Here is a 57,671-nt window from a genome sequence, read left to right as displayed (position 1 = left end):
CCCAATGGCCCTGACGCTGTAAAGATGATTCAGGAAACGATCAGGGAGGAGTCCATAGAAATTTTAAACATCTCAGTCCAGAAGATAGGAAATGAGAGCATCAAGGTCAGACTGGACGTGAAGCTGCCGGACAGCTTTGATATGTACGATGCGATTCAGCGGCTGCTTGAGAATGAGAATATTGAATCCATTGATATTTAAGATTGAAAGAAAATTATAAGAATCTTGAAGCTTTTTTTTCTGTTTTTTATGATACCCTGATAGAAAGAAAAGGGGGTAGTTTTATGGGTAATCATAGGAACAGAAAGCTTCGGGATGGAATATTTAACGGAGTCTTTATTTTTTATCTGGCATTTCTGCTGGAAAATATTCTGTTTAAGTATGTACAGCCATGGCAGCTGTTTCAGCATGGAAGATACTTTTCAAGATCTTTAAATTTAGTTCCGTTTCGGCAGATTATGAGTTCTTCAGGAATCGGCGACCTGAATATTTATGGGAATATCATTTTATTTCTTCCGCTGGGAATTTATCTGATGTTCTTTATGAAAAGAAGAAAAGCGGTTAAAAGCCTGCTGGCAGTCTTTGGCATCAGCTTGTTCTTTGAAGCCTTTCAATATGCAGCAGCCATTGGAGCCACAGATATTGACGATATTATTTTAAACTGTGCCGGAGGACTTTTTGGAGTTATGTGTTATAAAGTTCTGCTGTTTGTCTGCATGGGAAAGGAAGAGAAGGCAAAGACGGCTGTTGCCGGAACTGCAGCCGTGGTCGGAATGATCACTGCAGTTCTTATAGGCCTGCTCATTGCCTTTAATTAAGGCTTTACAAGATATAAAAGGTATTTTATACTTTAACTAAGAAAAAGAAATGAGGTGTGGAAGGATGATGATGATTTCTTGCTAAAATTTAATCGGCATAAGAGGAGAAGGAGGTTTCCTTCTGGTTTTATGCGCTCTGCAAGAAAGATCATCCGAACTGCTTCTATATAGATTGATATTAGTGTACGCTTGGCGTGCGTGATATTTTTGTATGCGAACTTGCGGGGAAAGTCTTTCCTGCAGGTTTTTTGTTTTATTAAATAACTTATCACGGTCAGGAGGTACCTTTATGTCTAGGATTCAAATTTCAGATTTAACGTTTTCCTATGATACCAGTTTCGATTATATTTTTGAGCATGTCTCATTTCAAATTGATACAGACTGGAAGCTTGGATTTACGGGGAGAAACGGAAGGGGGAAAACTACATTTTTAAAATTATTGATGGGGGAGTACGAGTATAGGGGCTCTATTGCGGCGAGTGTATCATTTGATTATTTTCCGTATCCGGTAAAGGACCCGGCGATGCTTACGGCGGACGTTCTGGAGTCTGTAGACCCGCAATATGAACTTTGGAAGGTTATGAAAGAACTGTCACAGCTGGACGTGCCGGATGAAGTCCTGTACCGCCCGTTTCAAACGTTATCAAACGGAGAGCAGACGAAAGTGCTGCTGGCTGTTTTGTTTGGAAAAGAAAATAATTTTCTTCTGATTGATGAGCCTACCAATCACCTTGACGCCGAGGCCAGAAAAAAAGTGGGAATGTATTTAAATTCCAAGAAAGGATTTATTCTTGTATCCCATGACCGGGCATTTCTGGATGAGTGTACGGATCACATTTTATCTGTGAACAGAACGGATATCGAGGTCCAGAAGGGGAATTTTTCTTCCTGGTATGAAAATAAGATCCTCAGGGATCAGTATGAGTTTTCAGAAAATGAGAAGTTAAAAAAGGAAATTGGACGGCTTTCAAAATCTCAGAGAAGATCTGAGAGATGGTCAGATCAGGTAGAAAAGACAAAAAGGGGCACCAGAGACTCCGGGCTCCGCCCAGACAGGGGATTCATCGGCCATAAGGCGGCAAAAATGATGAAGCGGTCAAAGGCGGCAGAGACAAGAAAGGAAGAGGCAGTTAGAGAGAAATCAAAACTGTTAAAAAATATTGAGACTGCGGAATCCTTAAAAATCTCTCCTCTGGAACACCATGCGAAGAGGCTGGCAGTATTGGAGGATGTATCAATTTCCTATGGAAGCAAAATTGTAACCGAAAATCTGTCCTTTCATATTGAAAAGGGGGACAGGATTGCCCTGGTTGGGAAAAATGGCTGCGGAAAATCCAGTGTGCTGAAACTTTTGCTTGGAAAGCCGGTGGATCACGTAGGTTCTCTCTACAAAGCCAATGGTTTGAAAATTTCTTATGTACCCCAGAACACAGATGGTTTGAAAGGGGATCTCAGAGAGTATGCATACAACTGCGGTATTGATGAGAGTCTGTTTAAAGCAATTTTGAGGAAACTGGATTTTTCCAGATTACAATTTGAAAAAAAGATAGAAGAATTCAGCGAGGGCCAGAAAAAGAAGGTGCTGATCGCAGGGAGCCTCTGTGAACAGGCCCATCTGTATTTGTGGGATGAACCTTTGAACTATATTGATGTATTTTCAAGAATGCAGATCGAAGATTTGCTGAAAAACAGTCGGATAACGCTTTTATTTGTGGAGCATGACCGATCTTTCTGTGAAAAAATTAAAACAAAAGAAGTTTTGATGCAATAAAACAGTTCCTTTCCCCGTTACTATATTGAAACGGAAAGAAACAGAGAAAGGAGATACGGTATGAAAAAAGCATTTGTAACAAAGGTTTTTCTTATCATTGCAGTATTAAGCGGCATGGCTGTCGGAGCATTTCAAATTTCGGGAGTCAGGGCAGATGAAGCGGCAAAAGCCAGGATGAAGGAATTAAAAGAGAAAACTCTGGAAGAAAAAACAGAGGCCGATGCAGCGACTGCCGCAGTAAAACAGGAAGCAGCGGAGAATATAGCAAAAGCCACAGAAGCTGCAGTAACTGCTGCACCGCAAACTACGGAACAGGGGCAGGACAATGCACAAACTTCCGGAGACAACAGGAGGAATGAAAAGAATCAAAGAGACAGGGATCGCTGGGATGACGATAATGACTGGGATGAGCAGGATGATGACGACGATGACAATGATTGGGACGACCAGGATGACGACGATGATGATGACTGGGACGATCAGGATGATGACGACGATGACAATGACTGGGACGATCAGGATTATGATGACGACGATGATTATGATGACGAAGATGAAGATTGATTAAAAAATGGAGGGTATGAAGATGAGAAGAAGATTATCTGTTATATTAGCGGGAATCATGTTGATGGGAAGTGCTGCTTTTGCGCCGGTTAAGGCGGACAATGATCCGGAACCAACCCAGATCACAAGACTTTCCAGCACATCAAGAAAAGTGAGAATCGGAAAAAAATTTGAGATTAAGGCATATACAGAACTGAGAGAATTTGACGAGGACTGTCTTGTGTGGTCTGTGAGCAATGCCAAAGTTGTTAAGTTTGAAGACAGAGACCGGACAGGCGATGATATGGACTTTATTGCCAGAAAAACCGGAACAGCCAATATTTCCTGCCGGATCAGGGGCACTGACGTGAAAAAAACCTGTAAGGTAAAAGTTATCAAGGGCAAGGTAAAAGCACGGATTGCAGTAGATGACAGGACTATGGATGTAGAAAAAGGCGACTGGGAGGACATTGAGGCAAGGCTCGTGGGAGGAAACTACAAAAACAGAAAACTTACGTACAAAGTTTCTAATAAAAAAATTATCCGCGTGAGACGGGGAAAGGTATATGGAAGGCGTTTAGGCGGAGCTAAAATTACAATCCGGGCCAATGCTGATAAGAAGATTAAAAAGGTCGTTTATGTACGGGTTGAAAGAGATGATTAAAAAGTTTTAAGAACAGATGCTTTATCCATATATTTCATGATACAATAAGTATGAAATATCACGGGATAGGATAAAGGGAAGAGTATGATCATTGTTTGGAGCTTTGAGCCGGATTACAAGAAAAAGAAATTAAAAATAGACGAGCGTCTGTTTCGGCGCATTGGACAGGACGACATGGCCGCCTTTGAAGAACTTTATGTTTTGACGGAGAAGACCATTTATGCCTATGCACTGTCTATTGTGCGCCATCACGAAGACGCTATGGATGTTGTGAGCGAAACCTTTTTAAAGATTAGGAGTGCAGCGCATTTATACAAACCGATGGGGAAGCCTCTCGCATGGATGTTTACCATTGCAAGAAATTTTGCCATGAACCGTTTAAGGGAACAGGGGAAATATTGCGGTCAGGAGATTACGGAAACAGATTTTAAGGAGGAATTTTCCTTTGTAGATCATGTGGAAGACCGGATGGTTTTGGAAGTTGTATTAAAGAAGCTGACAGAAGAGGAGAGAAGGATCGTCATGCTCCACGCCGTATCCGGCCTGAAGCACAGGGAAATTGCAAAAGCACTGGACATTCCGCTGTCAACAGTTCTGTCAAAGTATAAGAGAACATTGAAAAAGCTGGAAGCATACTTGATGGAAATGGAGGTGTTAGACAGATGAATAAAATAGAAGAAAGACTGTCCAGGGCTATTGAGAGTGCGCCTTCCCTTTCCGTGGAAGGTCTGAAAAAAGCAGAGATTCAAAAAATGGAGGAGCACGATTATATTACCAGACAGCAGGAAACAAAGCTGACACCTATGAGGAAAAGGTTTGCTCTGGCTGCCGCAGGCATGTGCATGTGTTTTTTGCTCATGCTGAATCTGCCGATACATCAAAGGGCTTCTGCTATCATTGATGTTGACATTAATCCGAGTATCGAACTTGCATTAAATAAAAAAAATGAGGTCATCCGTATGGAGGCCATCAACCATGACGGTGAAAATATTCTTAAGAATCTGGATTATAAGAATCAGGATGTGGAGGAAGTTGTATTCCGCATGCTGGATGAGATGATCCGCCAGGGTTATCTTACAAAAGATAAACTGGACAATAATATACTGTTATCTGTGGAACATTCCGAGAGAGACCAGGCTGAGGAACTTACGATCAGACTGAACAGCGCAGTCACCAAATATTTAAGTGAGCGCCGCATCCCTGTGAAGATTACGGACCAGCATATGTTGGAGGACAAAAAAGAGCGTAAAGTCGCAGAAAAGTACGGTATTTCTTTAGGTAAACTGACATTGATCCGCAAGATCATGAAAGAACATGAGCATTTGAAGATTGAAGATCTCTCAAAACTGTCTTTGAGTGAACTCGTTGATCTTCTGAATGAGAGCCGTGAGAAGCCTGGCAAAAAGAAGCCGGATTCCAAACAAACTCAAACGGAAGCTTCTGTGAGCACCAGTCAAAGGACAATGACTGAGAGTACAGAGAGAACGGCTCAGAAGAAAAAGAAACCAGTGTCCACAACCCGGAGAAAGAAGAAAGCGACAACAGAAAAAAGGATCAGAGACGAAAAAGACGATGATGATGAGAATGACAATGAAGACGATGACAGTGATGATGAAAATGACAATGAAGACGACGATGATTAACTGTTGACGTCTTCCAAGATGCAGAATGAAGCCTCCTTCAAATGGAAATAATAATTCCAAAAGAGAAGGAGGCTTTTATGATTCATTGGATAGACAAAAAATTTAAATTAAAAGAGCATCATACAGATATCAAAACAGAATTCCTGGCTGGTATTACTGTGTTCATTACAATGGTCTATGCTCTGGCTACGGTGCCTAACATGCTGGAAGCCACAGGGGTGGATAAGCATGTGCTGATGACGGTTATGGTGCTGCTCATCGCCGCTGCGACACTTGCTATGGCGTTTTACACGAACCGTCCCTTTGCCCTGGCGCCGGGACTCAGCAGTGCAGGAATTGTGGCCGCTATGATAAGCGCGGATAATGTACCGGTAAAGATTGCAGGCGGCATCGTCTTCTGGAGCGGCCTGCTGTTTCTCGCCATTACATTTCTGGGTCTCAGGGAGGCGATCGTAAGAGCTATCCCCGCCAGCTTAAAATATGCAGTCAGCGCTGGGATCGGTATTTTTATTGTTCTGATCGGAGCGAGAGGAGCAGGTATCATTACGGCAGATGAGGCAAAAAACAGCCTTGTATTCGGCAGTCTTGGATCGCCGGAGGTAATCGCGGCAGTCTTTGGATTTGTCATTCTCTTAATCTTAAGGGCAAAGCGTGTGCCGGGAGATATGATTTTATCTATTCTGGCAGCCACCATAGCCGGAATACCGCTGGGAGTCACGAAGCTGCCCGAACAGATTATTTCCATGCCGGCTCCTGTCGGGGAACAGCTGTTTCAGATTGATATCTTTGGAGCGCTTCAGGTATTGTATCTTCCGTTCCTTTTGGCCCTGTTTGTTCCGGATTTCTTTGCTACCGTAGGGACAATTCTTGGGGTCGGTGCCCGTGCCGGATATTTGGATGAAAACGGAAATTTTGACAGCATTGATCAGTGTTTTCAGGTAGATGCGGCTGCAACGAGTCTGGGAGCACTTTTTGGAATGCCTGGCATGACTACTTATCTGGAATCCTCTGCGGGTATAGAGGCCGGAGGAAAGACGGGACTGACCGTGGTGTTTACGAGTATATGCTTTCTTCTGGCTCTGTTTTTTGCCCCTGTGGCCCTTATCATACCTTCCGCAGCTACGGCTCCGGTGCTGGTCTATATCGGTATCAGCATGCTGGAGGCTATGCGCCATATCAATTATGACGACATAACAGAGAGTATGCCTGCCTTCATGTGTGTAGTTTTCACTGTACTGGCAGGAAATATCGCAAACGGTATCTGCACCGCCATTCTGACGTATCTGGTTATGAAAACGGCGGAAGGAAAAACAAAAGAGATACATCCGTTCATGTATCTCTTAGGTGCGGTCAGTGTGCTTTATTTTTATACCCTGTTTTGACAAAGAATATTTTCAGCGTTTTTTGCGGAACTCTGTATAAGAGTATACAAACGGTGTGACGACCATGACCGCAAGGATTGTCAGAAAGACAGGTACCTGAAACGATTCGGGTGCAAGAGCGGTAAGCGCGACTATCAAGCCTCCCAGGACCTATATTTTTCCGGCGAGCCGGTGTGTCCGAAACCAGTTTTGTTCATCGGCCAGGGTCCATGGAGTTCGAATACCGATAAAATAATTATGTTTTGTTTTAGGCAGCAGATTGCCGATAAAAATAAATAAACTTCCTATTCCCAGGCAGAAGATCAGGTTAACATTAAAATCCATCCTGAAAGCGGCCGCAATGGTCATGATCTGGACAGCGAAGAAAACCAGGCCGATGACAAAGGTGTAGCGGTGATATTCTCTCTGAAATTTATCATAATTATCAGAGTTTGGATCTGTGCGCCGCATAAACTGAAAAAGTATGGTAATTAAAAAAATGATGCCAGGAAATATAAACACCGTAAGTTTCGGGGCAAAACGGTCAACCGTCCCGTGAACATTCCAATGGGCCGGGATCTGTTCCGGAAGGGAAGAAAAAACTGTAAGAGACAGCAGCAGGGAGACAACTGTCAGTAAAATGCTTGATTTAGATTGTTTCATTTATTTGTCCTCCTTAAAGCTTTGAAACCAGTGAATCACTTCTTCAAATACAGAGAGATTCAATTCATAATAAATATATTTTCCTTGTTTCTTGTCGGTTATGAGATTTGCCTGTTTTAAAATGTTCAGGTGGTGGGAAATCGATGCGCCTGTCATATCGAAATGACTGCATATTTCTCCTGCCGGCATGGAACCGTCTTTCAGCAAGTCTAAAATTTCACGTCTGGTGGAATCTGATAATGCTTTGAATGTTTCCTGAAAACCCACAGCTCCTCCTTTCTGATACATTTAGAAGTTTATCTAAATGTATTGTACCATTCTGCTCATACAAAAGCAAGAACATTTAGAAGAATATCTAAATGAAGTGTGAAAGTTAGAAAATCTTACCTTCCGGAGACAGCAAGCCGCAGAACTGGTGAAAATGTCATGCAATATCATCCAAGATTTTCTCAACACATTTATGTTACACTTAGTATTATGAAAGAAATAAGAGAAATATTTTATGACGAACAATTAAAGATTGAAGCCTATGGTTTTTACGGACTCAAACAAAAATTTCCAAACCATTTCCATGATCATTACGTGATCGGATGCATCGAGAGCGGTATGCGGAAAGTGACCTGCCGGGGAGAGGAATTTCTTATTGAACCAGGGGACCTGCTGTTTTTTAATTACAGGGAGAACCATGCATGCGAGCAGGTGGGGGATTATCCTCTGAACTGCAGATTTATTAATATCAAGAGAGAAAGGATGAAAGAAATCGCAGAAGAGATCACGGGAAGGAATGAATATCCTGAGTTTGTAAAACCGATGATTCGGAAGTGTTCAAAAGCTGAGCTTCTCAGGGAAGTGTACCGAATGGTGGCAGAGAGGAGCCAGGAATTTGAAAAGGAGGAGTTATTTTATCTTCTCATGGAGCAGCTGCTCTCTGAGTATGCGGTATTTGAACAGAAGAAAGTACAGGTGCCTGACACAGAACGGCTCAATGCTGTATGCAGTTATATGAAGGAGCATTACAGTGAGAACGTTTCACTGGAACAGCTCTGTAAGATTGCAGGCGTCAGCAGATACAGCCTGATCCGGTATTTTACAAAGTACAAGAAGATTACACCGTACCAATACCTGGAATCCATCAGGGTAAACCGGGCCAAATTATATTTGGAGCAGGGAACCGAGCCGGCGGAGGCGGCGGCAATGACCGGATTCTCAGATCAGAGCCATTTTACAAACTTTTTTAAGCGGCTGTTCGGCCTGACACCGGCTCAGTATCAGAGAATCTTTACAGATAAGAAAGGTTATTAATTATGGAAGACAAAAAATACATACAGGGTCATTTCTTTGCACTGGCTACTATTTTTTTATGGGGAACAACGTTTATTTCCACGAAGATTCTGCTCAGGCAGTTTCAGCCGATTGAGATTTTATTTTTCCGGTTCCTTCTGGGCTTCTTGGTGCTGATTCTTATTTATCCAAAGAGGCTGAAGACAGAAGGCTGGAGGGAAGAGAAATATTTTATGGCCGCCGGTCTGTGCGGTATCACACTGTACTATTTATTTGAAAATATTGCACTCACATACACTATGGCTTCTAATGTGGGAGTTATTATTTCTATATCGCCGTTTTTTACGGCACTTCTGGCAAGGGTGGTGACGGGAGAAAAGTCTCTTGGAAGACGGTTTTTTCTTGGATTTCTTTTGGCCATGTGCGGTATCTGCCTGATTTCTTTCGGCGGTACTGCGCTGCATCTGAGCCCAAAAGGGGATTTTCTGGCAGTGCTTGCTGCCTTCGTATGGGCCGCTTATTCCATGCTGACAAAAAAAATCGGAAGCTTCGGACACAATATCATACAGTCCACAAGGCGCTGTTTTGCATGGGGACTTTTGTTCATGGCTCCGGTGCTGCTGTTTACGGATATTTCATTGGGGAGACAGAGATTTGCTGATCCTTTAAATCTTGGGAATCTTCTGTTCCTTGGGATAGGCGCCTCAGCCATCTGCTTCGTTACCTGGAATACGGCAGTGAAAAGGCTGGGTGCGGTAAAAACTACTGTTTATATCTATATGGTTCCGGTGGTGACGATCATTACGTCGGTCCTGATCCTTGGTGAAAAACTGACTGTCAGGGCAGCATGCGGTGCTTTTTTGACGATCGCGGGCCTGTTTTTATCGGTGGAAAAAAAGAAAAAGAGTGAAAAGTGTGACTTACTCACAGAAGTATTATAGGAAAGCGGTATAATGGACTCAGAAAGTAAATGATGATTTAGAAAAGGAGTGACCATTATGTCAGTTTTAAAAATAACAGGAGCAAATTTTGTCGAGGAAGTATTAAATGCAAAGGAGCCGGTTCTGATCGACTTTTGGGCAGCATGGTGCGGGCCGTGCAGGATGATGTCGCCGGTTGTGGATGAGATTGCGGAGGAACTTCACGGAGTGAAGATCGGAAAGATCAATGTGGATGAGGAACAGGAATTAGCAGTAAAATTCCGTGTCATGTCCATTCCAACTCTATTGATCTTCAAGAATGGAAAAGTTGAAAAGAGTTTTGTGGGAGCAAGGGATAAAAAAGAAATCGTGGATGCCCTTAAAATGCAGGTGACAGAATAAGATGCCGAGGGAATGTGTTATAATAAGAAGGAAAGACAGTAAAGTAAAAGAAAGGAGTTTTCCTTATGAAAATTTATGATTTGATCATCATCGGCGCAGGACCTGCAGGAATGTCCGCAGCCATTTACGCCAAGAGAGCTATGCTTGAAGTCTTGGTTTTAGAAAAAGAAGCAATGTCAGGAGGCCAGATCGTGCAGACCTATGAAGTCGATAACTATCCGGGGCTTCCAAAGATGACGGGTATGGATCTGGGAGATCAGTTCTTCAACCATGCTTCTGACCTGGGAGCAGAAGTCAAGACAGGAGAAGTCTCAGAGATCAGGCATGACCAGCCGATAAAAGAGATCGTTTTAAAAAATGGTGAGGTGCTGAAGACCAAAACAGTTATGCTTGCTACAGGGGCTACTCACAGAAAGCTGGGTGTCCCTGGAGAGGAAGAACTGACAGGTCTGGGAGTTTCTTACTGTGCAACCTGTGACGGAGCGTTTTTCAGAAACAAAACTGTGGCAGTCGTAGGGGGCGGTGATGTCGCTCTGGAAGATGCACTGTTCCTGAGCAGAATATGTGAGAAAGTATATCTGATTCACAGGCGAGATGAATTCAGAGGGGCAAAGATTCTCCGGGATCAAGTGACGAAAAACGACAAAATACAAGTAATATGGAATACGGTAGTGACGAAAATTGACGGGAATGAGAGGGTTGAATCTATTTCCATCAAAGATGTGCATAACGATGTGGATAAGTCGCTGAAAGTCGATGGAATATTCATCGCAGTAGGCACGGCTCCGCAGAGTACGCTGTTAAAAGATGAGCTTGAAATGGACGAAAGAGGCTATATTGCAGCCGGTGAAGACGGAGTGACAAACATTCCAGGAATTTTTGTAGGTGGGGACCAGAGGACCAAAAATCTGCGCCAAGTGGTGACTGCTGCCGCAGATGGGGCAAATTGTGTGGTGTCAGTGGAGAGTTACCTTCAAAAGTTAGAATTGCCAGACAATTAACGAAACATGCAAAAAACTTAAAAATCAAGTGGAAAAGTCTGTTTTGTCATATTTGTATAAGAGTCGTATTTTCAAGTATCAAATCGAAAAATACAGAAAAAAAACATCACATTTTATCCACAGTGCAAAATCACAGTTCTTCGCGATAATACAGTTATACACAAAGTTATCCACATTATCCACAGCCGATTAAGGTCGAATTGTGGAAATGAAATTCGACAAAATGAAACACTTGTTTTGTGTAGATTTTATAAAAAGATTTGTTTTCAATGGAAAAGCTATATGATATAATAATTAGTATCAAATAGTAAAGGAGTTGGAAGCCATGAATTTCATTATTAGCGGTAAGAACATCGAAGTAACAGAAGGAATCAGGGCAGCAATAGAAGAGAAATTAGGCAGGCTTGACAAGTACCTGACTGATGACATTGACATCATCGTTACTTTGAGCGTTCAAAAAGAGAGACAAAAGATTGAAGTAACAATTCCTATGAAGGGGCACATTATACGTGCAGAACAAGACAGTGCGGATATGTATGTATCCATTGATTTGGTCATTGATATTCTCGAACGTCAGATCAGAAGATATAAAACCCGTTTGATGAGTAAAAAATATGAAGGTGCAGGACTGAAACAGGAATTCATCGACAAGGACGAGGATGTGGATGAAGATGAGATCCGCATCATCAGAAGCAAGAAGTTTGCGATCAAGCCGATGGATGTGGAAGAGGCTTGTATCCAGATGGATCTTCTGGGGCACAATTTCTTCGTATTCCGTAACGCCGATACTTTTGAAGTAAACGTAGTATATAAAAGAAAGGGCAATACATACGGACTGATTGAACCGGAATTTTAGGAATAATGATTTTTTTAGGAGGCTTCGGCCTCCTTTTTGTTTACGGTAAAAAACGTGTTATTTGCGTTGGATTTTGGGAGATGGAAAGGGGGACAGGTATGATATTTGCTGCAAGTACCTTTTTCTTGCCTACATTTTATAGAAGTGTTACAATATCATAGATTACATGTGAATTTGATTGTTTGGGAGTGAAACTATGAGTTTAATAGGAAAAATTTTTGGTTCGCACAGTGATAAAGAGCTGAAGCGGATCAGTGGGATTGTGAATAAAATTGAATCTTTTGACGAACCGATGCAGAAATTATCCGATGAGGAACTGAGAAATAAAACTGCTGAGTTTAAAGAACGTCTGAGTAATGGAGAGACACTGGACGACCTTCTGCCGGAAGCTTATGCGGTTGTCCGGGAAGCGAGTGCCAGAACCATTGGGCTTAAACACTATCGGGTCCAGCTGATCGGCGGTATCATTCTTCACCAGGGAAGGATCGCAGAGATGAGGACCGGTGAAGGAAAGACCCTGGTTTCCACTCTCCCTGCTTACTTGAATGCCCTGGAAGGAAAGGGCGTGCACATCGTTACGGTCAATGACTATCTGGCAACCCGTGATGCGGAGTGGATGGGAAAAGTGCACAACTTCTTAGGCGTTACGGTCGGTGTCGTTACCAACGAGATGGAAAACGACGAGCGGCGGGCAGCCTATAACTGTGATATCACATATATCACCAACAATGAACTGGGATTTGATTACCTGAGGGACAACATGGTCATCGAAAAAGAAGATCTGGTACAGCGCGATCTGCACTATGCCATTGTCGATGAGGTCGATTCTGTCCTGATCGATGAGGCCAGAACGCCATTGATCATTTCCGGCCAGAGCGGGAAGTCTACCGAGCTCTACCGTGCCTGCGATATTCTTGCAAGGCAGATGGAGAGGGGAAGCTCTGACGGGGAACTTTCCAAGATGGATATCCTGATGAACGAAGATATTGAAGAAGACGGAGACTTTTTGGTCAATGAGAAGGATAAGCACGTACTTTTGACCGCCCAGGGCGTGAAAAAGGTGGAGGAGTTCTTCCATATAGACAACCTGGCCGATCCGGAGAATCTCGCGATCCAGCACAATATTATCCTGGCGCTTCGCGCCCATAATCTTATGTTTATTGACAAAGATTATGTAGTGAAGGACGATGAAGTGCTGATCGTCGATGAGTTCACCGGACGTATCATGCCGGGCAGACGGTATTCAGACGGACTTCATCAGGCGATCGAGGCGAAAGAAGGCGTGAAAGTAAAGAGAGAGTCCAAGACCCTCGCTACGATCACATTCCAGAACTTCTTCAATAAATATAATAAGAAATCCGGTATGACCGGTACGGCCGAGACTGAGGAACAGGAATTCCGTGAGATCTACGGCATGGATGTCGTCGTTATTCCGACCAACAAACCGGTTGTGCGTGTTGACCACGAAGATGCTATTTATAAGACGAAGCAGGAAAAAATGAGGGCGGTTGTTGAGGACATCGCAGCATCCCACGCCAAGGGACAGCCAGTGCTCGTAGGTACAATCACCATTGATATGTCCGAAGAACTGAGCCGCATGCTCAAAAAGCAGGGGATCAAGCATAATGTGCTGAATGCCAAGTTTCATGAAAAGGAGGCGGAGATCATCTCCCATGCAGGAGAGATCGGAGCTGTCACAATCGCTACTAATATGGCGGGCCGTGGTACCGATATTGTCCTGGCAGACGGTGTAGCCGCTCTGGGCGGTTTAAAGATCATTGGTACAGAGCGTCATGAATCCAGACGTATTGACAATCAGCTGCGGGGACGTGCCGGACGGCAGGGAGATCCCGGTGAATCCAAGTTTTATCTGTCCCTGGAAGACGATTTGATGAGGCTGTTCGGATCTGAGAGGATGATTTCTGTATACAATGCCCTTGGTATACCGGAAGGGGAGGAAATCCAGCATAAATCCATCAGCAGGACGATCGAAAAGGCTCAGAAGAAGATTGAGAATAATAACTTTGGTATCCGTAAAAATCTGCTGGATTATGACCGTGTAAATAACGAACAGAGAGAGATCATGTACAAAGAACGCCGCCGTGTTCTGGACGGGGAGAACATGAAGGATTCTGTGATTCATATGATGGAAGAAACCATTGCAGATTATGTGAACCAGTGTGCCAGTGAAGATGCGGCACCGGAAGAATGGGATATGGATACACTGAATGCAGAGCTGCGCCCGATTATTCCGTTTGGAAAGATCGAGCTGACCCAGGAAGAGATTCAGGCAGGAAAACCTGAGATGCTCACAAAGCGTCTGCAGGATGAGGCTGTAGAATTGTATGCCCATAAGGAAACGGAATTTGAAGACTATGACCTCCGTGAGATTGAACGGATCATTCTCCTCAAGGTCATTGACCGCAAGTGGATGGATCATATCGACGATATGGACCAGCTTCGGGAGGGTATCGGCATGCAGGCATACGGACAGAGAGATCCGGTAGTGGAATACCGCATGGCCGGTTTTGAGATGTTCAATGTGATGACGAAGGCAATCCAGGAAGAGACCACCGGAGCACTGTTCCACGTAGAGATTGAACAGAAAGTGGAGAAAGAGCAGGTTGCCCAGGTAACAGGCACTAATAAAGATGACAGCAGCGTGAAGACGCCGTATAAGAGAAAAGGGGAGAAGATCGGAAGAAACGATCCGTGCCCGTGCGGAAGCGGAAAGAAATATAAAAACTGTTGTGGAAGAAATTAAGGAGTTTTAGGAGTGATTGAATTAGATCAGTTAAAATATAGCCTGAATTCCTACCGGGAGCCGCTTGAGAAATTAAGCGGTTCTCTTGGTTTGGAAGAAAAGAAAGAGCGGATCGAGCAGCTGGAGCTTGATATGGAAGCTCCGGGATTCTGGGAGGACCTGGAGGAGTCCCAGAAGGTAGTAAGAGAAGTCAAAGAGCTGAAGGATCAGGTGGAAGGATATGAAGGGCTGAAAGGACAGTTTGAGGATATCGAAACTCTGATCGAGATGGCGTCGGAGGAAGAGGACGAAGAACTGGCTGCGGAAACTCAGGAAGCATTTGCGGAGTTTGAGACAGCCTATGAGAATCTGCGGATTTCGACTCTCCTGAGCGGGGAATATGACAAGAATAATGCGATCCTGAGCCTGCATGCGGGAGCCGGAGGAACCGAGTCCTGTGACTGGGCCGGTATGCTGTACCGGATGTATACCCGATGGGCCGGGAAAAAAGGATTCGAGACAAAAGTTATTGACTATCTGGACGGGGATGAGGCAGGAATTAAATCAGTGACGGTAGAGATCAAAGGTGAAAACGCCTATGGATATTTAAGGTCCGAGAGAGGCGTTCACCGGCTGGTGAGAATTTCTCCGTTTAACGCGGCGGGAAAGAGGCAGACCTCTTTTGCATCCTGTGACGTGATGCCGGAGATTGACGAAGACCTGAACGTGGAGATCGCCGATGAAGATATCAGGATTGATACTTACAGAGCAAGCGGCGCCGGAGGCCAGCATATCAATAAGACGGACTCTGCCATAAGGATCACGCACATCCCGACAGGGATCGTTGTCCAGTGTCAGAATGAACGGTCACAACATAAGAATAAAGACCAGGCAATGAAGATGCTCAAGACAAAGCTGTATCTGTTAAAAGAGCAGCAGCATCTGGAGAAACTTTCGGATATCCGGGGAGATGTGGGAGATAATGGATGGGGAAGCCAGATCCGGTCCTATGTTCTGCAGCCATACACTATGGTGAAGGATCACAGGACAAATAAAGAAAGCGGCAATCCATCCGCTGTCCTGGACGGAGATCTGGACGGTTTCATGAACGCATACCTGGCATGGAGCAATGATTGATTTAAATTTAGTATAAAATTCCTCATATGGATTTTTGCATGTAGATTAATAAAACACAAAGGATGGTTTTATATGAAAAATATCAGAATATACACAGGGATTCTGCTGACAGCAGTGATGATTATGACATTGTCTGTATCTGTTTTTGCTCAAAGTAATAGGGAACAGAATTATGGAGTTTCTCAGGTCAGTAGTTCTTCAGTTCATGCCAGTGATAAGAAAAATAATATAATTTTTGAAAAGAAAATTAAAGTAAAGAAAGTTGATAGTGTTGCTAAAGCAGGTGATTTCACTTCTGCAGAACTGGCAAAATATATTTCTCTTTCTGCTGCGGCACTGTTGTGCATCATCTGGCTGATTGTCAGATGCCTGAAGAAGAAATAGGGAAGAGTTTTTGCAGGGCATACAATCTGCACGGTTGTATGTCCGTTTTTTATTCATAGGAAAGTTCGTCCTATGGAATAAAAAGCCCTGCGGCAGGATGCACAGCTTCGCGTGCGGAACAAAAGCTGTGTTTAGAAAAAATTGGTTTGCGATGTGTGCGAAGCACACTTTTGTTCTTGAAACAGTTGCTTAATTTTTAAAAATATGATAGTATCTTGTGGAAAAACAATTGTGTTTAACACACGCACAGAGGTGGACTATGTTAGAAGATTCAAAGTATTATGTCATTAAAAAGAAAGCGGTTCCGGAGGTTCTGTTAAAAGTACTGGAAGTGCAGAAGCTTTTGGATGCAGAACAGGCTAAGTCCATTCAGGAGGCCACGGAGACTGTGGGGATCAGCCGGAGTTCTTATTATAAGTACAAAGATGATATTTTTCCTTTTCATGCGAGCAAAAAGGGACGAAATATCACGTTTGTGATCGAGGTGGAAGACCAGCCGGGAGTTATGGCCACAGTGCTTCAGGTATTTGCAAACTACAAGGCCAATATCCTGACGATCCATCAGAGTATTCCGATCAACGGAAAAGGAGTGCTCACAGTCAGCGTGGATATCGTTGACATGGAGACTGATGTGTCTGCCATGATCGAGAGTGTGGAGAAGCTTGACAACATTACATATGTAAAAATAATTGCAAAGGAGTAGAACAGATGATAAATATTGCGGTATTGGGATACGGAACCATTGGATCAGGAGTTGTGGAGGTCATCGAGACAAATCACGAGAGCATCAACCGTAAGATCGGGGAGCCGATCCGGGTAAAATATGTTTTGGATAAGAGGGATTTATCCGGCACGCCGGTGGCGTCAAAGGCAGTCACAGACTATGATATCATTTTAAATGATGACGATGTGAGCATCGTTGTGGAAGTCTTAGGCGGAGTGGAGCCTGCATATACGTTTGCAAAGCAGGCGCTGGAGCACGGAAAGAGCGTTGCCACTTCCAACAAGGAACTGGTAGCTGAAAAGGGAGCAGAACTTCTGGCCATGGCAAAGTCCAAGAATTTGAATTTCCTGTTTGAGGCCAGTGTTGGAGGCGGAATTCCGATCATCCGTCCCTTAAACCAGTCTCTGACAGCCGATGAGATCAATGAAATAACAGGTATACTGAATGGGACTACAAACTATATCTTAACAAAGATGGCCGATGAAGGGGCTGACTTCGATGAGGTGTTAAAGGACGCTCAGGATAAAGGATATGCGGAACTTCATCCGGAGGCGGATGTGGAGGGATATGATGCGTGCAGAAAGATTGCAATCCTGACTTCACTGGCATTCGGCATGCAGGTGGATTATGAGGATGTACATACCGAGGGTATCACAAAGATCACAGAAACTGATATGAAATATGCAAAAGCCCTGAATAAGAGCATTAAGCTTTTGGGAACCAGCAAAAAAATCGGTGACAATGTATATGCCATGGTATGCCCGATGATGATCGGCAGGGACCATCCGCTGATCGGCGTCAACGATGTGTTCAACGGCATTTTTGTAAACGGAAATGTCATCGGCGACGTGATGTTTTACGGAGCGGGGGCAGGAAAGCTTCCGACAGCCAGCGCAGTTGTGGCAGACGTGATCGATGCGGCAAAGCATAAAGAGAGAAATATTATGCAGATCTGGAGTGAAAAAAAGCTTCACCTCACAGATATCGGTGATTTTGAACATAAATTTTTTGTGCGCCTTCCAAAAGACTGCGACAGGGAAAAGGTAAAAGAAGTTTTTGGCGATGTAGAAGAAGTTTCAGCAGAAGGGGTGACAGATGAATTTGCATTTGTTACACTGACAATGAAAGAAAAAGACTATCAGGAGAAGATCAAAGCGTTTAATTCCGTTTTGGGCATGATCCGTATAAATGTAAAATAGATTTGGAGGACTAGTTTATGAAGTATGTTGTTGTGTTGGGAGACGGAATGGCCGATGAACCGCTCGGGGAACTGGGTGGAAAAACACCGCTTCAGGCGGCCAGGACTCCGGTCATGGATGCCATGGCAAAGGTATCGGAACAGGGGATCGCTTACACGGTGCCGGAGAACCTTCCGGCCGGAAGTGACGTGGCAAACCTTGCTATGCTTGGCTATGACCCGCAGAAGTATTATTCCGGAAGATCACCGCTGGAGGCGCTTTCCATCGGAGTGGATATGAAGGATACTGATATTGCTCTGCGCTGCAACATTGTCACCTTGTCAGAAGATGAGGCCTATGAAGAGAAGACTATCATTGACCACAGCTCCGGGGAGATTACAACAGAAGAGGCTAAGGTTCTGATCGATGCGGTGAAAAAGGAATTAGAGACAGAAGAGTTTCAATATTATCCGGGAGTCAGCTACCGCCATCTTACGATCTGGGATCGCGGAGAGACAGTGGACCTGACGCCGCCCCATGATATATTAGGAAAGCAGATTGGGGAGTATCTTCCCAAGGAGACAAAGCTCCGGGAGATGATGGAGAAGAGTTTTGATATTTTAGACCGGCATCCGATCAATGAAAAACGCAGGGAGATGGGATTGAATCCGGCCAACAGCATTTGGTTCTGGGGTGCGGGCACCCGTCCTGCGCTGGATGATTTTGAGGAAAAAACAGGGAAGAAAGGCGCCATGGTATCCGCTGTAGATCTGCTGAAAGGTATCGCGGTCGGTACGCACATGCTGAATTTAGATGTGGAAGGGGCCACAGGCGGACTCGATACCAACTATAAAGGAAAAGCAATGGCGGCCGTGGATTCTCTGACAAAAGACGGGGCGGATGTGGTTTATATCCATGTGGAAGCTCCTGACGAGATGGGACACCAGGGAAGTGTAAAAAATAAAGTAAAAGCTATTGAATTTCTTGATGACCAGGTGATCCGTGTCGTCGCAGAGGAGCTGAAGAAGCGCGGAGAGGAGTTCCGTATGCTCATCGGGCCGGACCATCCGACACCGATTTCTATACGGACCCATTCCAAAGACCCGGTTCCTTTTATGATATATGACAGCACGAAGGAAACGAATGGGCAGAAGGAATACAGCGAAGAGGCAGCAAAGAGTACAGGACTCGTTCTGGAACACGGACATGATCTGATGGGCCGGCTATTACAAAAATAAGAGAAAATTTTAGGAGGCAGCAATGTTAATTGTTAAAAAATTCGGAGGTACATCCGTAGGAAATAAAGAGAGGATTTTAAATGTGGCAAAACGCTGCATTGAAGAATATCAGAAAGGAAATGACGTGGTGGTTGTCTTGTCTGCAATGGGCAAGATGACAGATGAACTGATCGCGATGGCAAAGGATATCAATCCGAATCCGCCGAAGCGGGAGATGGATATGCTTCTGACCACAGGAGAGCAGACATCCGTTGCCATGATGGCGATGGCGATGCACTCTATGGGAATCCCGGCCGTTTCCCTGAATGCATTCCAGGTAGCCATGCATACGACCCACGCTTACAGCAACGCCAGGATTAAGAGAATCGATACGGACCGTATTTTTAACGAGCTGGAACAGAGAAAAATCGTTATCGTGACAGGATTCCAGGGTGTGGACCGTTACGACAACTATACGACTTTGGGCCGCGGCGGCTCAGACACCACAGCCGTTGCCCTGGCTGCAGCATTGAATGCGGATGCCTGCGAGATCTATACGGATGTGGACGGTGTTTACACCGCGGATCCAAGAAAAGTTACCACAGCGAAGAAACTTCAGGAGATCACCTATGATGAGATGCTGGAGATGGCCACACTCGGTGCGGGAGTTCTCCATAACCGTTCTGTGGAGCTTGCCAAGAAGCACGGAGTACAGCTGGTTGTCCGTTCCAGTCTTACAAAAGAGGAAGGAACGGTTGTCAAAGAGAGAATTATGATGCCTCAGGCAGAGATCAGCGGTGTTGCCGGAGACGATGATGCGGCACGGATCTCTGTGACCGGACTCGAGGATGAGCCGGGAGTAGCATTCCGTCTGTTCAATATCCTTGCAAAGAAGAATATCAATATCGACATCATTCTCCAGTCCGTGGGACAGAATGGCAAGAAAGACATTTCATTCACGGTAAAAGAAGAAGATGCGGAGCTGGCGGTAAATACGATCAAAGAGCATCTGCCGCTGGGATCCTATACCGATGTAGATGCCACCACTGATGTGGCTAAAGTATCCATCATCGGAAGCGGCCTGATCGGACATTCCGGCATGGCTGCCCGTATGTTTGAAGCACTTTACGAAGTCGGCGTAAACATCCGTATGATCTCAACATCAGAGATCCGGGTGACAGTGATTGTGGACCGGGATGATATGGTGAAAGCCATGAATGCGGCACACGAAGCATTTGAACTATAAGAAAAGGTGAAAGGGAACACCGCCTGCAGTCCGGGCGGTGTTTTTTGACCCGGAAGGAAAGGAGATCAGGATGAAGAGAACAGATTATTTATCATGGGATCAGTATTTCATGGGGGTTGCGCTTCTCTCTGCCCAGAGGAGCAAGGATGACCACACGCAGGTCGGGGCATGTCTTGTCAACGACCAGAATAAAATATTATCCGTGGGCTACAATGGGATGCCGACCGGATGTCATGACGATGACATGCCGTGGGAGCGGGAGGGAGAACCTCTCGATACAAAATACTTCTATGTCTGTCATGCAGAACTCAATGCCATTTTAAATTACGGGGGAGGCTCCCTCTATGGAGCGAGAGTTTACGTCACTTTATTTCCGTGCAATGAGTGTGCCAAGGCCATCATTCAGAGCGGAATGAAAGAAGTGATCTATATGCAGGACAAGTACGCCGATGACGACATGACGGTTGCGTCCAAGAAGATGTTTGACATGGCCGGTGTGAAGTACCGGCAGTTTGAACCAAAAGACCAGATAATAGAACTGCACTTATAAGGAAATGGGAAAATGGATATCATCAATATTTTAAAAGACGAGCTGGGAATCAAAAGAACACAGGCGGAGACGGCAGTCAAGCTGATTGACGAGGGAAATACGATACCGTTTATCGCGCGGTACCGGAAAGAGATGACCGGCTCTTTGGACGACGAGACACTCAGGAATCTGGACGAGAGACTGAAGTATTTAAGAAATCTTCAGGACAGAAAAGATGCAGTTTTAAAGAGCATCGAGGAGCAGGGCAAGCTGAGTGAAGAACTGAAAAAGCAGATTGAGGAGGCGGTGACCTTAGTCACTGTGGAAGATCTGTACCGTCCGTACAAGCAGAAAAAACGGACGAGAGCCATGATTGCAAGAGAAAAGGGACTGGAACCGCTTGCAAATTTGATTTTCTTGCAGGCATCAAATGACCCCAAAGAAGATGCCAAAGAGTACGCAGATCCGGGAAAAGGCGTGGAAACACCGGAGGAAGCCCTGCAGGGAGCCAAAGATATTCTCGCGGAGATGATCTCGGACGATGCCAAGTACAGGGAATGGATCAGAAGATCCTTTAAAGAGAATGGAAGAATTCTGTCTGGCGCGAAAAAGCAGGGAGAGAAGTCTGTCTATGAAATGTATTATGATTTTGAAGAACCGGTAAAAAAAGCTGCCGGATACAGGATATTGGCTATGAACCGCGGGGAGAAAGAAGGATTCCTCTCTGTAAAGATCGAGCCTGACAATGAAAAGATTGCGGCTTATCTGGCCAGAAATGTGGTGAAGAAGCAGAAGCATCCAACTACAAAATATTTGCTGGAGGCCATCGAGGACAGTTATAAGAGGCTGATCGCACCTTCCATCGAAAGGGAGATCAGAAATGAACTGACGGAACAGGCAGAGGCGGAGGCTATTAAGCTTTTTGGGAAAAATCTGGAGCAGCTTCTCATGCAGCCGCCGATCGCGGGACAAGTCGTCCTAGGATGGGACCCTGCGTTCCGAACGGGATGTAAATTAGCTGTAGTGGATTCGACAGGAAAAGTCCTGGATACGGTGGTAATCTATCCGACGGCGCCTCAGAACAAAGTGGAAGAAGCCAAAAAGACAGTAAAAAACCTGATTAAAAAATATGGGATTACGCTGATCTCAATAGGAAACGGGACTGCCTCAAGAGAATCAGAACAGATTGTGGTGGAACTTTTAAAAGAGATAAAAGAACCGGTACAGTATGTGATCACCAATGAAGCCGGGGCTTCAGTCTATTCTGCGAGCAAACTGGCGACAGAGGAATTTCCGAATTTCGATGTGGGCCAGAGAAGCGCAGCCTCGATTGCGAGAAGAGTTCAGGACCCGCTCTCGGAACTGGTAAAGATCGAGCCGAAAGCGATCGGTGTGGGACAATACCAGCATGACATGAACCAGAAACAGCTTTCCGGGGCTCTGACAGGTGTCGTAGAGGCGACAGTAAATAAAGTGGGTGTAGATTTAAACACAGCGTCAGCTTCTCTGCTTGAATATGTGTCCGGTGTATCTAAAGCAGTGGCAAAAAACATTGTCTCTTATCGGGAAGAAAACGGGAAATTCCTGAACAGGAGAGAACTCTTAAAAGTTGCCAAGCTGGGGCCCAAAGCCTATGAACAGTGCGCGGGATTTTTAAGAATCTCCGGCGGAAAGAATCCGCTGGATGCCACCGGAGTGCATCCTGAGACTTATAAAGAGACAGATCAGCTTCTGCAGAGTCTTGGCTACTCCGTGAAAGAACTTTCCAGTCAGGGATTTCAGGATATAGGAAAGAAGATTACAGACTATCAAAGACTGTCCGAGGAACTGGGTGTGGGAGAGATCACACTCCGTGACATTGTGAAGGAACTGGAGAAGCCGGGGCGTGATCCGAGAGAGGATATGCCGAAACCGATTTTAAGGACGGACGTCATGGAGATGGAAGACCTGAAGGAAGGCATGAAGCTGAAAGGCACCGTGAGAAATGTCATCGACTTCGGAGCCTTTGTGGACATCGGAGTCCATCAGGATGGGCTGGTGCACATCTCCCAGATGGCCGACCGTTTTGTAAAACATCCTCTGGAAGTGGTCAGTGTGGGCGATGTGGTGGACGTGACCGTGCTGAGTGTGGATCTGGAGAAAAAGAGAATACAGCTTTCTATGAGAAAGTCCTGATTTACCAGCCTCCGGAGAAGGTGATGATCTCTCCCGTCAGATACCGGGGAGCTGTGCAGGTGTGATAGATCATCTCTGCGGCTTCCCTGGGACCGGCAATCCGGTCTGCCGGTATCTCCTGCCGGATCATGTCTTTTTCTTCTTCGGTGAATCCGGAGTTCATTTCTGTGTCAATCATGCCGAACGCTATTGCGTTCACGGAGATATTGCTGGGGGCAACCTCTTTTGCCAGGGCTTTCGTAAACGTATTGACAGCGCCTTTGGCGGCAGAGTACAGCACCTCACAGGAGGCGCCTGCACCGCCCCATACGGAAGATATGTTGAGGATCGTACCGGACTGCCGGCGGATCATATGAGGAAGGACACTTTTGCAGGAGGCAAACAGCGGCATCACATTGGTGTGGAACATTTCCTGCCAGTCTTTTTCAGAGGTATCAGTAAACAGACCCACCCTGGAAATACCTGCATTATTCACAAGGCAGTCCAGCCCTCCGAAACAGGAGATAGTTCCTGCTATCATCTGTTCCACAAAATAGGAATCACAGATATCGCCTGTAAAAGAAAGACATTGGACACCCAGCCTTTTGATCTCTTGTTCAAGAGATGCGAGGCGTTCGGGATGACGGTAACCGTGGATGGCCACATTCCAGCCGTTTTGGGCAAAGACCAGAGCCGTTTCTCTGCCGATGCCTCTGGAACTGCCTGTGATGAGTACTGTATTCATAGCTTCTCCTCCTGGATTTAAGAAAACTTTAAGGAGAGTATAGCATATAGTTTTGTTGAAATAAATCGATTTATTTGGTATACTGAACGGAGTTTCAAGGGAAGGAGCATGGGAAATGGCCAGAAGAGCAAGGAGAAAAGCAGGAGCCGGGGCGATCATCCTGCGGATATTGGTAGTCATTGTACTGTCAGCGGCGGTAGGAATCGGTTCTTTTGCAGGAAGTAAAGCATTTTTTCTGAATAGATTTAAAAAGGACAAAAAAGATAAGATAGCGGAGGCGTTAAAGGCAGAGAGCCAGGAAAGAGTAGATGTATCCCTGGTGAGAGTAAAAGATGCCTTATCGATCCGCATCTATCATAATAAGGATAAACAGATGGTTTTCGTACCGATCAGAAAGGACACCATACTGACTCTGGACAACGACGGAGTCAAAGCCATGGGCGGAGACACGAAGACGGCCACCGTTGAGCAGCTGGCAGCAAAGGCCAAGGATATTAAAGTCATCAAGGCGCAGGTAGAGAAGACTCTGGGAATTACCATCGGCAGCTATGAGAGCTTGTCACAGAAGAATTTCACAAAGGCAGTGAACAATGCCGGAGAAGTAGAACTGGATCTCGAAAATGAAGTGGCATACAAAGACCAGAACAAGATGCTGGTTCATATTCCTGCGGGGAATAACACAATCAACGGAAATCAGGCACTGGGAATGATCCTGGACAGCAGCCAGTTCAGCGACGAGAATGAGCACATCGCGCTGGTTGGGGAACTGACTGTTAAGATAGCCCAGAGCATCAACAAGAAGTCATTAAACGACTATAAAAAGTTTGCGAAAGATTATTATGGCAGTTATGCAAAGAGCAATGTGTCATACGACAGCATCAAAGACAATCTGAGCAGGATGCATGAGGTCAGCGCTAAGGACGTTACCTATCAGATCCTGTCCGGCTCCGACGAAGGGGAAAACTTTAAGCTGGATACAAAGAAGACGAAAGAGATGTTTGATGAACTCCTCTCAGAAAACGGGAAAGTTCCGGAATCATCCGGCTCAGAGAAATCTACAAAGAAGGAAAAAACAACAACGGAAAAGAAAAAAGAGACAGAAGTGTCTTCCAAGGGAATCTCTATTGAGATTCAGAATTCCACGAGGATCAGCGGCCTTGCGGGAAGCTGGAAAGACAAGCTTTCGGGAGACGGATTCACGGTTGGAAGCATTAAGACGAACCGGCAGGGAACACTGACAGACACAAAGATTATCGTTGCGAAAAAGGGTATGGGCGAAGACCTGAAGAAGTATTTTAAAAATCCAACGATTGAAGTCGGAAGCGTGGACAGCGGTGCGCAGATCTGCATCATCCTCGGAACCAACGATGATATTTAGCAGGACAGAATAAAGGGTTTAAAAGAGGCCATACTAACATAAACGATGATGTTTATGTTAGGAGGCGTCCGGTGAAACGAAAAGAAGCATTCAGTATTATAATCGGAACATTTTGCATGGCGGCAGCTACCAATACAGTATTCCAGCCGTTCGGAATCGTCACAGGCGGTTTCGGCGGACTTGGGATCATCTTTGACAAGCTGTGGAGCATCCCTCTGTGGATGACGAACGTCACGCTGAATGTTCCTCTTTTTATACTTGCATTCCGCTATAAGACAAAAAAATTTATGCTCAGAACTATATGCAGCGATATTATGCTGACCGTCTTTTTAGGTGTTCTGCCCAGATTCTCATTTTTCCCGAAAGATTTTTATGTCAATCTGATTCTGGGGGCCATCCTGATGGGAATCGGGCTTGGGCTGGTGATGAAGGAAAGGACATCCACGGGGGGAACGGATCTGATGGCGTTCTTACTGCATGTTGTCTTTCCGCATGTAAGCATTCCTATGCTTCTTGGGATGCTGGACGGCACGATCGTCCTGTTCGGCGCTTTTATTTTCGGTGTTGAGAAAACAAGTTTTGCGCTTCTTGTCATATATGGGATTACGAAGATCACAGACAGTGTGGTCGAAGGCTTTCAGGTTTCCAAGCTGGTGTTTGTGATCAGCCGGCATCAGGAACAGATATCGGAACAGATTTTGTTTCGCATGGGCCGGGGAGCGACCAAGCTTTCTTCTGTGGGAGCTTATACCGGACAGAGCAAAGAAACTCTGATGTGCATCGTATCAAAGAAGGAAGTGCCTGTGCTAAAGAAGATCGTCATGGAAACAGACCCGAAAGCCTTTGTGATTATATCTGACACAAGAGAGACAATAGGGGAGGGGTTTGTGGATTATACACAATAAAATAAAAAAGTTACTATCTTTCTCTTTTTTTTTTGTATATTTTGCTATATAGTATTAGAAAAGGTCGGAAATAAGAAAGGGCGTGTAAATATGATTTCAAATCAAATTCTGCAGGAGACATTAGATGGAATACACAGTATTTCCAACGTGGATCTGTATGTGATAGATTTAAACGGAAAGATCCTGGCAAAAACGAAGGAGACGGAGGCAGAGGATGAAGATACACTGAAGGGCTTCATCAATTCCGTAGCAGAGAGCCAGGTTGTTGGCGGCAAGCAGTATTTTAAAATTTTTGACGACAAACGTCTGGAGTATGTGCTTTTAGCTGACGGAGAGAGTGAGAGCATGTATATGGTGGCAAAGATGGCGGTGTTTCAGATTGAAAGTCTGCTTGTCGCCTACAAAGAAAGGTTTGACAAGGATAATTTTATAAAAAATCTTCTTCTCGACAATCTGCTTCTGGTGGATATTTATAACCGGGCCAAGAAGCTGAATATTGACATCGAGGCCACACGGGTTGCCTATCTGATCGAAGCTACCTATGGCAAAGATCAAAATCTGGTGGAAACAGTAAAGCAGCTGGAGGATACTACGGATGATGACTTTATTGCCGCCGTCGATGAAAAAAGTATCGTATTGGTGAAGGAAGTCTGCGTAAAGGCCCAGTCAAAGCAGTTTGTCAAGACGGCTGAGAAGCTTCTGAAAAACCTGAAAAATGTCGGGATCAATGACGCGAGAATTGCCGTGGGGACCATAGCCAAAGGGATCAAGGATGTGTCCCGGTCTTACAAGGAGGCACAGATTGCTCTTGAGGTAGATAAGATTTTCTATGAAAACAAAGAAGTGGTAGCCTATGACCAGCTGGGTATCGGAAGACTGATCTATCAGCTGCCTCTGCCGCTTTGCAAAATGTTTATCAAAGAGGTGTTTGGGGATTATTCTCCGGAGGAGATCGACGATGAGACATTGGCGACGATCTACAAGTTTTTTGAGAATAATCTGAATGTCTCCGAGACGTCCAGACAGTTATATATACATAGAAATACTCTTGTATACCGCCTGGATAAAATACAGAAGAGCACGAACCTGGACCTGAGGAATTTTGAGGATGCCATTGCTTTTAAAATTGCTCTGATGGTCGTACAGTATATGAAGCATATGAATACACTTGGATAAACGTGTGAGAGGGGAGTCATTTCTATGATTACACTGCAGAATGTGACGAAAGAGTACCAAAAAGGCAGCATAGGGCTGGACAACGTGTCACTGGAGGTAGATAAGGGGGAATTTGCCTTCATAGTGGGTAAGAGCGGGTCCGGCAAGACAACACTGATCAAGCTGCTGTTAAAGGAACTGGAAGCGACATCCGGGGATATCGTTGTCAACGGCTATCACTACCAGAAGATGAAGCGGAGGCAGATTCCGTATCTCAGGAGACAAATAGGCGTTGTTTTCCAGGATTTCCGACTGCTTAGAGACCGGAGTATCTATGAGAATGTAGCGTTTGCGCAGCAGGTGATTGAGGTGCCGAAAAGAGCCATGAAGCGGCAGGTTCAGAACGTCCTTGAGCTGGTGGGGCTGGGGAACAGGCTCAGGGCTCTGCCTGACGAACTGTCAGGAGGTGAGCAGCAGAGGGTTGCCATTGCCAGGGCTTTGGTCAATCACCCGGCGCTTTTGCTGGCAGATGAACCTACGGGGAATCTGGACCCGCAGAATGCACAGGAGATCATGGATCTTCTGGTGGAAATCCAGAAGAGAGGAACGACAGTGATTGTCGTAACCCATAATAAAGAAATCGTAAATCATATGGGGAAACGGGTCATCGCCTTGAATGAGGGAGCAGTACATCACGACGAGAAAGGCGGTACATATGATATTTAGACGGCTGGCCTATGGGTTTAAAGAAGGGCTGAAAAATATTTTCAGGAACAAAATTTTTTCTTTGGCAACGGTAGGGACGATCATGGCCTGTATTTTCCTTCTGGGAGTGACATTTTCCGTGCTCCTCAATGTAAGGGCTACGGTAAAGCAGGCAGAAGATTCAGTGACCATTTCCGTATTCTTCGATGAAAAGCTGGCGGAGAGCAGGAAGGATGCCATCGGAAAGAAAATCAAAGGTTACAAAGAAGTTCAGTCTGTCCGTTATGTATCGGCGGAAGAAGCATGGGCTAAGTATAAAAAAGAGGTATTTAAGAACAATGAAGATCTTTTGGAGGGATTTGAGGGCAAAAACCCGTTAAATGAATCGGACTCCTATGAAGTCATGTTAAAAGACGTGAAGTATCACGGAAAAATGGTCAGGCAGTTTAAAGGCCTGGACGGAGTGAGAAAAGTAGAGTATGCAAAAGGTGCCGCAGAGGGGATTTCCAAGGCAAATCTTCTTGGAGCCTATGTGGCAGGGGCTATTATCCTGATTCTTTTGCTTGTGTCGGTCTTCCTCGTGAGCAACACCGTCTCTATCGGTATTGCGGTGAGAAAAGAAGAGATCGCCATTATGAGACTGATCGGTGCCACCAACCGGTTTATCAGGGCTCCGTTTATTGTGGAGGGAGCCGTCATAGGAATCGTCGGCTCTCTGATCCCTATGGGTGTCATTTATATAGGCTATAAGGTGATAGTCAACTATATTATAGACAAATTTCATGTACTGACAAATTTTATGGAGTTTGTACCTGTAAACCAGATCATGGTTTATCTGATTCCTGCGTCTCTGTTAGTGGGGCTCGGCATCGGATGTCTCGGAAGCAGCTTTACGATCCGCAAATACCTGAGAGTGTAGGAGGATTCCTATGAAGAAAAAATATTTTGGTGTAACAGTATTTCTTTTGACCCTGTGTCTTTGCTTTGCCAGCCTGCCGGGATTGGCGGTGAAGGCTGACAGCAGGACGGAAGACTTGAAGGATAAGGCAAAGAAAAAAGAAGAGGAAAATAAGGAGCTGGAAAAGAAGATTTCCGGGATGGAAAAGGAAATCGAGGCCATGGATCAGAAGATCGAGAAGGCTTCCGATAAAGCGGACAAGCTGGAAAAAAAGCTGAACGACACGAAGAAGCAGGTGAGTGATACAAAAGAAAAGCTCAGTGAGGCAAAGGCATCCAAAGAAAAGCAGTATAAGATTATGAGCAAACGGATAAAATACCTTTACGAAAATGGAAACACAGGTTATATTGATGTGATTGTACAGGCAAAATCTTTTAATGAGTTCCTTACAAGACTTGACTATGTGTCAAAGATTTCTAATTATGACAATAATATGTTTCACAGGCTCAGAAAAACTCAGGACAAGATTGCCTTAGCTTCAAAAAAGCTGGAGGAAAGCTACAAGGAGATTAAAACTGTGACGAAGGAAGCCAAGGCTGAAGAGGCCAAGATTGTCAGCCTGGCCGACAGCAAGAAATCCAAGCTGATACAGTTCCAGCAGAAGATTGCATCAAACAAGGATCTGATGCAGAAGTATCAGGACCGTATAGATTACTACGATACTGCATCAAACAAGCCGTCCGGAGGAAACGCAGGGAATAGTTCTTCATCCGGAAGTTCCAGACCCGGGGGCAGTTCTTCGGGAAGCTCCGGCGGATCATCCTCCGGAAATCACAGTTCCGGGGGCGGATCTTCTTCACTGACATGGCCGGTCCCGTCCTGCCATACAGTTACTTCACCATTTGGAAACCGGACACATCCGGTTCAGGGGGGAACGAAATTCCATGAAGGCATTGATATCGGAGCGCCAAAGGGTTCCACGGTAGTAGCAGCGGGAAGCGGTACAGTGGAAGTGGCAGGATACAGCCCGTATAACGGAAACTGGGTGAAGATTGACCACGGAAACGGACTGGAGACATTGTATTTACATAATTCTTCTCTGAAAGTCTCGTCCGGACAGAGAGTCAGCAGAGGGCAGAAGATCGCGTCATCCGGCTCCACCGGGATGTCCACCGGGCCGCATCTTCACTTTGCAGTAAAGAAAAACGGCAGCTATGTGAATCCAATGAATTATATGTGACAGGAACTGTGGAATCAGGGGTATGAAAAAAAGTCATACCTCTGTTCTTTTTATATATGAAATTTCCATAGTATAATGGATTTAAATGGATATCATGGGAAAGGAGCGGAGTATGAATTTAAAACAGCTGACCTATTTTGTTGCACTGGCAAAGAATCAAAATTTTACCACTGCCGCAAATGAATTGTTTATCTGCCAGTCGGCACTGAGCAAGACGATTAAAGCCATGGAAGAGGATTTGGATGTACAGCTCGTTGACCGGACTGCGAAACGCTTTTGTCTGACGCCGGAGGGCAGGATGCTTTATCAGGAAGGCAGAGATGCACTGGAGAGCATCAATAACCAGATGGAGCATTTAAGAGACTGTATTAATGCAGAGAACGGGGAAATTTCCGTGGGAATACCTCCGGTGATCAGCACGATTTATTTTGCGTCTATTATCCAGGGGTTTCGAAAAGCCTATCCGGGAATCCGCCTTGTAATTGCGGAAGAGGGAGCAAATACTGTGAAAGAAAAGGTTCAGTCCGGAGAGATTGACATCGGTGTGGTCATACTTCCTTTTGCTTCGGACGATTTTCATATCCTTCCTGTATTTAAGTCGGACAATGTGCTGACGGTCAGCACGGATCATCCTTTTGCGGGCCGTGAGAAAGCAGCTTTTCGGGAGTTAAGAAATGAAGAGTTTATTTCACTTGACAAGACATTTATGCTCCACAGCCGGACCAGGGAACTGTGCCATATGTCGGGCTTTGAGCCGAACATCGTTATGGAGAGTTCCCAGTGGGACTTCGTGGCCGAGATGGTTTCGCTGAATCAGGGAGTGGCCATTCTTCCGCGGCCGATCTTATCCCGTTTTAATTCAGATAAAATAAAAATTCTTACACTGACGGAACCGGAGTTTCCATGGGATATAGCATTGATCATAAGAAAGGACAAATACGTTTCAAATCCGATCAGACATTTTCAGACGTATGTCAAAGAACACGGGAATATTAAATAAAGAAATTGCAAAGAACTAAACCTTAGATGATAGAGAGGCTTAGTTCTTTTTTTCATGCCGTCTATGAATTTTATATATTTTACTGTGAGAATCAACCAAACCTATAATGGATTTATAGAAATGATTATACAAGATGATCAGAGAATTGCATCAGGGAAGGAGTAACCAATGGGAAATTGTTCATTAAAGGTCGGAGATGAATGTTCTTTTTGTAAACAAATCAGCAATGAGGATGTCCTGGCATTTGCAGAGGTGACGGGGGATAAGAATCCGCTGCATCTGGATGATGACTATGCGAAAGATACGGTATTTAAAGAGAGGATAGCTCATGGGATGATCAGTGCCGGAGTTATCTCGGCGGCCATTGCCATGAAGCTTCCGGGACCCGGTACCACATATCTGGGTCAGTCTCTGAAATTTACAGGACCTGTGAAGATTGGAGACACAGTCACAGCCAGTCTGAGGGTAAAGGAATTAAAAGAAAAAACTAAGTTTACGATCGCCACCATTACTACGACTTGTGTCAATCAGGAAGGCAGGGTTGTCGTGGAAGGGGAAGCAACCGTTATTCCGCCGGAGCATAAGGAGGATACAGCATGTCTAAATTAAGCAGTGCAGAAGAGGCAGTAAAACAGATCAAAGACGGCGACACGGTAGCGTTCAACGGATTTGCTTTCGGATTCGGGTTCGCTGAAGAAATAGCAAAGGCCTTGGGAAAACGCTATGAGGAGGAGGGGCATCCAAAAGAATTGACGCTCCTGTTTGGATCGGGCTGCGGAGACGGAGGAGTCCTTAAAGAGGATTTCGGCCTTGACCATTTGGCAAAAGAGGGAATGGTCAAACGAATCATTGCCGGGCATGTGGGACTGGCAAAGAAGCTGAGCAGGATGATCAATGAGAATAAGATCGCAGCTTATAATTTTCCGCAGGGTGTCGTTGCACATTTATTCAGGGCCATTGCAGGCGGCAAGCCCGGGGTGCTGACTCAGGTGGGATTAAAAACATTTGCAGATCCAAGAGTGGAAGGCGGCCGCATGAACCAGGCTGCTCAAGGCGAGAGCTTTGTGGAGGTTATGGAGGCAGCAGGGAAAGAATATCTTCTGTACCGTTCCATTCCTGTGGACGTCGCCATCATCCGCGGCACGGTGGGAGACGAGAAAGGGAATATGACGGTCGATAAAGAAGGCGTGCTTTTGGAAACACTTCATATCGCTGAGGCAGCCAGAAATTCCGGCGGAATCGTGATCGGCCAGGTAAAAGAGGTGGCAAAAGAGGGGACTTTGGACCCAAGAGAGATATATGTCCCGGGAATCATGGTTGATACATTGGTCAAAGCTAAACCAGAAAATCACCGTATGACTTGTATTCTTGACTATGATGCGTCTTTTACGGGAGAAGTAAAAGTGCCGTCTGACAGCATTGCTCCCATGGAAATGGGAATACGGAAGGTCATCGCAAAGCGGTGCGCCAAAGAGCTTCAGCTGGATACTACGATTAATCTGGGGATCGGGGTACCGGAAGGGGTCGCATCCGTTGCCCTGGAAGCAGGGATCGCAGACCGTCTGACAATGACGATCGAGGCCGGAGCGATCGGAGGCGTGCCTCAGGGAGGGCACAGCCTTGGAGCTGCTGCCAACGTAGAGGTGCTGATCGGCCAGCCGAATCTGTTTGACTTTTATGACGGCGGCGGACTTGACCTGACCTGCCTGGGGCTTGCACAGGCTGATGCCAAAGGAAATATCAATGTAAGCAAGTTTAACGGCAGGATGGTTGGCTGCGGAGGATTCGTAAATATTTCACAGAATACGAAAAACGTCATTTTCTGCGGTACATTTACGGCCGGAAAGTCGCTGATCGAAGTAAAAGACCGGGGACTTCAGATCGTACAGGACGGTGAGTTTACCAAGTTTGTGGACCGCGTGGAGCAGATTACCTTCAGCGGAGAATATGGCGTGCAGACCGGCCAGAATGTGCTGTATGTGACGGAACGGGCGGTGTTCAGACTGACGGAAGGCGGTCTGGAACTAATTGAGACAGCACCTGGAATCGATCTGGAAAAGCACATTTTAGACAAGATGGATTTCAAACCTTTGATATCACGGAATCTAAAAGAGATGGATGCAGATATATTTGACAACACCCCATTGAAGATCGGAGGCAGATAGTATGATTGGAATTGTTTTAGGGCTTGCGCTGCTGGTATTCCTGGCGTACAAGGGATATTCAATTATCTGGGTGGCTCCGGTATCCGCTATGGTTGTGGCGCTGACCGGGGGACTTTCTCTGCTACCTGCATATACAGACACCTATATGCAGGGGCTTGTAGATTTTGCCAAATCCTGGTTTCCAATATTTCTTTTGGGAGCGATTTTCGGAAAGGCGATGGAAGTTACGGGGGCGGCTCATTCTGTGGCAAAAAAATTGTCCTCAATGATCGGAGCCCAGAGGGCAATCCTGGCGGTGATTATCAGCTGCGGTATTTTGGTCTATGGCGGAATTTCACTGTTTGTGGTTGTGTTTGCCATTTATCCGATTGCCGTATCCTTATTCCGGGAGGCTGATCTTCCGAGAAGACTGATCCCAGGGTGTATTGCCTGCGGTGCATTCACATTTTCCATGACCGCATTTCCCGGCAATCCCCAGCTGAATAATATCATTCCCACAAAATATTTCGGGACGAACGCAATGTCCGGGCCCGTCATGGGTATTGCGGGCGGGCTCGTAATGCTTGTGGGAGGTTATCTGTGGCTGTCTTACCGCGCAAAGAAAATGACTGCCGCTGGAGAACACTTTGATGAACCTGACAATATAAAGGAGAGTGCTTCAGAGGATCTGCCCAATCCGCTGCTGTCGGTTGTGCCACTGCTGATCGTTGTGGCATCACTGAATGTTCTGCCGATGTGGATCGCGTTTCCGGAAGATAAGAAGTCTACTTACGCCATCATCATTGCCCTGCTCCTGGGGATCGCCGCGTCTGTTCTTTTAAATCTGCGGAATTTGAAGGACATCATTGGCGCTGTCAGTGAAGGTGCCAACGGATCTGTCATGGCGATCATGAACACATCTGCGGCTGTGGGATTCGGTGCCGTGGTGAAAGCGGCTCCCGGATTTGCCGTGCTTACAAAGGCTGTCCTGGGCATCAAAGCAAGTCCTCTCATTTCGGAGGCACTGGCTGTAACACTTCTGGCCGGAGCTACCGGATCATCCTCCGGAGGCATGGGCATCGCGCTGGAAGCATTGGGGCCGAAATATATGGAGATGGCCACATCTTTGAACATTGATCCGGGTGCTTTCCACCGTGTTGCATCCATCGCATCCGGGGGACTGGATTCTCTGCCGCACTGCGGGGCTGTCATCACACTGCTGGCCGTAGCGGGAATGACACATAAAAAATCTTATGCAGATATCGGAATGGTTACCTGTGTGATTCCGATTGTGGCAACCGTAGTTGTTGTGGCGATGGGGATGATGGGAATAGTGTGACATTTTGTACATGATTTCCGTTCGGCTCTTAGAATGCCTCACTCCAATCATGTACAAAATGAGCGTAATATCTGCCCACATTGTCCGTTTGCATCATGTTATATTTTCCTTAGAAGTATGAGGATTATAAAGTAAGGAGGGTATAATATGAATTTTTGGCAGAACGCAGTTGTGACGGATGCGGGTATCGCGCTGCAGTCCAGAATAATCAACGGTCATACACTGAAAATTGTAAGGGCTGTTACAGGGGCCGGTACTGTCCCGCCTGTGAATCTGAGACAGCAGACAGAAGTAACATCCCCGAAGCAGGAAATCAGATTTCTTCCTGCTTCCGTTAAGGGGGAGCAGATCACAATTCCTGTGGTTTTAGAAAATACCGGATGGAATGAAAGATATGAGCTTTGGCAGGTGGGACTATATGCTGAGAATCCGGACGGAGGAGAAATCTTATATTGTCTTGCTCAGGCAAACGAGAAAAAAATAGTACCGGCAGAAGATGAATCTCCAGGGTTTTCTATAACATGGAATTTTCATATGCAGAATTCTAATGAAAAACCGTTTGATATTTCCATAGATCCAGCAGGAATGGCTACTGTAAAACAATACAACATCCATTCAGAAGCTATCGAAAAGCTAAATGTCGAGGTAGGGGATTTAAGCAGTCTGAAAACAGCAAAGAAGGATCTGACCGGCGCTGTGAATGAGGTAAAAGATGAGATCAGTCAGGTAAACTCAAATTTAACCAAGTATTTGCCGGCTTCAGGGGGCAGAGTGAGTGGAAACCTGTATTTAGATCAGGGGTTTAATGTATTTTCGTCTGGCAATGGAAGCGGTTCATCGGGATATCTGTTACTGGCAGAGATCACTGTGTCGGGAAATTATAAAAATTCTCCGATCAAAATGGAAATTTGCAGAAGGGGAGATATATTTGCTACTAATGTATACATTCAGTTTGCAAATGATGCAGGGACAAATCCAAACGTATATTCATTTTATTATAATAACTATGGAATGAAAAACATTGACATGTATTTATATAGGAATGCTCCCAGTGTCTGGTATTTGTATGTAGCTAAATCGGAGGCTTATGATAATATAGCGATATTAGATGTTAAAAAAGATATGGCATATATGACCGGTGTACAAATAAAATATCATGGATCTTACACTGGAAGCGTACCATCGGGAAGTACAAAAGCAATTAATTACGGAGACAGCGGATGGGTGGACTGCAGTATGGGAAATGGAATCAGTCCTCATTCCGGAACATATAATCGACCTCAGGTTAGAAAAATGGGGAAGACAGTGCATTTAAGAGGAGCTGTTACAAACAGCACGACTTGGCAGACACATGACAATATTATTACAATTCCTGCGGGGTTTCGTCCATCTGTAACAGAAGCTTTTTTAATGCAGGGCAGCGGATCAAACAGATATTTATTAATGATACAATCTGGAGGCAACTGTAATGCACAAAGATATACCAATAACACTACGATGAGTAACACTGTACCAACAGGCAGCTGGCTATGTATGTACGCTACTTGGATGGTTGAATAAAAATTTAAGTAAATGCAGAGCTTAAGAGAAGCCGTGATGAAAAATCATGGCTTTTCTCATGGGAAAATTAGCCGGATACGTCGGTTAGGTTTATGCATTGCTGTTTAGTTGAGGGTTGTAGCGGCTTTTTCTCAGTGTTATAATGGAACACATATTTGGAGGATGCTCTTTGTTTACAAAGAGATATCCGGACGTGGAGGTCGAAATGAAAAAACAATTCTCAAAAATCTTGATTGCAGTTCTGCTTGTGATCTCTCTCGGAGAGGGATTTCTTTTATACAGGACATATTCGGTATCGGGAGAAAATGTGGAGATCGCAAATAAACTGCAGCGCCTTAAAAAGACCGTGGATCAATACTATACCGGCGATGTGGATGAGGAGCAGCTGGAAAATTATACTTATAAAGGATATCTGGCAGGTCTGGGAGACCCATATTCCACTTATTATTCAGAGAGTGAATTTAAAGAACTGATGGAAGCGACGAATGGTGTATTTTCAGGTGTGGGAATTTATCTTTCCCAGGATACTGTCACAGGTGAGATCAAGGTGATCAGGGTCATCAAGGGTGGTCCCAGTGACGGAAGCGGAATCAAGGCCGGAGACGTTCTGATCAAAGTGGACGGCAAATCTGTCGGTGACAAGGATCTGGATAAGGTCGTGGCAGAAGTAAAAGGAGAAGAAGGCACGAAGGTAAAACTTTCTTTTCTGCGCGGAAAAGAAAAGAAAGTAAAAAACTACACAATTACGAGAAAAAAGGTTGTGACTCAGACTGTTGAGACAAAAATGCTCGATGATGGTATTGGCTATTTGTCTATCTCTGAATTTGACGAAGTGACCGTTGGCCAATTTAAGAAAGGCATTAAACAGCTGCAGAGCAAAGGGATGAAGGCTTTAATTCTGGATGTCCGGAATAATCCGGGCGGACTGGTGGATTCTGTAGTGGATATCTGCGATGAACTGCTTGGTGAAGGCAGGATTGTGTCTATAAAGGATAAACAGGGCAAGGAAAAGGTATACCGTTCAGATGCAGAGCAGTCGGTAAAAGTTCCGGTCTGTGTCCTTGTGAACGGAGAGAGCGCCAGCGCATCTGAGATCTTGTCAGGAGCTGTGAAAGATCATAAGAGGGGAACTTTAGTAGGGGAAAAGACCTTCGGAAAAGGGATTGTGCAGGGATTCTTTAAATTGGGAGACGGTTCCTATGCAAAATTAACCTATGCGTCATATTATACGCCGTCAGGAGCAAATATCCATAAGAAGGGGATAAAACCTAATGTAAACATAAAAGATGACACCAAGACAAAAGCGGATGAACAGCTTTTAAGAGCGCAGCAGATTTTAAAGAAGAAGCTGAAGAAATAAAATTTTACAGGAACCGGAAAAGGAACGAAAGCATGAGAACGAAAAAGGATGGATTTACCTTAGTGGAACTGATCGTGGTTTTGCTGATTCTGGCTATACTGATCGCGGTGCTGATCCCCTCACTGACAGGATATATCAGAAAAGCCAGGGAGAAAGCAGCTGTAGCTGAATGCAGAAATTGTGTCCAGGCGGCTCAGGCAATACTTTCGGAGCAGTATGGAGAACATGGCGCCGGAACATTGTCCGCTCCGTACAGTGACGTTCTTGCTCAGGCAGAAGAAAAAGGAACGATCCGGGAAATACGGTTTAACAGTGACTGTAAGGTGACTTATCTGAAATATACGTCTAAGGCAGAGATTACCGTGATTTATGAGAATGAAACTTACAGGATTGAAAAAGACGGCGGACCGGAAGAGGGTGAAGAATCTTCAAATGGAAGTGTCACGATTACCGACAGCAGCGGAAAAAAACATGAGCTTGGGACATCCGAAGATGCATGGGAGCAAAAAAAAGACGCAATCAACAACGAATATGGAGCAGGGTTCGGAAACGGTTTTTTGTATCAGGACAAAACCGGACTGTACGCTTCGGTCAATGACCCATATTTCGGAACCGATAAGAATAAGGATTTGACATTGGCAGATCTGGCCGCGCAAAATCCGAATCAGCTGATAAAAATTGATTCCAACACCAGACTTTTCATTGAGGCAGATACAGAGAACGCGTCAGGCCCTTACTTAAAGGGTGTAAAGAGAGGCGACCTGTGTTTTGTGAACGGAAATTACTACATTGCTCCCGGAAATATCGGAGAGTGGGAAAAGCCGGGTCAGGGAAGCTGGATCAAGCTTAAGTTCTGATCATAAAGGCTGATTAAGAGGACTTCCTGAGCAGCATTGCTTTGGGAGTCTTTTTGTTTGCCTTTGGACCAGAACTGTGATAAAATTTATTAATATATATATGAGCAGAGTTTGGAGCTGAAGAGTCTTTCATAAATCTGCTGAAAAAGGGGAGAGCAGAATATATTATGAGGAGCAACAAATATGAGTTCAGATGAAAGAATTTACAGGCTCGTCTTCGAGTATTATGAAGCCAGGATTCTTTATGGATACTATAAATACGGGGAAAATCTGCCGTCGATATCGAAAATCTGTGCTGTATTTCGCATGGCTCCGGCCACGGTCCGTGCGGGCTTGTCAGTATTGGAAAAACAGGGGTACATAAAAATCGATGCCAGAAAAGCATCGAAAGTGATTTATAAGTCAAATCCGGAAATGCGCAGAAGGAGTGCCGCTGAATATTTTGTACCGAGAAAGAAGGCAATACAGGATCTTCTTATGTCCAGTGAACTGCTGTTTGAATCGTGCCGGGTACTCGAATTGAATCAGTCAAATTTCGGGGAATGGGAAAGGTTCAGACCTTCATTCGAACAAAATACTGATCATACGGTACCCGTCACCTTCCAGTTCTGTCTGATGGCACTGCGTGCCCTGGATAACAGTCTGATCCTGAATCTTTACTGGGAGGTCCTTCGATTTCTGAAGTTTCCGTACTTAGCGGAGGACGAGATGCGGAATATTCGGCAGGAAAATTTTGAGGGAAAGTCTAAATCCGAGTGTATTGTTATGCTTACGGGTTATTTTAAGGACTGCTTTCATAAATCGGTAAAAAGGCTGTTTGATTTTATAGATGAAGCCCAGAGAGAGTTTGAATTGGAGCAGACAGAAACATTCTCTTTTCAGTGGAATATTTACCGGCAGAGACCGCAGTTTTGCTATACCTTAGTCTGCAGTGTGATAAGAGATATTGAAAATGGAATATATACAAAAGGAAGCTTTCTGCCGTCTCTGCCGAAGATGGCAAAGTATTATAAGGTCTCTGTCAGTACTGTGCGGCGGTCGTTAAGTATCCTAAGCAGCGCCGGACTCACAAAATCTTTTCAGGGAAAGGGGACTCAGGTCCTTTCCGAAGCCGTACAGGCAGACATCGGACGCCCGGAGATTCAGGACGGCCTCAGGATGTATCAGGAGAGCCTTCAGTTATTAAAATTAACGATAAAGAACGTTCTGCTCAGGACATTGGGCTGTGCACCGGACATCCAAAAACAAAAATTTGCAAAAAGATTTTCTGAACTTGTAAAAGCGGAAAAGGGATATTTGTGCATTGAGATCTGCCTTACATTCATAGAGGAAGAATGTCCTTTATCGGGGATAAAGGAATGTTACAGAAAATTGCGGGAACTGACTGCGTGGGGATATCCGTTTGCCGTTCATCGTCTGAAGGATAAAGCATACTATGAAGCATTCCAGAAAATAATGGAACATGCCGCCGGGCATCTCGGAAGAGATGAGATTTCCGGATTTGCAGACTGCCTTGAAATGCTGCTTCAACAGGAAGAAAAAAATATAAGAGAAATTGCCGTAGATTGATCAGGATAAGAGTTCCCATGGAATAAAAATGTTCTGGGGGGCTGTGCACAGATGCATGAGGAAAGGGATTTGTATGCTATCTCAAAAAAAGATATTAGTAGTGGAAGATAATGAACTGAACCGCCAGCTGCTGTGCCAGATACTGGGTTCTGAGTATGATGTTCTCGAGGCAGAAAACGGAGAAGAGGCCCTGGAAGTATTAAAACAGTATGGGGAGGGTATTTCACTGATTCTTCTTGACATTGTCATGCCGGTTATGGACGGATATACATTTTTATCTGTTATGAAAGAGAATTCGGAGTATTCCTCAATCCCGGTGATCGTAACGACTCAAAATGATGCAGAGTCCGACGAACTGGCAGCATTATCTCATGGGGCTTCTGATTTTGTGGCCAAGCCTTACAGACCCCAGATCATCCTGCACCGTGTGGCCGGCCTTATCAATCTGAGGGAGACCGCTGCCGTGGTGAATCAGGTGAAATACGACCGTCTGACGGGACTGTACAGTAAGGAGTTTTTTTATCAGCTTATGAAGGATATACTGATGCGGAATCCGGACGACAGGTATGATGTCATCTGTTCTGATATTGAAAATTTTAAACTCATCAATGATGTATTTGGAAACACTACTGGAGACCAGCTGCTCTGCGGCATTGCACATATGTATGAGCAGGAAGTGAAGGGGATGGGAATCTGCGGAAGGCTGAATGCAGACCAGTTTGTCTGTATGATAGAACATAGGGAAGATTACAGAGATGATATTTTCCGGAAAGCCAATGAACAGATTAATAATCTTCTGGACGGCGGGACGATTGTGATGAAGTGGGGAATTTACTCGGCGGCGGACCGGATGCTGTCTGCTGAGCAGATGTGTGACCGGGCACTTCTGGCTGCCCGCAGTATTAAAGGACAGTATGGAAAATATTATGCATTATACGACGATAAACTTCGCAGCAGTCTTCTGCATGACCAGGCCATCGCGGACAGTATGGAGGACGCCCTGTCCGGAGACCAGTTTCAGATCTATCTACAGCCCAAATACCGGATTATAGACGGAGCTCTGGCCGGGGCAGAGGCATTGGTGCGCTGGGAACACCCGGAGTGGGGAGTCCAGTCACCGGCAAATTTTATTCCTCTTTTTGAGAAAAACGGATTTATAACGAAAATGGACCAATATGTTTGGGAGAAGACATGCAGAGTGCTTCAGGAATGGGAAGACAAGGGTTATCCACAGATTCCGGTATCTGTAAATGTTTCAAGGGCAGATATTTTTAACGCAGATTTATCCTGTATTCTCCAGAGAACCGTCAAAAAATACGGACTGCACCCTTCCAGGCTGCATTTGGAGATTACAGAGAGTGCATACACAGAAACCCCTTCCCAGATCATAGATACCGTTGCGCATCTGAGGGAGATGGGATTTGTGATAGAAATGGATGATTTCGGGAGCGGTTATTCTTCACTGAACATGCTGAACAATCTGCCCATCGATATACTCAAGCTGGATATGCAGTTTATCCAGAGCGAAACGGCCAAGCCAGTCAGCCAGGGAATCATGAAATTTATTATCAGTCTGGCACGATGGATGCATCTGAGTGTTGTGGCGGAAGGGGTTGAGACGAAGGAGCAGCTGTCCAGACTGGAAGAGGCTGGATGCGATTATGTGCAGGGTTATTATTTTGCAAAGCCTATGCCGTGCCGTGAGTTTGAAAAGCTGCTGGCAGAGGAGTCTGTCAGTACATTGTTCAAAAACAAAAAAGAGGAGTCTGAGCCGGAGGAAAAGAAAGAAGTCCTGATCCTTGCCGAAGAGGACAGTACCTTCAGAAAACAGATAAAGAGCGGGCTTAAAAAGGAGTTCTGCGTGTTCGAAGCCTGTGACGGCAGAGAAGTCCTGCGTCTTTTGTCATGGTATAAAAAAAGGACCGCCGGTGTTATATTGAGTCTTACACTGCCGGGGCCGGATGTGCTGGCTGTGGCAGAGCAGATGAAGAGAGACAGGGATCTTGAAAGTATACCGGTCATTGTCTCCTCAGAGCCGGACCCGGAAGCAGAGGAGAAAGCCCTGGAGGCTGGAGCAGATGATTTTATCGGCAGTCCATTTGCCGTGAAAAGTTTGCTGAAAAGGCTCCGGAGAACCCGTGAGGCCATTCATCTGCGTGCTCGTGAAGAACTATTTCAGGCAGATCAGGGATTGTACCACGGGAAAGAAGAAGGCAGAGAAAGCTGCAGTTTATGGGGGGGGGAAGAAGGATATGGAGGAACAAAGAAACGCATCTGAAGCTGTACGGGATTTATGCAGATGCTGGTTCGAGCAGCGGGATGCAGAAAAAACAGCCGGATATCTGTCTGAGGATATCAGTTTCATCGGAACCGGAGAAAGAGAATATGCCTTTGGCAGGGAAGAAATGGTTCGGTATCTGCATCAGGATATTGAGGAGATACCCGAGCCGTTCAAAATAAGCATTTCTGTGGTTTGCGAACAGGTGCTCGGCGAAGGTGTCGTCATGATTTCTCAGGAAATGATACTTTCCAACTCCGTTTACGCATGGAGTCTGAGGGGGCTGTTTAATCTGGAGCAGACCAGGGAGAGCTGGCTTGTGCGGAGTATTCATTTTTCGGAGTCGGCGGTGAGTCAGGGGGAAGCAGAGCATTATCCGAAAACACTGGTGGTGTAGAATTTGTCTTCCCAGCGTCAGCAGATCTTGAACGATTCACTTGCAGGAGGGATGATCGGCGGATACCTGGAAACAGGATTTCCATTTTATTTTATAAACCGCAGAATGTTAAGTTATCTTGGATATGACAGAGAAGACGAATTCATTTCTGATATACAGGGCATGCTGCCCAACAGCATACACCCCGGGGACCGGGAGAAAGCCGTTGCCGATGCTAAATTCCAGCTGGATGGCGGAGACGAATATACACTGGAATACCGTATGAGAAAAAAAGACGGTTCCTATATATGGGTGCACGATGTTGCACATAAGGTTGTGACAGAAGATGACCGTGATGCCATTATATCGGTCTGTATTGATGTTACGGCACAGAAAAAGGCCCAGAACGAGATTGTACATATTTACAATAATATCCCCGGTGCCGTGTTTCGCTGCCGGTTTGATGATAAGTTTTCTGTCATAGCGGCGAATGACGGGCTGTTTGATTTCATAGGTTATACCCGCGAAGAATTTGCCGCCATGGGAAATCATATGGCAGCAGTGATTCATCCAGATGATATGGCCGTAATGAAAGAAAAACTGCAGGAACAGCTGAAATACGGCAGCACGATCCACAATGAGAACAGGCTGATCCGTAAAGATGGAGAGATCGTATGGATTTCGATCCAGGCGCAGCTGTTTACGGAAGAAGATGGAGAACATCATTTTTACTGTGTATTCGTTGACATTACGGAAGAAAAGCTTTTGCAGGACAGAGTCAGGGAAGTATATGAGAAGGAACTGGCTTATTTTGCAGATATGTCATTGAATGGAGGCAGCATCCAGGGAAGAATGAATGTAACGCAGAATGTTGTGGAGAACTATGTGGCATCTGAGGAAGCCGGAGTGACGGAGATTGGCAGGAGTTATCAGTATACGATAGAAAAGGTGGCAGAGTCAGCATCAGATCCCGTCTACGGCAATCAAATCAGAGAAGAAATGCGGCGGGAAAAAGTTATAGCAGACTATGCGGCGGGAAAGGTGGATTATAATTTTCATTATCTCAGAAAACGCAGCGACGGCAGTGTGTTCTGGAGCAGTACGAACTTCCGATCTTATCTAAATCCGGAAACAGGAGATATCATCATTTTCTTCTACACTTCAGATGAGACGGAGCAGAAAATGCAGGAGTAACTGCTCAGTAAGATTACAGATCTGGACTATGATATGATCGCCGACATTGATATTGTAAAGGACAATTACCGCCTGCTTTCCTTTGATCTGAAGGCAAATAATACGATACCAATGCAGGGAAAATTTCAGCAGGAGATCCGCGGTCTTGCAAACCGTTTTATGGATGAGGAAGCCCGGAGGATTTATCTGGGTAATCTTGACTACAACTACATGATTCGCAAACTGTTAGAAGATGAATCTTATTCTTTTATGATGGAAATGAGGGATCAGCAGGGGAATCTTCAGGTGAAGCGGTGTGAAGTTTTCTACATTGACAGGGATCTCGGACGTGTCTGCCTTGCCAGGGTCGATGTGACAGAGATTGTGAGACAGGAACAGCGGCAGAAACAGGAACTGGCCGCTGCGCTGGCCGGTGCCGAGCAGGCCAATGCGGCTAAATCTGATTTTCTGTCCCGCATGAGCCATGAAATCCGAACGCCGATGAATGCAATCATTGGAATGTGCACCATAGCGGCTCAGTCTATCGGCAATGAAACTAAAGTGGAGGACTGTATTTCAAAGATTGGAATTTCATCCAGGTACCTTCTGTCTTTAATCAATGACATCTTAGACATGAGCCGGATCGAGAGCGGAAAGATGCTGCTGAAAAATGAAAAGATTCCGATGGAGGAGTTTATAAACGGCATCAATTCCATCTGTTATGCCCAGGCAGATGCAAAAGGCGTTGATTATGACTGCGTCGTAGATCCGATGATCGATGATTACTATATTGGAGACGCAATGAAGCTCCAGCAGGTTTTGATCAATATTATCGGGAATGCGGTCAAGTTTACCGAGGAGGGCGGAAAAATCACGTTTTCTACGCTGCGCCTCAAAAAAACGAAAAATGATGTGACTCTGCGTTTCATAATAAATGACACCGGAGTGGGAATGGATGAAGAGTTTCTTCCCCACATTTTTGAAACATTTTCACAGGAGAGTACCGGGATTACTTCTGTCTATGGCGGCACGGGGCTTGGACTCGCCATTTCTAAAAGCATCGTGGATATGATGGACGGAAGGATTAACGTGCGCTCCATAAAAGGGGTGGGATCAGAATTTACCGTGGATGTGAAGCTTGGAATCACAGAAGAAGAAAAACTGCGTCATCATCAGAAACAGCATAGCTATAATTTTGATCACCTCAGTACGCTTGTGGTGGACGATGATGTGACTGTATGCGAGAGTGCGGTAGTGACTTTAAAAGAAATGGGGATCAAGGCAGAGTGGGTAGACAGCGGATACAAAGCGGTGGAACGGGTACGGCACCTGTGGGATATCGGTAATTATTTTGACATGATTCTCATTGACTGGAAGATGCCGGAGATGGACGGTATTGAAACCGCCCGCCGTCTGCGCAGGATTGTAGGCCCTGAAGTAACGATCATCATCATGACAGCATATGACTGGATTTCCATCGAACAGGAAGCTAAGACCGCAGGGGTCAATCTTCTTATGAGCAAGCCGATGTTTAAATCTTCTCTGATTTCAGCTTTTACAAAAGTGCTCGGGCAAAAAGAGGAAGAAAAAATTCCGGAAGAAAAAATAGATTTTGAGTTTAACGGCAGGAGGATTCTTCTGGTTGAGGACAACGCACTGAATACGGAAATTGTAAAGATGCTGCTGGAAGTAAAGGGATTTGCCGTTGAAACGGCAGAAAATGGTCTTCGTGCCATGGAAATGTTCAGTAAATCCGAGCAGGGGCATTACGATGCGATCCTCATGGATATCCGGATGCCGATCATGGATGGTCTTGCTGCTGCTGCCAATATCCGGAATTTGAGCAACGAAGATGCTCAGGATATTCCGATCATAGCCATGACAGCCAATGCATTCGACGATGATGTGGAGAAAAGTAAGGCGGCTGGGATGAATGCTCATCTGGCGAAGCCAATCGAGCCGGACAGATTATACAGGACATTATATGATTTTATATACGGCGGTGAAGAATAGGCATATTCAAATTTGATAGTACAGAACAAACATTCGAATTTGTTCTGTACTTTTTTCGTGGGGTCTGATATAATCAAGTCTGATACACAGAGTATGACATTTTCCACATGATTTCCGTTCGGCTCTTAGAATGCCTCACTCCAATCATGTGGAAAATGGACATATTATCTGCTGGAGCAGGCTGCTTAGAAGTCAAAGGTGCCACTTTTCGAAAGTTATTTACCGCTATTGGAGGAGCGCATTTCTAAGCGCGCCTACCCTAAGGGTATAAAGTGCAGTGTGCCCTGTGGGTATGATATTTCAGTGAATGGGAATCATAATTATGGGAATTTCTATCCCGTTTTTCAATATACGGAGGTGTATATTTATGGATCATTTTGAATTGGTATCTGAATTTGAGCCTACCGGGGATCAGCCGGAAGCGATCAGACAGCTGGTTTCCGGATTTAAGCAGGGGAATCAGTTTGAAACGCTGTTAGGGGTTACAGGTTCAGGAAAAACGTTTACAATGGCAAATGTCATTCAGGAATTAAATAAACCTACACTGATCATTGCCCATAACAAGACTCTGGCAGCACAGCTCTACAGTGAATTTAAAGCATTTTTTCCACATAATGCGGTGGAATATTTTGTGAGTTACTATGATTATTATCAGCCGGAGGCCTATGTGCCTTCCACAGATACCTATATTGAAAAAGACTCTTCCGTCAACGATGAGATTGATAAACTGAGACACAGCGCCACAGCCGCTCTCATAGAGAGGAAGGATGTGATCGTAGTATCCAGTGTTTCCTGTATCTACGGGATAGGAAGCAAGGAAAATTACTCTGAGATGATGATTTCCTTAAGACCCGGTATGGAGAAGGACAGGGATCAGGTGATCGATGAACTGATCAATATTCAGTACGTCCGAAACGAACTGGATTTTAAAAGGGGAACCTTCCGGGTGAAAGGTGATGTTCTGGAGATTCTTCCGGTCTCTACATTTGAGGAGGCTGTCCGGGTAGAGTTTTTTGGAGACGAGATCGACAGGATCGTGGAATTTGATGTTCTCACGGGAGAGGTCAAGAGAAGCATTAACTTTCTCGCCATATTTCCTGCATCCCACTACGTAGTGCCTCAGGAACAGATTGAGCAGGCCATCGTCAATATCAAACAGGAGCTGGCCGAGAGGGTGAAATATTTTCAGGAAAATGACCAGCTGATCGAGGCACAGAGGATTGCGGAACGAACGAATTTTGATATAGAGATGCTGAGGGAGACCGGGTTCTGTTCCGGCATCGAGAATTATTCCAGGCATCTGACCGGGGGTAAACCAGGGGAACCGCCAAGCACGCTGATCGATTTCTTTGGGGATGATTTTCTCGTGATCGTGGACGAGTCCCATATCACAGTGCCGCAGATCGGCGGAATGTATTCCGGAGATCAGTCCAGAAAGTCTACCCTGGTGGATTTCGGATTCCGTCTGCCGTCCGCGAAGGATAACCGACCGCTGGAATTCAGCGAATTTGAGAGCAAGATCGATCAGATGATGTTTGTTTCCGCAACGCCGAGCAAGTATGAAGCAGAGCATGAACTTCTCAGGGCAGAACAGATCATCCGCCCGACCGGACTTTTAGATCCGCCGATCGATGTGCGTCCGGTAAAAGGACAGATTGACGACCTTTTATTTGAAGTGCATAAAGAGACGGAACAGGGACATAAAGTTCTGGTTACCACTCTCACAAAGCGGATGGCGGAGGAGCTGACCGATTACATGAGGGAGGTTGGAATCCGTGTTAAATATCTGCATTCTGATATTGATACTCTTGAGCGTACAGAGATCGTCAGGGATTTGAGGATGGACGTGTTTGATGTGCTTGTCGGCATCAATCTGCTGAGAGAGGGACTGGATATTCCGGAGATCACACTCGTCGCGATCTTGGATGCAGATAAAGAAGGCTTTTTAAGATCAGAGACTTCTCTGGTGCAGACAGTGGGCCGTGCGGCGCGAAACAGTGAAGGACATGTTATCATGTACGCCGACAATATGACGGATTCCATGGAAGCCGCCATCAGTGAGACAAACCGCAGACGGGCGATCCAGGATCAGTACAATAAAGAGCACGGTATTACACCGCAGACGATTCAGAAGGATATACGTGATCTGATCAAGATTTCCGATGAGGAAGAAGCAGAGCAGTCCAATGAAAAAGATATCGAGTCTATGAACAAGAAAGAACTGAAGGAAAATATTGAACGGCTCACCAAGAAGATGAACAGGGCGGCGGCAGAGCTGAACTTTGAGGAGGCCGCAGCGCTGCGGGATGAGCTGAAAGAATATAAAATTGCTTACAGAGATTATGATAAGTAAGGAGATACTATGAAGAAGGATGTTATCCGGATCAGAGGAGCGAAAGAACATAATTTAAAAAATGTGGATTTACAAATACCCAGGAACGAGTTCGTTGTTCTCACAGGACTGAGCGGTTCCGGGAAATCCTCCCTGGCATTCGATACAATTTATGCGGAAGGGCAGAGGAGATATATGGAGTCTCTGTCCTCCTATGCAAGACAGTTTCTCGGACAGATGGAAAAGCCGGATGTAGACAGTATTGAAGGTCTGTCGCCCGCTATTTCCATCGACCAGAAATCTACCAACCGAAATCCCAGGTCCACAGTGGGCACAGTGACGGAAATTTATGATTATTTCCGTCTGCTGTACGCCAGGATCGGGATTCCGCACTGCCCTAAGTGTGGGAAACCGATCAGCAGACAGACCGTAGACCAGATGGCAGACCGGATCATGGAACTTAAAGAGGGAACAAAGTTTCAGCTTCTGGCGCCGATCGTCCGCGGAAGGAAGGGAAGGCACGAAAAGATTTTCTCAAATGCCAAGAGAAGCGGGTATGTCCGTGTCAGGGTTGACGGAAACATTTATGATCTGGAGGAAGAGATCACACTGGACAAAAATAAAAAGCACAGCATTGAGATCGTTGTGGACCGGCTGGCAGTGCGCCCGGGGATTGAAAAGAGACTGACGGATTCTATTGAGACAACGCTGGACCTGGCGGACGGATTAATGACTGTGGATATTATTGGAGGAGAACCGATGAATTTCAGCCAGAGTTTTTCCTGTCCTGACTGTGATATCAGCATTGACGAGATTGAGCCGAGAAGCTTTTCTTTTAACAATCCGTTCGGAGCCTGCCCGGTATGTCACGGTCTCGGATATAAGATGGAATTTGATGTGGATCTTATGATTCCTGACCCAAAACTGAGCATTGCGGAAGGTGCGATTCAGGTGATGGGCTGGCAGTCCTGTACAGACAAGAAAAGTTATACCCGGGCGATCCTCGATGCTCTTGCAAAAGAATATAAATTTGACCTAAACACACCTTTTAAAGACTATCCGAAAAAGATCAGAGACGTGATTCTTTACGGAACAAATGGAAAAGAAGTGAAGGTTCATTATACAGGCCAGAGGGGACAGGGTGTTTATGATGTATCCTTTGAAGGTCTGATCAGGAATGTAGGCCGAAGATACCGGGAATCCTCTGAATCTATGAAGGCAGAGTACGAAAATTACATGACGGTCACCCCATGTGAGGAGTGTCACGGACAGAGACTGAAGGCAGAGTCACTGGCTGTGACTGTGGCAGGAAAAAATATTGCGGAAATGTGTGACATGTCTGTGGGAGAAATTTCTGTCTTTTTGGACGAGATGGAACTGACAGACCGGCAGCAGTTTATTGGAAGCCAGATTTTAAAGGAAATTAAGGCCAGAGTAGGGTTCCTCAACAATGTGGGGCTTGAATACCTGACACTTTCCAGGGCAACCGGAACACTTTCCGGGGGAGAAGCCCAGAGAATACGCCTTGCAACCCAGATCGGATCGGGTCTTGTGGGTGTGGCATATATTTTGGACGAACCAAGCATCGGTCTGCATCAGAGAGACAATGACAAACTCATCAATACCCTGAAAAATTTAAAAGATCTGGGAAATACCCTGCTGGTCGTGGAACACGATGAGGATACGATGCTGGCAGCGGATCATATTGTGGACGTTGGACCCGGAGCCGGAGAGTACGGCGGTGAGATTGTAGCCCAGGGAACCGCCCAGCAGATCATGAAGAATAAAAAATCCATCACCGGTGCATATCTTAGCGGAAGGATTAAAATACCGGTTCCGGAGGAGCGCAGAGAGCCTTCCGGCTGGATGAAGGTAATTGGTGCCAGAGAGAATAACCTCAAAAATATCGATGTGGATATCCCTCTGGGAATCTTTACCTGTGTGACCGGTGTATCCGGTTCCGGGAAGAGTTCTCTGATTAATCAGATTGTTTATAAGAGACTGGCGAAAGAGCTGAACCGTGCAAAAATCAAGGCGGGAAAACACACAGACATCGAAGGCTTTGACCAGCTGGATAAGATCATCGATATTGACCAGTCTCCGATCGGACGGACACCGAGATCAAATCCTGCGACTTACACGGGTGTATTTGATCAGATCAGAGATTTGTTTGCCATGACAAAGGACGCAAGAAGCCGCGGATACAATAAAGGTAGGTTCAGCTTTAATAAAAAGGGCGGAAGATGTGAGGCATGCGCCGGGGACGGGATCATTAAGATCGAGATGCATTTCCTTCCGGATGTGTATGTTCCCTGTGAAGTGTGTCAGGGAAAGAGGTACAACAGAGAAACACTGGAAGTTCTCTACAAAGGAAAGAGCATTTATGATGTCCTGAATATGACGGTTGAGGAAGCCTGTGAATTCTTTTCAAATATTCCGAGCATCAGCCGGAAGATGGAGACGCTGAGAGATGTGGGTCTTTCCTATATCCGTCTGGGGCAGCCTTCCACCCAGCTTTCCGGGGGAGAAGCCCAGAGAATCAAACTGGCTACGGAACTGAGCAAACGGAGTACAGGAAAGACAATCTATATTCTGGATGAACCTACTACAGGACTTCATTTTGCAGATGTCCATAAGCTGGTGGATATTTTGAGCAAGCTGACGGAAGGCGGCAATACCGTCATTGTCATCGAGCACAATCTGGAAGTCATAAAGACTGCGGATTATATTATCGACATAGGGCCGGAAGGCGGAAATAAGGGAGGAACTGTTGTAGCCCAGGGTACTCCTGAGGAGATATGTAAAGCAGAACAGTCTTATACCGGAAAATACCTGAAAAAATATCTGGATAAATAATAAACTGCCGGACATGCGGTGAGCATGCCGGCAGTTTTTGTACGTCGGTTTCGATGCAGCTAATCTTCCATTTGCTTACCGAGGAAAGATGCACCTATTTTTGCGATGGTCAGGTCCTGTTCATTCATTTTGTTTTCATTGGAAAGAATACAGACCAGTCCGATAGCATCTCCTTCGGCAATAATCGTAGCCACAGCCTGATTTGTAAATTCATCAGGAAAATCGGAGATGATCGGAACAAAATTCTGATCTCCCTTGGCTGCGCTGAACTGTCCGCGGTCAATGATGATCTGTTCTGCCTGCTCATGCAGGAGTTTTCCGGACAGTTTTTTTCCGTTCGGACCTGCGGCGGCGATGACGGAATCCTGATCACAGATACAGATTGTATGAGGAAGGGTTGCAGCTATGGACTCAGCGTACTGTTTTGCTATCTGCCCCATTTCCCCGATCGGAGAATATTTTTTTAGAATAATGCTTCCGTCGTGTTCCGTAAATATCTCCAAAGGATCACTTTCTCTGATATGCATTGTCTTGCGGATTTCTTTCGGAATTACGATCCTTCCCAAGTCATCAATACGTCGTACTATTCCTGTTGCTCTCATGTGTTTACGTCTCCTCTCACAAACATATATTTTCCCATGTGGATATTGTTTGCATCGGGAGAAAAAATATACCAAAACTCTTTTTACTATGATATAATTAAAAACTAGAGCGAGATGAAAAGCATAAATTCAATGATAAAAGATAAAGGAGTAAGAGATGAATTTTAAAATTAGATTAACTGCAAAAGATCTGTATCAGTTCTCTATGACCCATGCATATAATGGACAGTCAGGGATTTTTACAGTTATCTGCGTTTTAGTCGGGATTATGATGGTATTCCGCGGCACAGCAGCCGGAGGCGGAATGTATTATGCAATGCTTGGAGTATTAATGATCGCACTTTTCACGATCGTCACACCGCTTATTTTGTATATGAAGGCAAAGAAACAGGCAGCAGGGAATCCAATGTATCAAAACGAAACGGAATATGATCTTCAGGAAGACGGAATTCATGTGGTAATGGGAGATCAAACGGGCATCATTCCCTGGAATCAGATCTTCAAGATCAGACACAGCAGAGGAATGTATATTTTATATACAGGAAAACAAAGTGCATTTATCTATCCTGATGCAGCACTCGGAGAACAGAAAGATGAGATCATGAATTATATTTATCAGCATGTACCGGCCAGTACAAAGCTTCCAAAGTATGCAAAGAGGTCTTAGTATGACAGAAAGCTTCAGTTATGAGGATACATTTCGTACAGGCTTCCTGCTGGGAGAAAAGGCCGGACCTGGAGATGTGTACTGTCTCTGCGGAGATTTAGGAGTCGGCAAGACAGTCTTTACCCAGGGATTTGCAAAGGGTCTTGGAGTAGAGGAACCTGTGCAGAGTCCTACTTTTACGATCGTGCAGGAGTATGAAGAAGGACGTCTGCCTTTTTACCATTTCGATGTCTACCGCATTGGGGATGTGGAGGAGATGGACGAAATTGGATATGAAGATTACATTTACGGGCAGGGAGTTTCTCTGATTGAGTGGGCCAACTTGATTGAGGAGATCCTGCCTGAACATTATACGAAGATTACGATTTCCAAAAACCTGGAACGGGGATTTGATTACCGGGAAATTAAGATTGAGGAGATATAGATGAAGATTTTAGCGTTGGATAGTTCAGGGCTTGTGGCATCGGCTGCTTATCTTGTGGACGGTGTAATGGTTGCAGAGTATACGGTCAATGATAAACTTACCCATTCACAGACGCTGCTTCCCATGCTGGATGTGATGAGAAAACAGGTGGGATTTGAGCTGACGGAACTGGATGCTGTTGCAGCAGCCATGGGGCCGGGCTCTTTTACCGGGCTTCGGATCGGGGCAGCCACAGTAAAAGGGCTCGGCCTGGCTCTGGACAAGCCGGTTATTCCGGTCCCGTCCGTGGACGGCCTGGCTTTTCAGCTGTACGGAGCGCAGGGAATCATCTGTCCCATCATGGATGCAAGAAGGAATCAGGTTTATACCGGATTTTACCGTTTTGAGCGCGGACAGTTTAAAGTAATAAAAGAACAATGTGCCCAGAGCATGCAGGATACGCTGGATCAGCTGGATCAGCTGGCGGATTTTGAGGATACGGTAATTTTCCTGGGGGATGGGGTGCCTGTCCATAGGGAAACGATCTCAGAACAGTTGGGTGAAAAGGCTTTTTTTGCTCCTGAATTTGCGGGGCGGCAGAGAGCCGGTGCAGTGGGGGCACTGGCCGGTATCTATTACCAACAGGGAAAGTTTGTCACGGCAGATGATTTTGAGCCTGAATATTTACGAAAGTCCCAGGCTGAAAGGGAAAGAGAAGAACGGCTGAAACATGAAGAAACCAATATTTGAGGTAAGAGAAAAGGATCTTGCGATGATTGCAGAGCTGGAAAAGCAGTGTTTTTCAGATCCGTGGTCTCTCCGCACGATCGAGGACGCCTTCAGACAAAAGGATTATTTTATATATGTATGGCGTGACATGAAACGCGTCAGCGGTTATGTCATAGGCCGCCTGGCGGCAGATGAGGGAGAACTGCTCAGAGTTGGTGTTCTGCCTTTTATACGGAATTTCGGCATTGGAGCACGGCTGGTCCGCGTTCTGCAGGAGGAGCTTGCAAAAAGATTTGTCTCCGCTGTATATCTGGAAGTGAGAGAATCCAACAAGCCGGCGATCCGCATGTATAAAAAGCAGGGATTTATCGTTCAGGGCCGGCGACCCAAATATTACCGGAATCCGATGGAAGACGCTGTTTTAATGCGCTGGGACGTTCCGGCCCAGTCATTACCAGTAGTATCGGAAGAAAAACCTTCTTATAATGAGACCCATAAGGAGGAGAATGAGATGAAGTGCAACTTATGTGGTCGAACAATCAAAGAGAAGGAAGATTTTTTTAAAGGTGAGAAGGAGTGGGGATATTTTTCAGGCAAAGATCTGGAATGCCATGAATTTTATCTTTGCGAACATTGTTATGATGAACTGGTAAAAAAATTTAAAATACCGGTTTCTGTGAAAGAAAAGAAAGAAGTCTTGACTTAGAAAAAGGATGTAAAATGTTAGATGTATGTTTATTAGGTACCGGGGGCATGATGCCTCTTCCATATCGGAAACTGACGGCGTGCATGACCAGGTTCAATGGCCATGACGTGCTGATTGACTGCGGCGAAGGAACACAGGTGGCGATCAAAGAACGGGGGTGGAGTGTGAAGCCTCTGGATGCCATCTGTTTTACGCATTTTCACGCAGACCATATCAGCGGACTTCCGGGTCTTTTGCTGACACTTGGAAATGCCGAGCGGACGGAACCGTTATTGATCATTGGGCCGAAAGGTGTGGAGCGGGTCGTACAGTCCTTAAGGGTCATTGCTCCGGATCTCCCGTTTGAGATCGAATTTTTGGAATTATCCGGCAAACAACAGGTGATTCCTATGGACGGATATCAGATCGAGGCGTTCCGGGTACAGCATAACATTATGTGCTATGGATATAATATGATCATACCGAGAGCCGGAAAATTCGATCCGGAAAAGGCAAGGCAGAACGACATCCCGATGAAGTACTGGAGCCGTCTTCAGAAAGGCGAGACGATAGAAGCCGACGGACGTATCTTAACCAGTGATATGATCCTCGGTGAATCAAGAAAAGGGATTAAACTGACTTATTGTACGGACACAAGACCTGTCCCTTTCATAGCAGAAAATGCCCGTGGTGCAGATCTGTTCATCTGTGAGGGCATGTATGGGGAAGAAGGCAAAGAGAAAAAGGCAAAAGAGTATAAACATATGACATTTTATGAAGCTGCAAGGCTTGCGAAACAGGCAGATGTGGGTCAGCTCTGGCTGACCCATTACAGCCCGTCTTTGGTAAGACCAGAGGAATTTATGGGAAAGGTCAGAGAGATCTTTCCGAGATCCAAGGCCGGAAAGGACGGAAAAACGGTTACTTTGGATTTTTGTGAGGAATAGGGAGCGGACAATGGATAAAAATATTAAAATACTGGCAATTGAATCTTCCTGCGATGAGACTGCCGCCGCAGTAGTGGAAAATGGGAGAAGTGTCAAATCCAATATTATTTCATCACAGATAGAACTACATAAGCTGTACGGCGGAGTCGTACCGGAGATCGCATCGAGAAAACATATCGAAAAGATCAACTATGTGATCAGAGAGGCGCTGAATGAGGCGGGTGAGACTTTGGATTCTATTGATGCGGTAGCAGTTACCTATGGACCAGGACTCGTTGGAGCTTTGCTCGTGGGTGTAGCGGAGGCAAAGGCAATCGCTTTTGCTAAAAACAAGCCCCTGGTAGGGGTGCATCATATTGAAGGGCATATTTGTGCCAATTATATAGAACACCACGAGCTGGAACCTCCGTTTTTATGTCTTGTTGTATCCGGCGGACATACACATCTGGTGGATGTAAAAGATTACGGTGTCTATGAAATCATCGGGCGTACTAGGGACGATGCTGCGGGAGAGGCCTTTGACAAGGTGGCCAGGTCCATCGGTCTCGGCTATCCTGGAGGTCCAAAGATCGAAGCTCTGGCAAGAGAAGGCAATAAAGAAGCGATTAAGTTTCCAAGGGCAAAAGTGGACGATGCGCCGAATGATTTCAGTTTCAGCGGACTGAAGTCCTCTGTTCTGAATTATCTGAATAAGTGTGAGATGAAGGGGGAAGAAGTAAACCGGGCAGATGTGGCGGCTTCTTTTCAGGAAGCTGTTGTGGATGTGCTCAGTACTCACGGCGTTGAAGCGGCAAAGAATCTCGGCTACCGGAAACTTGCGATTGCCGGGGGAGTGGCTTCCAACGGAGCTTTCAGGGAGAAAATTCAGACCAGATGCCGGGAAGCAGGAATTGCATTTTATCATCCATCACCCATATTATGTACAGATAACGCGGCAATGATCGGAGCCGCAGGGTATTATGAATATATGAACGGAGCCAGAAGCGGCTGGGATCTGAATGCGGTTCCGGGGTTGAAGATCGGCCAGAGATAAACAATTAGGAGATGCCATGAAGGAGAAAATCGTAGCCATAGTACTTGGCGCGGGAGAAGGGAAACGCATGGGGAGCGGGATTCCCAAACAGTATATGATCATTAAGTCGAGACCTCTGATCTACTACGCCCTAAAAGCTTTTGAACACAGTCCGGTGGATGAAGTCATCTTAGTAACCGGAGAGGATGAGATTGACTATTGTAAGAAATATATTGTAGACAAGTATCAGTTTGAAAAGGTGAGCAGAATCGTAGCCGGAGGCCGGGAACGGTACGAGTCTGTCTATCTCGGGCTGAGAAGCATTGGAGAGGCAGACTATGTCTTGATTCACGACGGAGCGAGGCCGATGCTGAATGCCGATATCATACGGAAATGTATTATCAATGTGCGCAGGCATAAAGCTTGTGTGGTCGGTATGCCTTCAAAAGATACAATCAAGGTCGTAGACAATGACACTTATGCTGTTTCGACACCTCCAAGAAGAAAGCTCTGGCAGGTCCAGACTCCTCAGTGTTTTGATTTTAATCTGATCTATGATGCCTATCAGAAGTTGATGGACAGTGGAGATACTACGGCAACCGATGACGGTATGGTACTTGAAAATTATGGAGATCAGAGAGTTAAAGTGAAGCTTATTGAAGGAAGTTATGACAATATTAAGGTGACAACTCCCGAGGATGTGAGAATCGCAGGAAGCCTTGTGAAGGCCAGAAAACTGTTCCGGTTCCTGCACAATGTCCATGATAAGATTATTTATCTGCAGATGAAGATACTGCAGAAGCGGTTTTTTACAAAAAAGAAAAAATAGTTTACAGATTTTATTCTAAGTATTTTAAAAATAATCAGATACATTTCATGTGCAGTGACAGACGAAAATCTGCCTGATTGCGGCATGAGTCCGTCAGATACCAAAAAAATAAACTTTTTTCAAAAAACTTGTTGACAAGTGTAGGAGCGTTTGGTATTATATACAAGCGTCACCGAGAGAGGCGCTCAAAAAACAAACAAAACAAGTACCTGGAGAGGTATCGAAGTGGTCATAACGAGGCGGTCTTGAAAACCGTTTGTCCGCAAGGGCGCGTGGGTTCGAATCCCACCCTCTCCGTTACTTTGAAGATCAGCATTAGCTGACAGCAAAGTAGTTAGGGACGCTTGGAGAAGTACCCAAGTGGCTGAAGGGGCTCGCCTGGAAAGTGAGTAGGTCGTTAATAGCGGCGCGAGGGTTCAAATCCCTCCTTCTCCGTTGGAACTTTGACAAGAGGTTCTGAAAGATAAGTTTGAGTGCAGTGTGCACTTCGGAAGTTTCACTTCCTCAGTCGCGGCAGAGCCGCTTATATAAAAAGTAAATCGTATACGCTTAGAAGAATGAATTCTTCACGCGATACACTTCATTTTTTATGCACACAATACTACAAACGCGAACATTGACAACTAAACAATAAGACAACCTTGAAAATTCTAAGAGATTTTCAGTATCTTTTGAAAAA

Annotated in this window: 51 protein-coding genes, 2 tRNA genes and 1 pseudogene (1 of these 54 running past the window's edge); 49 read left to right on the top strand and 5 right to left on the bottom strand. The window is 45.4% G+C overall.

Annotated elements, in window-relative coordinates; translation table 11 throughout:
* The 8 genes from DWV34_RS14635 to DWV34_RS14605 all read left to right on the top strand — a co-directional run.
* Positions 1–201, top strand: the 3' portion of a protein-coding gene (locus DWV34_RS14635) for an MgtC/SapB family protein (RefSeq protein ID WP_006568535.1). It extends 477 nt beyond the left edge of the window; the window shows 201 of its 678 coding nt (coding positions 478–678); its start codon lies beyond the left edge, outside the window; it ends in the stop codon at positions 199–201.
* Positions 202–284: 83 nt separating this feature from the next.
* Complete coding sequence (locus DWV34_RS14630; RefSeq protein ID WP_009289927.1) at positions 285–818, top strand: VanZ family protein; 534 nt, start codon at positions 285–287, stop codon at positions 816–818.
* Between the two features lie 289 nt (positions 819–1,107).
* Positions 1,108–2,589, top strand: coding sequence for a ribosomal protection-like ABC-F family protein (abc-f, locus tag DWV34_RS14625; protein WP_009289926.1), 1,482 nt, complete (start codon positions 1,108–1,110; stop codon positions 2,587–2,589).
* Between the two features lie 60 nt (positions 2,590–2,649).
* Positions 2,650–3,153: a hypothetical protein gene (locus DWV34_RS17225; RefSeq protein ID WP_022260994.1), complete on the top strand. Its 504-nt coding sequence runs from the start codon at positions 2,650–2,652 to the stop codon at positions 3,151–3,153.
* A 22-nt stretch (positions 3,154–3,175) separates the two neighbouring features.
* On the top strand, positions 3,176–3,796 hold the full coding sequence (locus DWV34_RS14620; RefSeq protein ID WP_009289925.1) for a hypothetical protein: 621 nt from the start codon (positions 3,176–3,178) through the stop codon (positions 3,794–3,796).
* Positions 3,797–3,880: 84 nt separating this feature from the next.
* Positions 3,881–4,462: an RNA polymerase sigma factor gene (locus DWV34_RS14615; protein ID WP_009289924.1), complete on the top strand. Its 582-nt coding sequence runs from the start codon at positions 3,881–3,883 to the stop codon at positions 4,460–4,462.
* A complete protein-coding gene (locus DWV34_RS14610; protein WP_009289923.1) occupies positions 4,459–5,439 on the top strand; it encodes an anti-sigma-I factor RsgI family protein in 981 nt (326 codons plus the stop codon). Before DWV34_RS14615 ends, DWV34_RS14610 begins: the two co-directional genes overlap by 4 nt.
* Before the next feature lie 77 nt (positions 5,440–5,516).
* Positions 5,517–6,821: an NCS2 family permease gene (locus tag DWV34_RS14605; RefSeq protein ID WP_022260993.1), complete on the top strand. Its 1,305-nt coding sequence runs from the start codon at positions 5,517–5,519 to the stop codon at positions 6,819–6,821.
* Between the two features lie 12 nt (positions 6,822–6,833).
* Here DWV34_RS14605 and DWV34_RS17885 read toward each other — a convergent pair whose 3' ends face one another.
* The 3 genes from DWV34_RS17885 to DWV34_RS14595 are packed head-to-tail and all read right to left on the bottom strand — an operon-like array spanning position 6,834 to position 7,730.
* Positions 6,834–6,959 (bottom strand): hypothetical protein, encoded by a 126-nt coding sequence (locus DWV34_RS17885; protein ID WP_255419876.1) that lies wholly within the window; start codon positions 6,957–6,959, stop codon positions 6,834–6,836.
* Positions 6,960–6,971: 12 nt separating this feature from the next.
* The gene (locus DWV34_RS14600) at positions 6,972–7,463 is read right to left on the bottom strand and encodes an SdpI family protein (RefSeq protein ID WP_233444292.1); all 492 of its coding nucleotides are present in this window, start codon (positions 7,461–7,463) and stop codon (positions 6,972–6,974) included.
* Positions 7,464–7,730, bottom strand: a complete 267-nt coding sequence (locus DWV34_RS14595; RefSeq protein WP_009289920.1) for an autorepressor SdpR family transcription factor — start codon at positions 7,728–7,730, stop codon at positions 7,464–7,466.
* Positions 7,731–7,940: 210 nt separating this feature from the next.
* Here DWV34_RS14595 and DWV34_RS14590 point away from each other — a divergent pair, with 210 nt between their 5' ends.
* The 14 genes from DWV34_RS14590 to DWV34_RS14525 all read left to right on the top strand — a co-directional run bounded on the left by DWV34_RS14590 (position 7,941) and on the right by DWV34_RS14525 (position 23,256).
* On the top strand, positions 7,941–8,765 hold the full coding sequence (locus DWV34_RS14590) for a helix-turn-helix domain-containing protein (protein WP_009289919.1): 825 nt from the start codon (positions 7,941–7,943) through the stop codon (positions 8,763–8,765).
* Between the two features lie 2 nt (positions 8,766–8,767).
* Positions 8,768–9,685, top strand: a complete 918-nt coding sequence (locus DWV34_RS14585) for a DMT family transporter (RefSeq protein WP_009289918.1) — start codon at positions 8,768–8,770, stop codon at positions 9,683–9,685.
* Between the two features lie 57 nt (positions 9,686–9,742).
* The gene (trxA, locus tag DWV34_RS14580) at positions 9,743–10,066 is read left to right on the top strand and encodes a thioredoxin (RefSeq protein WP_009289917.1); all 324 of its coding nucleotides are present in this window, start codon (positions 9,743–9,745) and stop codon (positions 10,064–10,066) included.
* 65 nt (positions 10,067–10,131) lie between these two features.
* Positions 10,132–11,067 carry a thioredoxin-disulfide reductase gene (gene trxB / locus DWV34_RS14575; protein WP_006568546.1) on the top strand — a complete coding sequence of 312 codons (936 nt, stop codon included), beginning with the start codon at positions 10,132–10,134 and terminating at the stop codon, positions 11,065–11,067.
* Positions 11,068–11,392: 325 nt separating this feature from the next.
* Positions 11,393–11,923, top strand: coding sequence for a ribosome hibernation-promoting factor, HPF/YfiA family (hpf, locus tag DWV34_RS14570; RefSeq protein WP_006568547.1), 531 nt, complete (start codon positions 11,393–11,395; stop codon positions 11,921–11,923).
* Positions 11,924–12,119: 196 nt separating this feature from the next.
* Positions 12,120–14,687 (top strand): preprotein translocase subunit SecA, encoded by a 2,568-nt coding sequence (secA, locus tag DWV34_RS14565; protein ID WP_009289916.1) that lies wholly within the window; start codon positions 12,120–12,122, stop codon positions 14,685–14,687.
* A 12-nt stretch (positions 14,688–14,699) separates the two neighbouring features.
* Positions 14,700–15,803: a peptide chain release factor 2 gene (gene prfB / locus DWV34_RS14560; RefSeq protein WP_118476570.1), complete on the top strand. Its 1,104-nt coding sequence runs from the start codon at positions 14,700–14,702 to the stop codon at positions 15,801–15,803.
* 72 nt (positions 15,804–15,875) lie between these two features.
* Complete coding sequence (locus tag DWV34_RS14555) at positions 15,876–16,187, top strand: hypothetical protein (RefSeq protein WP_006568550.1); 312 nt, start codon at positions 15,876–15,878, stop codon at positions 16,185–16,187.
* 259 nt (positions 16,188–16,446) lie between these two features.
* The gene (locus DWV34_RS14550; protein WP_006568552.1) at positions 16,447–16,890 is read left to right on the top strand and encodes an ACT domain-containing protein; all 444 of its coding nucleotides are present in this window, start codon (positions 16,447–16,449) and stop codon (positions 16,888–16,890) included.
* Between the two features lie 5 nt (positions 16,891–16,895).
* On the top strand, positions 16,896–18,110 hold the full coding sequence (locus DWV34_RS14545) for a homoserine dehydrogenase (RefSeq protein ID WP_009289915.1): 1,215 nt from the start codon (positions 16,896–16,898) through the stop codon (positions 18,108–18,110).
* Between the two features lie 17 nt (positions 18,111–18,127).
* The gene (locus DWV34_RS14540) at positions 18,128–19,327 is read left to right on the top strand and encodes a cofactor-independent phosphoglycerate mutase (protein ID WP_118476569.1); all 1,200 of its coding nucleotides are present in this window, start codon (positions 18,128–18,130) and stop codon (positions 19,325–19,327) included.
* A gap of 22 nt (positions 19,328–19,349) precedes the next feature.
* Positions 19,350–20,552, top strand: coding sequence for an aspartate kinase (locus DWV34_RS14535; protein WP_009289913.1), 1,203 nt, complete (start codon positions 19,350–19,352; stop codon positions 20,550–20,552).
* A gap of 70 nt (positions 20,553–20,622) precedes the next feature.
* Complete coding sequence (locus DWV34_RS14530) at positions 20,623–21,102, top strand: deoxycytidylate deaminase (protein WP_022260990.1); 480 nt, start codon at positions 20,623–20,625, stop codon at positions 21,100–21,102.
* A 12-nt stretch (positions 21,103–21,114) separates the two neighbouring features.
* Positions 21,115–23,256: a Tex family protein gene (locus tag DWV34_RS14525; RefSeq protein WP_022260989.1), complete on the top strand. Its 2,142-nt coding sequence runs from the start codon at positions 21,115–21,117 to the stop codon at positions 23,254–23,256.
* 1 nt (position 23,257) lies between these two features.
* On the opposite strand, the gene ymfI is transcribed toward DWV34_RS14525, so the two are convergent.
* Positions 23,258–23,980: an elongation factor P 5-aminopentanone reductase gene (gene ymfI, locus DWV34_RS14520; protein WP_009289909.1), complete on the bottom strand. Its 723-nt coding sequence runs from the start codon at positions 23,978–23,980 to the stop codon at positions 23,258–23,260.
* 115 nt (positions 23,981–24,095) lie between these two features.
* Here ymfI and DWV34_RS14515 point away from each other — a divergent pair, with 115 nt between their 5' ends.
* The 18 genes and pseudogenes from DWV34_RS14515 to uvrA all read left to right on the top strand — a co-directional run bounded on the left by DWV34_RS14515 (position 24,096) and on the right by uvrA (position 51,118).
* Positions 24,096–25,358, top strand: coding sequence for an LCP family protein (locus DWV34_RS14515; RefSeq protein ID WP_006568559.1), 1,263 nt, complete (start codon positions 24,096–24,098; stop codon positions 25,356–25,358).
* 71 nt (positions 25,359–25,429) lie between these two features.
* A complete protein-coding gene (locus DWV34_RS14510; protein ID WP_009289908.1) occupies positions 25,430–26,263 on the top strand; it encodes a YitT family protein in 834 nt (277 codons plus the stop codon).
* Between the two features lie 90 nt (positions 26,264–26,353).
* On the top strand, positions 26,354–27,439 hold the full coding sequence (locus DWV34_RS14505; RefSeq protein ID WP_009289907.1) for a PucR family transcriptional regulator: 1,086 nt from the start codon (positions 26,354–26,356) through the stop codon (positions 27,437–27,439).
* Positions 27,440–27,463: 24 nt separating this feature from the next.
* Positions 27,464–28,144 (top strand): cell division ATP-binding protein FtsE, encoded by a 681-nt coding sequence (gene ftsE / locus DWV34_RS14500; RefSeq protein WP_006568563.1) that lies wholly within the window; start codon positions 27,464–27,466, stop codon positions 28,142–28,144.
* Positions 28,134–29,042, top strand: coding sequence for a permease-like cell division protein FtsX (gene ftsX, locus DWV34_RS14495; protein WP_006568564.1), 909 nt, complete (start codon positions 28,134–28,136; stop codon positions 29,040–29,042). The genes ftsE and ftsX overlap by 11 nt, the downstream gene beginning before the upstream one ends.
* Positions 29,043–29,052: 10 nt before the next feature.
* Positions 29,053–30,261 carry a murein hydrolase activator EnvC family protein gene (locus tag DWV34_RS14490; RefSeq protein ID WP_009289906.1) on the top strand — a complete coding sequence of 403 codons (1,209 nt, stop codon included), beginning with the start codon at positions 29,053–29,055 and terminating at the stop codon, positions 30,259–30,261.
* Positions 30,262–30,373: 112 nt separating this feature from the next.
* On the top strand, positions 30,374–31,261 hold the full coding sequence (locus tag DWV34_RS14485; protein ID WP_009289905.1) for a LysR family transcriptional regulator: 888 nt from the start codon (positions 30,374–30,376) through the stop codon (positions 31,259–31,261).
* Positions 31,262–31,429: 168 nt separating this feature from the next.
* Positions 31,430–31,870, top strand: coding sequence for a MaoC family dehydratase (locus tag DWV34_RS14480; RefSeq protein ID WP_006568567.1), 441 nt, complete (start codon positions 31,430–31,432; stop codon positions 31,868–31,870).
* Positions 31,858–33,426 (top strand): acyl CoA:acetate/3-ketoacid CoA transferase, encoded by a 1,569-nt coding sequence (locus tag DWV34_RS14475; protein WP_009289904.1) that lies wholly within the window; start codon positions 31,858–31,860, stop codon positions 33,424–33,426. The genes DWV34_RS14480 and DWV34_RS14475 overlap by 13 nt, the downstream gene beginning before the upstream one ends.
* A gap of 1 nt (position 33,427) precedes the next feature.
* Complete coding sequence (locus tag DWV34_RS14470) at positions 33,428–34,744, top strand: GntP family permease (protein ID WP_118476568.1); 1,317 nt, start codon at positions 33,428–33,430, stop codon at positions 34,742–34,744.
* A 147-nt stretch (positions 34,745–34,891) separates the two neighbouring features.
* Positions 34,892–36,304 carry a hypothetical protein gene (locus DWV34_RS17430; RefSeq protein ID WP_009289903.1) on the top strand — a complete coding sequence of 471 codons (1,413 nt, stop codon included), beginning with the start codon at positions 34,892–34,894 and terminating at the stop codon, positions 36,302–36,304.
* A gap of 169 nt (positions 36,305–36,473) precedes the next feature.
* Positions 36,474–37,664, top strand: coding sequence for a S41 family peptidase (locus tag DWV34_RS14460; RefSeq protein ID WP_022260988.1), 1,191 nt, complete (start codon positions 36,474–36,476; stop codon positions 37,662–37,664).
* Positions 37,665–37,696: 32 nt separating this feature from the next.
* On the top strand, positions 37,697–38,521 hold the full coding sequence (locus tag DWV34_RS14455; RefSeq protein ID WP_006568571.1) for a type II secretion system protein: 825 nt from the start codon (positions 37,697–37,699) through the stop codon (positions 38,519–38,521).
* A gap of 183 nt (positions 38,522–38,704) precedes the next feature.
* Positions 38,705–40,090: a GntR family transcriptional regulator gene (locus DWV34_RS14450; RefSeq protein ID WP_009289900.1), complete on the top strand. Its 1,386-nt coding sequence runs from the start codon at positions 38,705–38,707 to the stop codon at positions 40,088–40,090.
* A gap of 73 nt (positions 40,091–40,163) precedes the next feature.
* Complete coding sequence (locus tag DWV34_RS14445) at positions 40,164–42,368, top strand: EAL domain-containing protein (RefSeq protein WP_243000884.1); 2,205 nt, start codon at positions 40,164–40,166, stop codon at positions 42,366–42,368.
* Positions 42,343–45,930: pseudogene (locus tag DWV34_RS18130) on the top strand (response regulator). The gene DWV34_RS14445 and the pseudogene DWV34_RS18130 overlap by 26 nt, the downstream one beginning before the upstream one ends.
* Before the next feature lie 367 nt (positions 45,931–46,297).
* Positions 46,298–48,283, top strand: coding sequence for an excinuclease ABC subunit UvrB (gene uvrB / locus DWV34_RS14435; RefSeq protein WP_118476565.1), 1,986 nt, complete (start codon positions 46,298–46,300; stop codon positions 48,281–48,283).
* 9 nt (positions 48,284–48,292) lie between these two features.
* Entirely contained in the window at positions 48,293–51,118 is a 2,826-nt protein-coding gene (gene uvrA, locus DWV34_RS14430) for an excinuclease ABC subunit UvrA (protein WP_006568579.1), read from the top strand.
* Positions 51,119–51,177: 59 nt separating this feature from the next.
* Here uvrA and DWV34_RS14425 read toward each other — a convergent pair whose 3' ends face one another.
* Complete coding sequence (locus DWV34_RS14425) at positions 51,178–51,720, bottom strand: stage V sporulation T C-terminal domain-containing protein (RefSeq protein ID WP_006568580.1); 543 nt, start codon at positions 51,718–51,720, stop codon at positions 51,178–51,180.
* 157 nt (positions 51,721–51,877) lie between these two features.
* On the opposite strand from DWV34_RS14425, the gene DWV34_RS14420 reads away from it, so the two are divergent.
* From DWV34_RS14420 to DWV34_RS14380, 9 genes are all read left to right on the top strand, one after another.
* Positions 51,878–52,387 (top strand): YcxB family protein, encoded by a 510-nt coding sequence (locus DWV34_RS14420; protein WP_006568581.1) that lies wholly within the window; start codon positions 51,878–51,880, stop codon positions 52,385–52,387.
* Between the two features lies 1 nt (position 52,388).
* A complete protein-coding gene (tsaE, locus tag DWV34_RS14415; protein ID WP_009289895.1) occupies positions 52,389–52,811 on the top strand; it encodes a tRNA (adenosine(37)-N6)-threonylcarbamoyltransferase complex ATPase subunit type 1 TsaE in 423 nt (140 codons plus the stop codon).
* Positions 52,812–53,540 (top strand): tRNA (adenosine(37)-N6)-threonylcarbamoyltransferase complex dimerization subunit type 1 TsaB, encoded by a 729-nt coding sequence (tsaB, locus tag DWV34_RS14410; RefSeq protein WP_006568583.1) that lies wholly within the window; start codon positions 52,812–52,814, stop codon positions 53,538–53,540.
* Positions 53,521–54,225 (top strand): ribosomal protein S18-alanine N-acetyltransferase, encoded by a 705-nt coding sequence (gene rimI / locus DWV34_RS14405; protein WP_022260983.1) that lies wholly within the window; start codon positions 53,521–53,523, stop codon positions 54,223–54,225. Before tsaB ends, rimI begins: the two co-directional genes overlap by 20 nt.
* 14 nt (positions 54,226–54,239) lie before the next feature.
* Positions 54,240–55,151, top strand: a complete 912-nt coding sequence (locus tag DWV34_RS14400) for a ribonuclease Z (protein WP_009289893.1) — start codon at positions 54,240–54,242, stop codon at positions 55,149–55,151.
* A 10-nt stretch (positions 55,152–55,161) separates the two neighbouring features.
* Positions 55,162–56,184: a tRNA (adenosine(37)-N6)-threonylcarbamoyltransferase complex transferase subunit TsaD gene (tsaD, locus tag DWV34_RS14395; protein WP_006565408.1), complete on the top strand. Its 1,023-nt coding sequence runs from the start codon at positions 55,162–55,164 to the stop codon at positions 56,182–56,184.
* A gap of 16 nt (positions 56,185–56,200) precedes the next feature.
* Positions 56,201–56,992, top strand: coding sequence for a 2-C-methyl-D-erythritol 4-phosphate cytidylyltransferase (gene ispD, locus DWV34_RS14390; RefSeq protein WP_009289892.1), 792 nt, complete (start codon positions 56,201–56,203; stop codon positions 56,990–56,992).
* A gap of 211 nt (positions 56,993–57,203) precedes the next feature.
* A tRNA-Ser gene (locus DWV34_RS14385) sits at positions 57,204–57,289 on the top strand.
* Positions 57,290–57,338: 49 nt separating this feature from the next.
* Positions 57,339–57,427, top strand: a tRNA-Ser gene (locus DWV34_RS14380).
* Positions 57,428–57,671: the final 244 nt, after the last annotated feature.

Source organism: Anaerostipes sp. AF04-45 (assembly GCF_003461725.1).
GTDB classification, from domain to species: domain Bacteria; phylum Bacillota; class Clostridia; order Lachnospirales; family Lachnospiraceae; genus Anaerostipes; species Anaerostipes caccae.
Note: the sequence above shows the minus strand (reverse complement) of the source record. Positions and strands in the feature narration are given on the sequence as shown.

Excerpts from the sequence above, each read along its gene's own strand:
- DWV34_RS14630 (WP_009289927.1), top strand. The coding sequence starts at position 285 with ATGGGTAATCATAGGAACAGAAAGCTTCGGGATGGAATATTTAACGGA.
- abc-f (WP_009289926.1), top strand. The coding sequence starts at position 1,108 with ATGTCTAGGATTCAAATTTCAGATTTAACGTTTTCCTATGATACCAGT.
- DWV34_RS17225 (WP_022260994.1), top strand. The coding sequence starts at position 2,650 with ATGAAAAAAGCATTTGTAACAAAGGTTTTTCTTATCATTGCAGTATTA.
- DWV34_RS14620 (WP_009289925.1), top strand. The coding sequence starts at position 3,176 with ATGAGAAGAAGATTATCTGTTATATTAGCGGGAATCATGTTGATGGGA.
- DWV34_RS14615 (WP_009289924.1), top strand. The coding sequence starts at position 3,881 with ATGATCATTGTTTGGAGCTTTGAGCCGGATTACAAGAAAAAGAAATTA.
- DWV34_RS14610 (WP_009289923.1), top strand. The coding sequence starts at position 4,459 with ATGAATAAAATAGAAGAAAGACTGTCCAGGGCTATTGAGAGTGCGCCT.
- DWV34_RS14605 (WP_022260993.1), top strand. The coding sequence starts at position 5,517 with ATGATTCATTGGATAGACAAAAAATTTAAATTAAAAGAGCATCATACA.
- DWV34_RS14600 (WP_233444292.1), bottom strand. The coding sequence starts at position 7,463 with ATGAAACAATCTAAATCAAGCATTTTACTGACAGTTGTCTCCCTGCTG.
- DWV34_RS14590 (WP_009289919.1), top strand. The coding sequence starts at position 7,941 with ATGAAAGAAATAAGAGAAATATTTTATGACGAACAATTAAAGATTGAA.
- DWV34_RS14585 (WP_009289918.1), top strand. The coding sequence starts at position 8,768 with ATGGAAGACAAAAAATACATACAGGGTCATTTCTTTGCACTGGCTACT.
- trxA (WP_009289917.1), top strand. The coding sequence starts at position 9,743 with ATGTCAGTTTTAAAAATAACAGGAGCAAATTTTGTCGAGGAAGTATTA.
- trxB (WP_006568546.1), top strand. The coding sequence starts at position 10,132 with ATGAAAATTTATGATTTGATCATCATCGGCGCAGGACCTGCAGGAATG.
- hpf (WP_006568547.1), top strand. The coding sequence starts at position 11,393 with ATGAATTTCATTATTAGCGGTAAGAACATCGAAGTAACAGAAGGAATC.
- secA (WP_009289916.1), top strand. The coding sequence starts at position 12,120 with ATGAGTTTAATAGGAAAAATTTTTGGTTCGCACAGTGATAAAGAGCTG.
- DWV34_RS14555 (WP_006568550.1), top strand. The coding sequence starts at position 15,876 with ATGAAAAATATCAGAATATACACAGGGATTCTGCTGACAGCAGTGATG.
- DWV34_RS14550 (WP_006568552.1), top strand. The coding sequence starts at position 16,447 with ATGTTAGAAGATTCAAAGTATTATGTCATTAAAAAGAAAGCGGTTCCG.
- DWV34_RS14545 (WP_009289915.1), top strand. The coding sequence starts at position 16,896 with ATGATAAATATTGCGGTATTGGGATACGGAACCATTGGATCAGGAGTT.
- DWV34_RS14540 (WP_118476569.1), top strand. The coding sequence starts at position 18,128 with ATGAAGTATGTTGTTGTGTTGGGAGACGGAATGGCCGATGAACCGCTC.
- DWV34_RS14535 (WP_009289913.1), top strand. The coding sequence starts at position 19,350 with ATGTTAATTGTTAAAAAATTCGGAGGTACATCCGTAGGAAATAAAGAG.
- DWV34_RS14530 (WP_022260990.1), top strand. The coding sequence starts at position 20,623 with ATGAAGAGAACAGATTATTTATCATGGGATCAGTATTTCATGGGGGTT.
- DWV34_RS14525 (WP_022260989.1), top strand. The coding sequence starts at position 21,115 with ATGGATATCATCAATATTTTAAAAGACGAGCTGGGAATCAAAAGAACA.
- ymfI (WP_009289909.1), bottom strand. The coding sequence starts at position 23,980 with ATGAATACAGTACTCATCACAGGCAGTTCCAGAGGCATCGGCAGAGAA.
- DWV34_RS14515 (WP_006568559.1), top strand. The coding sequence starts at position 24,096 with ATGGCCAGAAGAGCAAGGAGAAAAGCAGGAGCCGGGGCGATCATCCTG.
- DWV34_RS14505 (WP_009289907.1), top strand. The coding sequence starts at position 26,354 with ATGATTTCAAATCAAATTCTGCAGGAGACATTAGATGGAATACACAGT.
- ftsE (WP_006568563.1), top strand. The coding sequence starts at position 27,464 with ATGATTACACTGCAGAATGTGACGAAAGAGTACCAAAAAGGCAGCATA.
- ftsX (WP_006568564.1), top strand. The coding sequence starts at position 28,134 with ATGATATTTAGACGGCTGGCCTATGGGTTTAAAGAAGGGCTGAAAAAT.
- DWV34_RS14490 (WP_009289906.1), top strand. The coding sequence starts at position 29,053 with ATGAAGAAAAAATATTTTGGTGTAACAGTATTTCTTTTGACCCTGTGT.
- DWV34_RS14485 (WP_009289905.1), top strand. The coding sequence starts at position 30,374 with ATGAATTTAAAACAGCTGACCTATTTTGTTGCACTGGCAAAGAATCAA.
- DWV34_RS14480 (WP_006568567.1), top strand. The coding sequence starts at position 31,430 with ATGGGAAATTGTTCATTAAAGGTCGGAGATGAATGTTCTTTTTGTAAA.
- DWV34_RS14475 (WP_009289904.1), top strand. The coding sequence starts at position 31,858 with ATGTCTAAATTAAGCAGTGCAGAAGAGGCAGTAAAACAGATCAAAGAC.
- DWV34_RS14470 (WP_118476568.1), top strand. The coding sequence starts at position 33,428 with ATGATTGGAATTGTTTTAGGGCTTGCGCTGCTGGTATTCCTGGCGTAC.
- DWV34_RS17430 (WP_009289903.1), top strand. The coding sequence starts at position 34,892 with ATGAATTTTTGGCAGAACGCAGTTGTGACGGATGCGGGTATCGCGCTG.
- DWV34_RS14455 (WP_006568571.1), top strand. The coding sequence starts at position 37,697 with ATGAGAACGAAAAAGGATGGATTTACCTTAGTGGAACTGATCGTGGTT.
- DWV34_RS14450 (WP_009289900.1), top strand. The coding sequence starts at position 38,705 with ATGAGTTCAGATGAAAGAATTTACAGGCTCGTCTTCGAGTATTATGAA.
- DWV34_RS14445 (WP_243000884.1), top strand. The coding sequence starts at position 40,164 with ATGCTATCTCAAAAAAAGATATTAGTAGTGGAAGATAATGAACTGAAC.
- uvrB (WP_118476565.1), top strand. The coding sequence starts at position 46,298 with ATGGATCATTTTGAATTGGTATCTGAATTTGAGCCTACCGGGGATCAG.
- uvrA (WP_006568579.1), top strand. The coding sequence starts at position 48,293 with ATGAAGAAGGATGTTATCCGGATCAGAGGAGCGAAAGAACATAATTTA.
- DWV34_RS14425 (WP_006568580.1), bottom strand. The coding sequence starts at position 51,720 with ATGAGAGCAACAGGAATAGTACGACGTATTGATGACTTGGGAAGGATC.
- DWV34_RS14420 (WP_006568581.1), top strand. The coding sequence starts at position 51,878 with ATGAATTTTAAAATTAGATTAACTGCAAAAGATCTGTATCAGTTCTCT.
- tsaE (WP_009289895.1), top strand. The coding sequence starts at position 52,389 with ATGACAGAAAGCTTCAGTTATGAGGATACATTTCGTACAGGCTTCCTG.
- tsaB (WP_006568583.1), top strand. The coding sequence starts at position 52,812 with ATGAAGATTTTAGCGTTGGATAGTTCAGGGCTTGTGGCATCGGCTGCT.
- rimI (WP_022260983.1), top strand. The coding sequence starts at position 53,521 with ATGAAGAAACCAATATTTGAGGTAAGAGAAAAGGATCTTGCGATGATT.
- DWV34_RS14400 (WP_009289893.1), top strand. The coding sequence starts at position 54,240 with ATGTTAGATGTATGTTTATTAGGTACCGGGGGCATGATGCCTCTTCCA.
- tsaD (WP_006565408.1), top strand. The coding sequence starts at position 55,162 with ATGGATAAAAATATTAAAATACTGGCAATTGAATCTTCCTGCGATGAG.
- ispD (WP_009289892.1), top strand. The coding sequence starts at position 56,201 with ATGAAGGAGAAAATCGTAGCCATAGTACTTGGCGCGGGAGAAGGGAAA.